The 57,671-nt window shown below is 29.3% G+C and carries 44 protein-coding genes and 3 other annotated features (2 of these 47 cut by a window edge); of the genes, 27 read left to right on the top strand and 17 right to left on the bottom strand.

Annotated elements, in window-relative coordinates; genetic code table 11:
- The 3 genes from B2P65_RS18000 to B2P65_RS17990 all read right to left on the bottom strand — a co-directional run.
- On the bottom strand, positions 1-403 hold the 5' portion of the coding sequence (locus B2P65_RS18000) for a flavodoxin family protein (protein ID WP_346848997.1). Its footprint begins 650 nt before the window's first position; only the first 403 of its 1,053 coding nucleotides appear in the window; the start codon lies at positions 401-403; its stop codon lies off the left edge, out of view.
- A 78-nt stretch (positions 404-481) separates the two neighbouring features.
- A complete protein-coding gene (locus B2P65_RS17995; protein ID WP_346848926.1) occupies positions 482-1,741 on the bottom strand; it encodes a lactate/malate family dehydrogenase in 1,260 nt (419 codons plus the stop codon).
- A gap of 14 nt (positions 1,742-1,755) precedes the next feature.
- Entirely contained in the window at positions 1,756-6,609 is a 4,854-nt protein-coding gene (locus B2P65_RS17990) for a cytidyltransferase (RefSeq protein ID WP_346877857.1), read from the bottom strand.
- Between the two features lie 231 nt (positions 6,610-6,840).
- On the opposite strand from B2P65_RS17990, the gene B2P65_RS17985 reads away from it, so the two are divergent.
- Complete coding sequence (locus tag B2P65_RS17985; RefSeq protein WP_346848928.1) at positions 6,841-7,356, top strand: phosphatase PAP2 family protein; 516 nt, start codon at positions 6,841-6,843, stop codon at positions 7,354-7,356.
- A gap of 72 nt (positions 7,357-7,428) precedes the next feature.
- On the opposite strand, the gene B2P65_RS17980 is transcribed toward B2P65_RS17985, so the two are convergent.
- Entirely contained in the window at positions 7,429-8,730 is a 1,302-nt protein-coding gene (locus B2P65_RS17980; protein ID WP_346848929.1) for an ectonucleotide pyrophosphatase/phosphodiesterase, read from the bottom strand.
- A gap of 124 nt (positions 8,731-8,854) precedes the next feature.
- Between B2P65_RS17980 and B2P65_RS17975 the strand changes: the two genes are divergently transcribed.
- Entirely contained in the window at positions 8,855-9,589 is a 735-nt protein-coding gene (locus B2P65_RS17975) for an acyl-[acyl-carrier-protein] thioesterase (protein ID WP_346848930.1), read from the top strand.
- 322 nt (positions 9,590-9,911) lie between these two features.
- On the top strand, positions 9,912-11,081 hold the full coding sequence (locus B2P65_RS17970) for a CD0519/CD1768 family membrane protein (RefSeq protein WP_346848931.1): 1,170 nt from the start codon (positions 9,912-9,914) through the stop codon (positions 11,079-11,081).
- 38 nt (positions 11,082-11,119) lie between these two features.
- Here B2P65_RS17970 and B2P65_RS17965 read toward each other — a convergent pair whose 3' ends face one another.
- Together B2P65_RS17965 and B2P65_RS17960 are read right to left on the bottom strand one after the other, a co-directional pair.
- Positions 11,120-12,085: a hypothetical protein gene (locus B2P65_RS17965; RefSeq protein ID WP_346880654.1), complete on the bottom strand. Its 966-nt coding sequence runs from the start codon at positions 12,083-12,085 to the stop codon at positions 11,120-11,122.
- A 205-nt stretch (positions 12,086-12,290) separates the two neighbouring features.
- Entirely contained in the window at positions 12,291-13,010 is a 720-nt protein-coding gene (locus tag B2P65_RS17960; protein ID WP_346878375.1) for a hypothetical protein, read from the bottom strand.
- Between the two features lie 255 nt (positions 13,011-13,265).
- Here B2P65_RS17960 and lepB point away from each other — a divergent pair, with 255 nt between their 5' ends.
- From lepB to B2P65_RS17935, 5 genes are all read left to right on the top strand, one after another.
- Positions 13,266-13,772 (top strand): signal peptidase I, encoded by a 507-nt coding sequence (gene lepB / locus B2P65_RS17955; RefSeq protein WP_346848934.1) that lies wholly within the window; start codon positions 13,266-13,268, stop codon positions 13,770-13,772.
- 287 nt (positions 13,773-14,059) lie between these two features.
- Entirely contained in the window at positions 14,060-15,985 is a 1,926-nt protein-coding gene (locus B2P65_RS17950; protein ID WP_346848935.1) for an OPT family oligopeptide transporter, read from the top strand.
- A gap of 117 nt (positions 15,986-16,102) precedes the next feature.
- A complete protein-coding gene (locus tag B2P65_RS17945) occupies positions 16,103-16,477 on the top strand; it encodes a PqqD family protein (RefSeq protein ID WP_346848936.1) in 375 nt (124 codons plus the stop codon).
- Between the two features lie 247 nt (positions 16,478-16,724).
- A complete protein-coding gene (locus B2P65_RS17940) occupies positions 16,725-17,816 on the top strand; it encodes a dipeptide epimerase (RefSeq protein WP_035132568.1) in 1,092 nt (363 codons plus the stop codon).
- A gap of 127 nt (positions 17,817-17,943) precedes the next feature.
- Positions 17,944-20,064 carry a HelD family protein gene (locus tag B2P65_RS17935; RefSeq protein ID WP_346880653.1) on the top strand — a complete coding sequence of 707 codons (2,121 nt, stop codon included), beginning with the start codon at positions 17,944-17,946 and terminating at the stop codon, positions 20,062-20,064.
- A gap of 46 nt (positions 20,065-20,110) precedes the next feature.
- On the opposite strand, the gene B2P65_RS17930 is transcribed toward B2P65_RS17935, so the two are convergent.
- Both B2P65_RS17930 and B2P65_RS17925 read right to left on the bottom strand, forming a co-directional pair.
- The gene (locus B2P65_RS17930; RefSeq protein ID WP_346880652.1) at positions 20,111-21,199 is read right to left on the bottom strand and encodes a PRK06851 family protein; all 1,089 of its coding nucleotides are present in this window, start codon (positions 21,197-21,199) and stop codon (positions 20,111-20,113) included.
- 75 nt (positions 21,200-21,274) lie between these two features.
- Positions 21,275-22,453 (bottom strand): cation diffusion facilitator family transporter, encoded by a 1,179-nt coding sequence (locus B2P65_RS17925; protein ID WP_035132558.1) that lies wholly within the window; start codon positions 22,451-22,453, stop codon positions 21,275-21,277.
- A 153-nt stretch (positions 22,454-22,606) separates the two neighbouring features.
- Between B2P65_RS17925 and B2P65_RS17920 the strand changes: the two genes are divergently transcribed.
- Positions 22,607-23,908 (top strand): M18 family aminopeptidase, encoded by a 1,302-nt coding sequence (locus B2P65_RS17920; protein WP_346848939.1) that lies wholly within the window; start codon positions 22,607-22,609, stop codon positions 23,906-23,908.
- 294 nt (positions 23,909-24,202) lie between these two features.
- Positions 24,203-32,818, top strand: a complete 8,616-nt coding sequence (locus B2P65_RS17915) for a GH36-type glycosyl hydrolase domain-containing protein (RefSeq protein WP_346880651.1) — start codon at positions 24,203-24,205, stop codon at positions 32,816-32,818.
- Between the two features lie 45 nt (positions 32,819-32,863).
- Here the strand turns inward: B2P65_RS17915 and B2P65_RS17910 are convergent, their stop codons facing one another.
- Positions 32,864-33,130, bottom strand: coding sequence for a hypothetical protein (locus B2P65_RS17910; protein ID WP_051824017.1), 267 nt, complete (start codon positions 33,128-33,130; stop codon positions 32,864-32,866).
- Between the two features lie 268 nt (positions 33,131-33,398).
- Positions 33,399-33,629 (top strand) — a binding site (T-box leader).
- Between the two features lie 67 nt (positions 33,630-33,696).
- On the opposite strand from B2P65_RS17910, the gene trpS reads away from it, so the two are divergent.
- From trpS to B2P65_RS17895, 3 genes are all read left to right on the top strand, one after another.
- On the top strand, positions 33,697-34,695 hold the full coding sequence (gene trpS, locus B2P65_RS17905) for a tryptophan--tRNA ligase (protein WP_346848941.1): 999 nt from the start codon (positions 33,697-33,699) through the stop codon (positions 34,693-34,695).
- 381 nt (positions 34,696-35,076) lie between these two features.
- Positions 35,077-35,607 carry a hypothetical protein gene (locus tag B2P65_RS17900; protein ID WP_346848942.1) on the top strand — a complete coding sequence of 177 codons (531 nt, stop codon included), beginning with the start codon at positions 35,077-35,079 and terminating at the stop codon, positions 35,605-35,607.
- A 290-nt stretch (positions 35,608-35,897) separates the two neighbouring features.
- Positions 35,898-37,493, top strand: a complete 1,596-nt coding sequence (locus B2P65_RS17895; protein WP_346848943.1) for a peptide chain release factor 3 — start codon at positions 35,898-35,900, stop codon at positions 37,491-37,493.
- Between the two features lie 39 nt (positions 37,494-37,532).
- Here B2P65_RS17895 and B2P65_RS17890 read toward each other — a convergent pair whose 3' ends face one another.
- Positions 37,533-37,703, bottom strand: a complete 171-nt coding sequence (locus tag B2P65_RS17890) for a hypothetical protein (RefSeq protein ID WP_156964319.1) — start codon at positions 37,701-37,703, stop codon at positions 37,533-37,535.
- A 248-nt stretch (positions 37,704-37,951) separates the two neighbouring features.
- On the opposite strand from B2P65_RS17890, the gene B2P65_RS17885 reads away from it, so the two are divergent.
- The 13 genes from B2P65_RS17885 (at position 37,952) to B2P65_RS17825 (ending at position 49,698) form a co-directional block, all read left to right on the top strand.
- Complete coding sequence (locus tag B2P65_RS17885; RefSeq protein ID WP_346848944.1) at positions 37,952-38,521, top strand: ECF transporter S component; 570 nt, start codon at positions 37,952-37,954, stop codon at positions 38,519-38,521.
- 145 nt (positions 38,522-38,666) lie between these two features.
- Positions 38,667-38,933 carry a metal-sensing transcriptional repressor gene (locus B2P65_RS17880; RefSeq protein ID WP_035132480.1) on the top strand — a complete coding sequence of 89 codons (267 nt, stop codon included), beginning with the start codon at positions 38,667-38,669 and terminating at the stop codon, positions 38,931-38,933.
- A 13-nt stretch (positions 38,934-38,946) separates the two neighbouring features.
- Positions 38,947-41,382, top strand: coding sequence for a heavy metal translocating P-type ATPase (locus tag B2P65_RS17875; RefSeq protein WP_346880650.1), 2,436 nt, complete (start codon positions 38,947-38,949; stop codon positions 41,380-41,382).
- Between the two features lie 180 nt (positions 41,383-41,562).
- Positions 41,563-41,766, top strand: coding sequence for a heavy-metal-associated domain-containing protein (locus B2P65_RS17870; protein ID WP_035132469.1), 204 nt, complete (start codon positions 41,563-41,565; stop codon positions 41,764-41,766).
- 287 nt (positions 41,767-42,053) lie between these two features.
- Positions 42,054-42,464 (top strand): hypothetical protein, encoded by a 411-nt coding sequence (locus tag B2P65_RS17865; RefSeq protein ID WP_346848946.1) that lies wholly within the window; start codon positions 42,054-42,056, stop codon positions 42,462-42,464.
- Between the two features lie 68 nt (positions 42,465-42,532).
- Positions 42,533-42,757, top strand: a binding site (T-box leader).
- 103 nt (positions 42,758-42,860) lie between these two features.
- Positions 42,861-44,090, top strand: a complete 1,230-nt coding sequence (gene tyrS / locus B2P65_RS17860) for a tyrosine--tRNA ligase (protein WP_346848947.1) — start codon at positions 42,861-42,863, stop codon at positions 44,088-44,090.
- Positions 44,091-44,191: 101 nt separating this feature from the next.
- A complete protein-coding gene (locus tag B2P65_RS17855) occupies positions 44,192-45,829 on the top strand; it encodes a hypothetical protein (RefSeq protein ID WP_346848948.1) in 1,638 nt (545 codons plus the stop codon).
- Between the two features lie 16 nt (positions 45,830-45,845).
- Positions 45,846-46,112, top strand: coding sequence for an EscU/YscU/HrcU family type III secretion system export apparatus switch protein (locus B2P65_RS17850; protein WP_346848949.1), 267 nt, complete (start codon positions 45,846-45,848; stop codon positions 46,110-46,112).
- A gap of 41 nt (positions 46,113-46,153) precedes the next feature.
- Positions 46,154-46,843, top strand: a complete 690-nt coding sequence (locus B2P65_RS17845; protein WP_346848950.1) for a metallophosphoesterase — start codon at positions 46,154-46,156, stop codon at positions 46,841-46,843.
- 102 nt (positions 46,844-46,945) lie between these two features.
- On the top strand, positions 46,946-47,734 hold the full coding sequence (locus B2P65_RS17840; RefSeq protein ID WP_035132458.1) for a GTP pyrophosphokinase: 789 nt from the start codon (positions 46,946-46,948) through the stop codon (positions 47,732-47,734).
- Positions 47,735-47,799: 65 nt separating this feature from the next.
- Positions 47,800-48,210, top strand: a complete 411-nt coding sequence (locus B2P65_RS17835) for a carboxypeptidase-like regulatory domain-containing protein (protein WP_346880649.1) — start codon at positions 47,800-47,802, stop codon at positions 48,208-48,210.
- Between the two features lie 309 nt (positions 48,211-48,519).
- Complete coding sequence (locus B2P65_RS17830; protein WP_346880648.1) at positions 48,520-49,341, top strand: MFS transporter; 822 nt, start codon at positions 48,520-48,522, stop codon at positions 49,339-49,341.
- 93 nt (positions 49,342-49,434) lie between these two features.
- Positions 49,435-49,698 carry a hypothetical protein gene (locus B2P65_RS17825; RefSeq protein WP_346848953.1) on the top strand — a complete coding sequence of 88 codons (264 nt, stop codon included), beginning with the start codon at positions 49,435-49,437 and terminating at the stop codon, positions 49,696-49,698.
- Positions 49,699-49,775: 77 nt separating this feature from the next.
- On the opposite strand, the gene leuS is transcribed toward B2P65_RS17825, so the two are convergent.
- The 5 genes from leuS to B2P65_RS17800 all read right to left on the bottom strand — a co-directional run bounded on the left by leuS (position 49,776) and on the right by B2P65_RS17800 (position 55,103).
- Complete coding sequence (gene leuS, locus B2P65_RS17820) at positions 49,776-52,214, bottom strand: leucine--tRNA ligase (protein WP_346880647.1); 2,439 nt, start codon at positions 52,212-52,214, stop codon at positions 49,776-49,778.
- A gap of 66 nt (positions 52,215-52,280) precedes the next feature.
- Positions 52,281-52,483, bottom strand: a binding site (T-box leader).
- Between the two features lie 67 nt (positions 52,484-52,550).
- Positions 52,551-53,057 carry a hypothetical protein gene (locus tag B2P65_RS17815; protein ID WP_346877846.1) on the bottom strand — a complete coding sequence of 169 codons (507 nt, stop codon included), beginning with the start codon at positions 53,055-53,057 and terminating at the stop codon, positions 52,551-52,553.
- A 12-nt stretch (positions 53,058-53,069) separates the two neighbouring features.
- Positions 53,070-53,690, bottom strand: a complete 621-nt coding sequence (locus B2P65_RS17810) for a J domain-containing protein (RefSeq protein WP_346848956.1) — start codon at positions 53,688-53,690, stop codon at positions 53,070-53,072.
- Positions 53,683-54,555, bottom strand: a complete 873-nt coding sequence (locus tag B2P65_RS17805; RefSeq protein WP_346877844.1) for a DUF5685 family protein — start codon at positions 54,553-54,555, stop codon at positions 53,683-53,685. The genes B2P65_RS17810 and B2P65_RS17805 overlap by 8 nt, the downstream gene beginning before the upstream one ends.
- Positions 54,555-55,103 carry a class IV adenylate cyclase gene (locus B2P65_RS17800; RefSeq protein WP_346848958.1) on the bottom strand — a complete coding sequence of 183 codons (549 nt, stop codon included), beginning with the start codon at positions 55,101-55,103 and terminating at the stop codon, positions 54,555-54,557. The genes B2P65_RS17805 and B2P65_RS17800 overlap by 1 nt, the downstream gene beginning before the upstream one ends.
- A 183-nt stretch (positions 55,104-55,286) precedes the next feature.
- Here B2P65_RS17800 and B2P65_RS17795 point away from each other — a divergent pair, with 183 nt between their 5' ends.
- Positions 55,287-56,327 carry a nucleoid-associated protein gene (locus tag B2P65_RS17795; RefSeq protein WP_346848959.1) on the top strand — a complete coding sequence of 347 codons (1,041 nt, stop codon included), beginning with the start codon at positions 55,287-55,289 and terminating at the stop codon, positions 56,325-56,327.
- A gap of 45 nt (positions 56,328-56,372) precedes the next feature.
- Here B2P65_RS17795 and fba read toward each other — a convergent pair whose 3' ends face one another.
- Entirely contained in the window at positions 56,373-57,320 is a 948-nt protein-coding gene (gene fba / locus B2P65_RS17790) for a class II fructose-1,6-bisphosphate aldolase (RefSeq protein ID WP_035132444.1), read from the bottom strand.
- A gap of 113 nt (positions 57,321-57,433) precedes the next feature.
- Positions 57,434-57,671, bottom strand: partial view of a DUF4363 family protein gene (locus B2P65_RS17785; protein ID WP_150844052.1) — the 3' portion only. The gene runs 143 nt beyond the window's last position; the window shows 238 of its 381 coding nt (coding positions 144-381); its start codon lies beyond the right edge, outside the window; its stop codon occupies positions 57,434-57,436.

The following is a 57,671-nucleotide window of genomic DNA, read 5'->3' as shown; positions in this document are numbered from 1 at the left end:
CCATAGTCTTTTGCCACGTTAAAAAATTTTTTAAAGAACTAGTGGCTTCTACTAGAGGATGGCCTATAAAAGCACATCCCATATTATTAGCAATATATACAATATCTTGAGCAAAACGTTTTGTACCATGGTCATCAATACTATATATAAGAATAGCACCGGTAGATCCAAGTAAGGTGTCTTTACCTTTCTCTAGAAGTTTTGATAGAAGGTTAATCATAGGGATATCAAAACCAACATCCTCAACCTGAGCTACAAAAAGTAATTTTTTATAGGATAAATCAGGAAGATTACATACATCATCTATTATTACATGATGTATATTTTTAAGTGAATGAGACACCATAGTATTCAATATAGGAGATGTATTTTTATTTGGTAATATCACATATAAAGTTTCTATTATTATCCCTCCTAACAAAGTATTATTAATAACATTTTTGTTATAAAAAATATTAGATATATAAACAGTTTATTCTTATTATTTTTTATTATACAATTCATTTAAAAGATTATAGGTATTTTTTAATCTATTCATTAATTCTAAAGGTAAATCTAATGTTTCGTTTTCTGTACATCCATTTAGAAATTTATTTTTGCACCCCATATAGGTACCACCAATAAAGTTTGAAGAATAGTGGAAGTTACCTTTAATTGTATCAAGGATGCTGAGAGCACCAGAAGATAGGGCTGGAGCTATATATGGTTTAAATCCGGTAGCACGAACTTCCAAATTTGCAGTTTTAGCCTTTTCAGTAAGAAAATCCGAGGCAGACTCATTGAAGTTTTCAATACTATTAGCAATTATTAATCCTTCACCATGGGGACCAAAAGCTCTACCTTCTTGTAAATAATTCGCAGTATCTTCCCTTAAACTACTATAATAAGCTGCTCTACCATTCATAACCCCCAATCCATATCCGCGAATCTGCTCTGGAGCAAGACCTTGAAAATCAAGGGTATTATCCTTATTTTTATTGCTATCAATAAAAAGAGATTTGCATAATAAATCTACAGGATCAGATACTACTGCAAAGATTCCTTTGAATTTTGCATCTCTTGCCATTTGTCCATATACTTTAAGGATTTTTCTGTTACCATCAAACTGAACAAGTCTTACATCTTTTTCTTCTTTTCCTATAGGAGGAATACCTACAGATACACAAAATACAAACATATCACAGTTGAACAAATCTTCTTCCCTTAAGGGAAGAATTTGTAGATTGTTTTCTTTACCATCGCAAGATAAAATTTGAGATAATTCAAGGTTAAGTCGATTCACTTTTTTAAAATCCTTATCATAAATACCTAAACTAGATATTACATCATTACCTAGAAGTTTAAGGCCGGTTAAAAGAGTTGCACCTACATCTCCTAAACCAACTACATTTACTTTCCACTTTAGAGGGGTAGAATAGACTATCACATCTAGAAAGTTTGGATAATTAGTATTTAAGGAAATAACTCTTTTTTCATTAATGGCATTTTTAAGCCAGATAGGTATTGTTTTATTTATTTTATAAGAGGAGTTAAGTATACTTAAATCCTCTTTTTCTAAAAACAAAAGATTTTCAGTAGAGACTATAAAGGATCTTCTAGAATTTTCACAATTTATAGAAGTTAAAGCAAAGATCTTACCAGTATAGTTTTTACAGAAATTTTCATCTGTAGAGATAAAGTCATCTCGTGTTATAAATTCATTAGTTATAATTAAATTATTATTAAATATATAGTAAAACATGTATAGTTCTCCTTTTATAGCATATTTTCAAGTCTGGTAAGTAGTTCTAAATCCTTTTCAACTAGGGCTGATGGAGTAGATGATAAATCATATTCAATTCCTTTTCCAATATCTGGACTTCGAGGAGTAGTTATAACTTCGCCTAGTGATGAAAGGGTTAGATTTCTCCCATATATGTTATGATATTCTCTTTCAAGTATTTTTAGTATTTCTATAGAATTTTCAAGACAAACCTTAGAAAAATTATAAACATTTTCGTGGGAAGTATTTTTTATAAATACTGGGTAAGTGTATGGTAATATACTATTAATTGATGGAATTAAGTTTCGTTTAGGAAATTCTCCTCTCCATATAGCATCTCCACCTAAAAATGGATATAAAGAATTCTCATTAAACCAAATTTTGAGTCTAGGTATGAAGTATACGCTAGAAACTTGCCTATTTTGCATATCCATTAAATCTTTTCCTCTACCAGAGAGAATACCACAGTGGATTTTTTTTACATTAATTTCTTGATTAATTAGTATAGGGTCTAAGGCTCTCATTCTATACCCCTTATGGAGAATGTTATCTACTAAAAAAATTGGTCGATTAAAGGACTTTATCATTTTCATCTGGTTATTTAAAGATAGGTAATAGGGAGATTCGCCTATAAAGAAGTTCTTCATATCACCACAATAATATTTTTCTGTATGAAGGGATTTGGTAACAGTATTTGGTACTAAATCTCTATCTAAAATATCACCATAAGGTACACACATAGCTTCACCATATTCCTTAGATGCTTTTACATAAGTAGAAATACTATTTTCATCACAAATATTTCTTATCATTTTTTGATGAAGTACTTCACTATTAAAGCAAAGTAAAAGTTCATTAGGATATAATTTTGAAAGAGCACCTTGCAATAATTTTCTTCTATAATTAATTACATTCTTAATTTTAGAGTTACTTCTAAAAGGTTCTTTTAAAATATTTTCTACATCTAAGTTCAAAATACATGGACTAGTCATATTAACTGCTAATACAGGAGACTCCTTATTTTCAGAGCCAATATTTACAAAACCTTGGGATAGCATTATTTCTACTAAGGTTGAGCTAGATAATGAACTATGGCATGGATTAAAAACAGCGTATTCATAATCTTTAGAAATAGCATAAGCTAAAGCCTCAGTTAAAATAATTTGCTCAAGAAATTTATATTTTTCTCTATCAGTAACATAAATTCCATCTATAAATATCATTCTTCCTGTAGATAGGGAACGAAGTGCTCTAGAAATATTCTCATCTTTAACTTCATCGTAAAGATTATTTGAACGAACCCAATGCATTGCGGCAATAGCTAGAATTTTACTTTTTTTAGAATCTTTAATCATTACTAGTTTAGGAGCTTCCTTATCTTTAAGTTCTGATAAGATAGATTTCATTTCATTACTAAGGTTTAAATGAGAAAATAATTTTAATATTATATTATCAGTAACTTCATCAACAAATTCAAAATCTAAGTGACTTTCATTTAGAGATAGCTTATCTAGGGGTTCTCGTTGGTAAAAACCATTTTCATTAATATATTGAGAAACTAAAGGATCTACTAAGGTTGAAATATCTCTATTTCTATCTATATAGTTTCTGATTTGACTAGAGCTTATGGTAGAGTATTTAGCTGGAAGTTTTAATACTTCTACAGTGCCATTTATGAGAGATTTAGCAGCTAAAAGTTTTTTTGAATTACCTCTTTCAAAAATTATGTGATTAAAAGTATGAATGGAATCCTCTTCCACAGGATTACGATAGCAAGAGGCATTTAAAAGTACATCGCTACCTGAAACAAAGAATATTTGAGAATCTGAAAATGATTCCTTAAGCATTCTTAAATCATCAGTATTAGATATATTCACTTGTATAGTTTCAGGGTATATATAAATATTAAATTCATCACAAATTGATAAATTAATTAATATTTTTCTTAAAAGATTAGGTAAGGTTTTTTTAGACCAAGAAAATTCATCCACGGCTAAGTATACTTCATAACCTAAATCACGAATTGCTTTAGAAATATTCTTATGTCCTAAAGAGAAAGGGTCAAAGGTACCAGGGAAAAATGCTATTTTCTTAGGTATATCTATAAGAATATCGCCATTTAAAAAAGTATAGTCTGCTATGAATCTATAGATGTGATTTAGAGCAGCTGCATTGGTTAGTAAAAGTAATCTATTATTGTCATCATTACCTACAAGAGTAAGAATTTTTTTAGCTACTAATTTGAAAACATATAACTTATCATTTATAGAAATTGTTGAACTTCCAAATATATCCTTGCCAAGAGTGATTATGGCTGCTTGTTTAACCTTATCCTTATAATCACCTATACCATTTAAAATAATAGATAACATTGATTTTAATCTTTCATTATAAATTTTTTCATTTTCATTATAACGAGATTTATATACATCATAGTTAGACAAGGAGATTCCTATAGCTTTAAGAATTAGTATCTTAACATCTTCATTTGAAGTTTTGATTTTGCTTTTTAAATCATCAATAATTTCATCTAATTCATTAGGTGCTAGCCATAAGATTATCTGACCTAAGAAAGGTGATATATATTCTGTGAATTTCTGGCCTTCAATTTCTAGTCCACGTAAAAGCTCTATAGCTACTTCATTTCTTTCTGAATCATTTAGGTTAGGCATAATTTTAAGTATTGAAGAGCCTGCACTATTTCTAACACTTTCCATAGCACTAACTTTTAACATATTACAAAAGTGAATGCAAGTATGAAGTCCTGTAGTTGGCGCAATATAGAGTGTATAATTAAGAAGTATATCTATCTGATGTTTTTTTACTACCCAATTAGTAGCTGTTTTTAAGTTGCTAAGGAGGATATCTGGGATTTTATTATAATCTTCTTTACAGTAAGTTTTAAAAAGAAATATATGGTCATCCATATTAAGAGTTGTGAAAATTTTTAAGTATAAATAATTTTCAGATGAATTTTTCCTTCTAGTTTTAATTTCTCCAAGATTTTTAATCATATAATCAAGTATAGAATGAGTAGGTGGTATTTTAGGAATTATATCGTTTAAACTTTCAAGAGCAGCTAATCTTATAACTACATTTCTTTTTTTTACTTTATCAATAATGAATTCTATGAGTGAATCTAAAGTTTCATCATAGGACTCAAAAGATATATACTTTGCGGTATAGAGTAAATACAGCTGAGTTTCAAAAGAAGTTATGTTTTGAGACATATAATGTTTCAAGAGAATACTTCTATATATTTTCATAAAAATTTTTCTGGAATTTATAAAAACAGAGTTAACCATGATTTTAGTATTATAGCCAATCCAGTTTTTATGAGCATTTACTAGTTTACCGCTAGGATAAAGCATTAATGAAATATACTCTTCAAATAATTGATAACTATTTATGTTAGGTTTATCTATAGATACGTTTTTAGGTAATTCTTTACTATAATCTTCATCAAAAATAGCTATTAATTTTCCTATTAGATATGCACAGTGACGGCGAATGTCATCTTCTCTATGAGCTAAATTGTCATAAAGAAATTCTAGAGTTTGTAGCTTTTGTTTTTGAGTAAAGTAAGTACAATATTCTTCTAATACTCTTATATATTGGCGAAGATTTTTCCAGTTATTCTCACTTCGAGCCTGTTCTAATATAGTATTTAACGAATATTCATCACGTAATAAGTACATAAGATTTATATTGTGATTTATTGCTAAATGTTTCATACTATCAGTTATTTCTTTTCCTCTAAGCAAAGAATATATTGGAGGGTTTGCAGAAGTTAAATTGTCTTCTTTAAAATCTAAATCAACATTTACACCAATACTCTTTATGTAATCTTCGAAGTCTTTTAACTTGCCATATACTTTTTTATAACGAGATTCCTTTTTAGCATCAACATTTTCTAGTTTTTGAAGAATTACTTTAAAAGAGTTTTCTAAAGAAAAAATATGCATAGTAGGATATGAATTAGTAAATACATTTTTAACTCTAAAATCACAATAGATGAGTATTAATGATTCTAAAGATAGATTTTCAAGTTCTAAATCCCAAGTAGAATGATTTATAGCGATATTTCTAATATAATTTATATTGTGGTTTCTAAACCATTGGTCTGTGTAATAGTAGTGGAGATGTGGAACGCGTTTTAGCTCTTCACCTTTACATCCATATTTTCCAATGTCATGTCCGGCAGCAGCTCCAGAGACTCTTCCTAAATCTATAGGTAACCCTTTAGTTTTAAGTTGGCGTGCTAAAAACATAGCTAGGTAATGTACACCACAGATGTGATCTAAAGTATTATACTTAAATATTTCTCCATTAAGCTTCATCATTTCATATACATAGTCACGGTCAAAGGCTTTAATGAATTTTAAATATTCATCTTTTCTTTCTAGTTCTTCAATTTCACTATCTGTTAAAGTTATTAAAGGATAGTTTGCTTGCCAACAATCTGAATCAGATATGGATTTTTCTATATTACATAGAACCTTATAAATTCTAAGGAATATTTCACATCCTGAAGTTAATTTTGAATCTAATTCTATAGTTACTGCATCTTTAAAATTCTTGCTTAAGGCATAATTATATAAATATACTAACCATTCATTAGGACCATCTTCATATAAATCATTTAATAAAGGAGTACATAGATAAAGAACTTTAGATGGAGAAAAATCTTTTTCCACTAAAATGTCTTGGAGTGTGTATAAAAAAACTGGTGAGTTTATATGCTTATCAAGAAATTTTTGTGATATATTTTCAGATTTTAAGAAATGAGAGTTATAAAGCTTTCTTAAAATTTTTTTCTTTATTTCTTTTAATTGTAAAATTTCCATAGAGACCTCCTAAACATCAATATATAACATGTATAAAACATATTTCTTATAAATATTTTATCATTTAAACTGCATTTATCCTAATAAATATACTATAATAATAATCTAAATAATATATTCATAAAATCTAATTATTTATTATAAAAGAGAAATAAGAAAGAATTAAATGAAAAACTTTTATTTTATCTTATTTTTATATATAATCTATTTATGATGTTTTTAGGAGGATCTATGATAGAATTAATAAAAAAAGTGGATATAACACTATTGCAGTTTATAAATAAAAAATTACGATGCAAGTTTTTAGATAAAATTATGCCATATATAACATTTTTAGGATCTGCCACATTTTGTATGGTTTTTGTTGTGATGACTGTTATGTCTAAAAGTAAAGAAATTAAGAACCTAGGATTTCTAGCATCTTTATCAATTATTACTTCTGGCGGTATTACTCACTTTTTAAAGAGAGTAAAAAATAGGATACGACCATATATAAAGTTTCCAACGCTAAACATAAAGAAGATAGGTGTAGATGATTATTCCTTTCCATCGGGTCACACCACTGCAGCTTTTTCAATTGGAGTTAGTATTGCACTAAGCTTTACTGGATTAGCAGTAGTATCTATAGTAATTGCTAGTCTTGTGGGATTTTCAAGGGTTTATCTTGGTGTACATTATCCAACAGATGTAGGTGCAGGAGTTGTAGTTGGAACTTTGAGTGCCCTTTGTATGCATATGATAGTATAATAATTAGGAAAGAGATAAGAATTTAATTTAGATTCTTATCTCTTTATTACATCATAGATTATTCTTAAAGAATTAATGGATAGTCAATATTTCATCAATTACCCTTCCATCACATTTTGGAAATTTAATACCTAAAACTTTTGAGAGGGTAGGGGCTATGTCCACTAAATTCATATTATTCATAAAAAAGTTTTCTTTAAACTCTTCACCACATCCAATAAAGAGAGTATGGATATCAGGACTATTAGGATGATAACCATGATTTCCGTTAGATTTTCCCTCTTTAGGAGTGGTTGAAGTCACTATAGTACCATTAAATTTATCTATAAAAATAAAACCTCTTTTAGCTTCAATCATAAATGTAGCCTTAGGATCACCACCTAAATCTATTATCTCATCATTTCTATATATCTTTGCAATTCCCTTAGATTCATCAAGAGATAAGGCTTTTAAAATATTATAAACTTTTGAGGAGAGATTTTTATTAAAGTCATCCTTAACATATACATAGGCACTTCCATCACAAGATTTTACATATACTCTCCAAGAATTAAGTCTGTTATCATCACCCATGCTTATTAACCCTTGATTTTTAAATAGGGTGTTTAAGGTAATAACTTTATTAAAGTCTTGAAATCCATGATCACCTAAAATAACTATAGAAGAATTATTATATATACCAGCTTCTTTCAGAGCTTTTATTACATCAGCTAATCTTCCATCATGGCGATGAAGTGAATCTACAGCTTCTTTAGAATCAGTACCATAACCATGACGTTGACTGTCTAGGTCTAAGAGATGTAGTAAAAGTAAGTTAGGTTTATACTTTTTAATGGTTTCTATAGCACAAGCAGTAGCAAAATTATCTAAGTTAGGCTCCTTTATACCATCAAGGAGATGTTTGAATTTTCTGTTTAAATTGAATTGGTATATAGGGCTTCCACCTAGAAGTGATGCCATTTCTTGAGATATATATTTATTGTTAGAGAAAATTTCAGGCATATTATATTTTATAGAAGATTTACCAGTAACAGGCCAAAATATAGATCCTACAGTAAGCCCTCTACTTTTTGCCATATCATATAGTGTTGGACCATTTACATATTTTCTGAACCAAAACCAATCTGGAGCAGCTTTTTCAGGTTCTAATAATTTATTGTTTACAACCCCATGGTTTTTAGGATACTTACCTGTAACTATGGTAGTGTGAGCTGGATATGTTAATGATGGATATATAGATTTAACATTTCTAACTACTGACCCCTTTTGAATGCATTGTGAAAAAGTTGGTAAGTTACTTATTATATCAAAATCAGCTGCTTTTAATCCATCAATTGAAATAACAACCAAGTGCTTATTTGTTAAATTATTCATAACTTATTCTCCTTAACTTTATGTTATATATAAATTATGATATACTAATTTTGTTATTAAATCTACATAGTAAGATAATATAAATAAGGAATAAAGAAGAAAAGTGGCGTAAGAAGGTGTAATTTTGGAGCTAAATTATAAAGAACAATTCACTATAAAGTTTCATGAAGGAGACTTTAAGGGAAATGTTAAATTATTTACAATAATGGATTATGTTCAACAAGTTTCAGAAAGTCATTCTCAAATTTTGGGGGTGGATTTTCAGTCTATGATGAATAAAGGATTATTTTGGGTAGTATCTAGAGTTGAAATTACAATGGAAAGATATCCTAAGGTTGGAGAAGATATAACAGTAGAAACTTGTTTAGGTGGCCGTGAAAAAGTTTTTATGAAAAGAAGATTTAAGATTAAGGATAAGGATGGACAAGTTATTGGTAGAGTTTTGATATATTATTTAATTGTAGATATTGAAACTAGACTTCCACAAAAGCCGTCCATGTGCCCAGTAGATATAAATATTAATGTAGGGGATGTCATTGATAATAAGCTTAACAAGATAAAGATGCCAGGTGAGGCTATAGAAACTGTCAATAGGAAGTTATATTACAATGATATAGATATAAATAATCATGTTAATAATGCTAAATATATTTCTTTTATAGAAGATTTCTTTTCTTTAGATTGGCATAGAGTAAAGAAAATATCTTATATGCAACTTAACTTTATTAAGGAAATTAAATTTGATGATTCGTTAATAATGAATAAATTTATTGAGGATAAAGAAAGTAATAGTTTTTGCATTAATGGAATTTCAGAAATTTCAGAACAAGAATTTTTTCAATGTAGGTTAAAGTTTTAAACAAATGTGTATTGAAAAGTCATTAAGATAAAGGTATCTAAATAATAAAATTTTTAGATACCTTTTATTTTAAGAAATAACTAATATAGTATAAATAAAAAACTGTAAAGGAATACATAATGTAAGAATATAATTTATTAAAGTGAAAATTAAATTTAGAAAACAATCACATATAAAATTTAATTTAAAAATATTTATAAATATGAAATAAAAAGTGAAAAAATTTACGAATAATAACCATTGACATTAATGGGTAAATAATTCATAATAAATATGGAATATTCATAAAAGATTTAAAATTTAAAATAAGGGGGAGCAATAATTGACGCATAAGAAGGGTTTGAAAAAGGCCGTTAGCAAAGAAGGTATTATATTTCTAATTTTATTTTTAGGTTTTTTCATAGGTATGGGAAGCGTTATGGGAACCATAAATATGTTTAATACCCTAATGGAAACTGCGTATAGCTTATTAATGAAAACAGTTTTTTATATAATGGCTATTGCGGTATTGGCAGGAGCTATATCTGCACTTCTATCAGAATTTGGAGTGGTATCTTTAATTAACAAATTGTTATCACCATTAATGAAGCCACTTTATGATTTGCCTGGTGCTAGTGCTATAGGAGTTTTAACCACCTATCTGTCTGATAATCCTGCTATACTTACTTTAGCAGATGATAAAGGATTTAGAAGATATTTTAAAAAATATCAGTTGCCAGCTTTAACTAATTTAGGAACAGCCTTTGGAATGGGGTTGATTATTACTACCTATATGATGGGACAAAAGTCACCTATAGGAGAAAGTTTTATACTGCCAGCTATAATAGGTAATGTAGGAGCTGTAATAGGAAGTATTATAAGTACTAGATTAATGCTTAGACAAACCGCGAAAATTTATGGAAAAGAAGAAATGTGTGTACAAGACAATGATACTGGTTTTGACATGATGAACTATAGAGAAATTAGAGATGGAAGTGTTGGAGAAAGATTTATTGGTGCTATGCTTGAAGGAGGAGCTTCAGGAGTACAAATGGGACTTGCTATAATTCCAGGAGTTTTAATAATTTGTACTTTAGTTTTAATGCTTACTAATGGACCATCTGCATCTGGAGCTTACACTGGAGCTGCATCAGAAGGTATCGCACTCTTACCTTGGATTGGGGAAAAACTACAATTTATATTAGTTCCGTTATTTGGTTTCCAAAGTCCTGAAGCTATAGCTTTCCCGATAACATCTTTAGGGGCAGCAGGAGCTGCAATTGGTTTAGTACCGGAAATGTTACAAAATGGATTAATAGGTGGTAATGAAATTGCAGTATTTACAGCTATGGGGATGTGTTGGAGTGGATATTTAAGTACTCACGTTGCGATGATGGATGGTTTAAAGTGTAGAGAATTAACAGGTAAAGCTATTGTTAGTCATACCTTTGGTGGATTAATAGCAGGTATGTCAGCTCACTTTATATATTTACTTATATCAAAATTCATATAAAAATAAAAACCACCTTTTTAGAGTGGTTTTTATTTTTATTATAATGGACATACATATGCATTTATATGCGCTTCAATGGGTTGATTAGTGGAATTTAAATAATTATTTAATATACCAGTCCTTAAGCCTTCACTACATATAATAATGTTATAGAAGTTACAATGGTTTACAATATGAGTTATTATTTCACATCCACCTAATATAATATCAGCACGTTTTTTTGAAAGACCTTGTAAGTTTTCTCTCTCTTTTAAACTTATAACTTTAAGGCTTTCACAAAGAGTTTTTAGTTCATGAGGGTTGGAAAATTCTATTGTGTTAGTAGATGAACATGAATTTGTTAAATAATTAGAATATATCTTTCCGAGATTCTTAAAAGTTCCGCCAATGCCAACTAAAGAGCTTCCATAAAAGCTTTCAATCCAAGGTATATTAGAAAATAGCTTATAGAAAAAGTCCTCGTTGTAGTCACAGCTCAAGTATCTGCCACGCTTATTAACTTTTATTTTCTCAGTTATGTTTATAGAACCTAGAGGAATACTAGTGTAATTTGTAAATTTACCCTCTTCTACAAAAATTAATTCTGTACTATTTCCACCAGTGTCCATTATTATACCTTTATCTAGATTACAAGTAGAAAAAACTCCAAGGTAAGATAAATAGGCTTCTTCTTTAGGTGATAAAACCTGAACTAAAATTCCAGTATGAGCTTTTATTAAATCAAGAACATAGTTACTATTTTCAGCTACTCTTAAAGCTTCCGTAGCTACACATATGATTTTAGAAACTTTATTTATAATACAAGAACGTAAAAATTTTTTTAAAACTGTTATTACATGAATGGTTTTTTCAGAACTTACAATTTTATTGGTAGCTAAGGTAGCTCCAAGTCTTAAATGTTCTTTATCTTCATCTATAATCTTTGGATTGGACTTATCATCTATATTAACAATTAGTAGGTGAACCGTATTTGAACCAATATCTATAATAGCAATAATATTCATAATACTTGATACCTCCCCAAAAAACTCTTTTATTATTTATACGATAAAAATAATAAAATATCACATAATAAATATATTAGACTATTGAAATTTAAAGAAAGAGTTTTTAAAGAAGATATGATAAGAAAAAAATATTAAGGCTATGTATAAGAAAAAATCTACAGAGCTAAAATTTCTAATAAATTTCACATAGCCATAATATTTACTAAGTTGCAGTTTCAATGAGAAGTATATTGCTAGGAATATTTGCTTTTACTTCAAAAGTTTCATTGGAAATATAAGCGCTGTCAGAGCCTGTTAAGGTAATATTATCAGAATTACTTGCACAAATTTCAGTTTCTCCATAACATTGAAATAAATAGCCTTGTCTATCTTTGTTAATTGTAAAAGTTAAATCCTTGTTAGGATGTAGTAATGCAAAATAAATATTGATATCACAATTAGATTTAATAGGAGCCAGACCATTTAAAGGACTAATAGCATATATCCACTGATTTTCAATAGAATTTTTAAAGTCATATTTATTTAATATAGGAGATTTACTATTCTTTTTTTGAATATAAGAGTTATTATTGGTGTATAAGGTTATTTCAATAATATCTAGAAAATCAATACCACTATTAAAAATATCATAAGTTATCCCATCCATAGAATTAATATAAAGAAAATTTCCAGATGAAAGGGTTTCTAAATTTCCTATGTTATCGCTATATAGTAATTCACCGGAGATTACATACATAATAAATTCTTCTCCTATTTTAAAATTATTATGAGTTCCACTTCTAGGAACTAAGGTAATATTTTTTAGTTCTTTGATGCAAAGTTCTGAATCCATATTTTCAATAGAAGTAGAAAGATTAGAAGTAGTTTTTAAATAAGAAAAATCTTCTTCTTGATTATAAGTAACAATTCTTCTATTAATCAAAATATTACCTCCCACTATATAATTAAATGTTTATATGATCAAATAATTTTAATAAATATAAAATTATTCTACGATATTAGTATTTGCAGTTTTTATAATTTAATAGTAGGTATGTTTTTCACCTACTATTAAATAAATTAATAAGTGGGAATAAATTAGATAATAAAAGAATATATGATAAGATGATATTTATTGTTTAAAATGTGGTAATATAGTAATATAAAAAACTTAAAATGACTTTGGGGGGAATAATTAGTGATAAAATTTCTTAAAGAATGGATAATACCAGCATTAATTGCTATAATTTTAGGATTTTTAATAAATAAGTTTATTTTTTTCAATGTAAATGTTCCAACTAAATCTATGTATCCCACTATTACACCAGGAGATAGAATATTTTCATTGAGAACTTATAAACCATCATCTATTAAAAGAGGAGATATTTTAGTATTTCATTCTGATGAGCTAAATAAAGACTTGATTAAAAGAGTAGTAGGTCTTCCAGGAGAGAATGTAGAAATTCAATCAGATGGAAGTGTATATATAAATGGTGAGTTTCTAGAGGAGAGTTATGTAAGTAGTTTTAGTGATACTACAGGTTCTTTTAATGTACCAGAAGGTTGTTATTTATTTTTGGGAGATAATAGAGGAAATTCTATTGATGCACGATTATGGGAAAATCCTTATATATCTTTTGAAGACATACAGGGAGAAGGAAAATTTATTATATTTCCTTTTGATAGGTTTGGTAAACTAAAATAGTGTATAAGTAAGTAAAATGTTAAAGAAGTATTGAAGTGGTGAAATTTATTTCACCATTTTTTTATTTTAATTTATGCTAAATACAATAATAATTAAACTATATTTAGGGAAAGATAAATTCATATCCATAAAATATATTTAAAGGTATAAGGGAATTTAACAATAACTAAAATCAGCAATAAAATAAAGTGGTAAGTAATGGAATGAGGGGAAAAGTAAATATTAAAAATAAGTCAAAAGATGCATAATCAATGTGACTAATATATTTTACAAAGGAGGAATTATAAATGAAAGATAATAAGAGATTATCCCATACTGCCTATGGTGGTATAAAAGGTGATGATTATATGCCTTTTATATCAACTACAACGGCAATGCCTGAATCAAGTGTTTATTCTATTCTAATGGGTGCAGTATTTACAATGATATTTGCTGCTGCAAACACTTATTTAGGATTAAAGGTTGGTCTTACAATTTCAGCAGGTATTCCTGGGGCAATACTTGCCACAGGGATTTTAAAAGGATTGTTTAAAAGAAACAATATATTAGAGGCTAATATGGTTGCTTCAATTGCAGCAGTTGGAGAATCTATAGCAGGTGGAATTATATTTATACTACCAGCAATTATTTTATGGGGAATTACATTAAGGGTTTCTACAATAGTTATTGTTACTCTTCTAGGAGGGATAGTAGGTATATTTTTTGTTACTCCTTTAAGAAAATTTTTAATAGTTGAGGAGCATGGAAATTTAGTATATCCAGAATCTATGGCTGCAGCTGAAGTTTTAGTTAATGGAAGTGAAGGTGGTAGTGGATTTAAAATGGTTTTAATGGGTCTCGGAATTGGTGGAGGTTATAAGTTAGCTTCTGGAGGATTTGCTCTTTGGAGTGAAAGACCAGAATGGGTTATACCTGCATATCAAAATTCCGTATTTGGAATAGATACATTAGCTTCACTTCTAGGGGTCGGCTTTATTGTAGGTACAAAAGCATCGGCATTTATGTTTGGAGGATCTCTTGTAGCTTGGCTTGGATTAATACCACTTATTAAATATATAGGTAGTACAGTTCCAGAACCTTTATTTCCTTCAACTATGTTAATCTCTGAGATGGGAGCTTCAGATATATGGAGTAAGTATATAAGATATATAGGAGCGGGAGCTGTTGCCGCAGGAGGATTTATTTCTTTAGGAAAATCTGCACCAACCATTATTAGATCTTTTAAAGAAGCCATGTCAGGTATAGGTAAAAAGGAAAGTGGTGCAACTACTAGAATAAATGAAGATCCGCCAATTGTTTGGGTGATAGCTTCAGCAATATTGGTATTTGTTCTTGCATGGTTATTGCCACAAATTAGAGTAGGAATAATTGGCTCACTAATGGCAGTAGTATTTTCATTCTTCTTTGCAGTAGTTTCTGCAAGAATGGTTGGTATAATTGGTGCATCAAATAATCCTGTATCGGGTATGACTATTGCTACTTTACTATTTGTTACAGCCATATTAAAGATAACTGGCAATATAGGGCAAGAGGGAATGATTACAGCTGTTATGGTAGGTGGTATAGTATGTGTAGCTATAGCTGTTGCTGGTGGTACAGCTCAAAGTTTAAAGACTACATTTGTAATTGGTGGTTCTCCAAAGAAAGTACAAATTGGAATGTATTTAGGGTTAATATTTGGTGCTGTAGTTTCTGGGTATGTATTATTAATGCTTCATAATACATATGGAATTGGTTCAGAAGCAGTGCCAGCACCACAAGCTACTCTTATGTCAATGGTTATAGAAGGTGTTATGACTGGTGAATTACCTTGGGTACTTGTGTTTGTGGGAGTATCTATAGCTATATTTGCAGAAATATCTGGTCTACCAGTACTACCAGTTGCGCTTGGTTTATACTTACCTATACATTTAAATGCAGGTATATTATCAGGTGGTATAATTAGAATATTTGTTGAGAAGAAATTTAAGAAAAATGAATCCCTTATGAAAGAAAAAGTAGAGAGAGGTATTCTTATATCTTCTGGATTAGTTGCTGGAGATGCATTAATGGGTATAGTAGTTGCAGGGTTTGCTACTTTAGGACTTAATGTGGCCTTTGGACTTAATTTTGAAGGGTTAACCCAAAATTCTATATTCTCAACAGGTATATTTATAATTCTTGGAGTAATTATTTATCTTATTTCTTGTAGTGGAGATAATGAAAGAACTTAAAGGTAAATTATGATTATTGATAATATTTCTTATAATATTAAAAAATATGGATATAATTATGAATAATATTAAAGTTAAGAGCCATTGAGGCTCTTAACTAATTTGTAGGTGATTTGTATGAAAGGTAAAAAAACACAAAATAAAGAAGAAAAGAATTTTCTTTTATATATTCCCCAAATTGAACATGATAACTATAAAATTAATGATAATAATATAGTTACTTTATACTTTGAACATAACAAACCTATAGAAAAGTTCGCAAGATGGTTAGTGAAAAAAAATAATCTTAGTGATATAGTTTTTGATGATAAATCATCGCTGGCGTGGGCTTTAATAGATGGTAAAAGAAGTATATATGACATTGCACTTGAGATGGCAAGGAGATTAGGTGATACGGAAGAAGTAGCTATAGAGAGGCTTGTAATGTACATAAGATATATTGCTAAAAAAAGGTGGATAAAATTCATAGGAATAAAACATAACCAGGGTTGATATTAGGAAATATGTAGACATTGAGAGTAATATCTACTATTTAAATAAATAAATTGAACAAAAACAACCTACTATATAGCTTGACTACTTTAGGCTTTGGTGTATAATTATGACTTGACTAGATAGAAATTTTTACGGAAATGTAAAAAATCTATCATATTTTATTTTAAGCATATTTTATATGAATAAAATTCGGATAGATTAATAATATTAAAAATATAAATTTATAAGTAGTAGGGGTATAAAGATGATTATTGCAGATGTTAAAGTTGGTAGAATTACAATGCCATTAAAAAAACCATTCGTAACTAAAAACGGAGTTTATAATTATTCTAACGAAGTAGTTGTAAAGATTTTTACGGAAAATGGAGATGTGGGAATAGGAAGTGCAGCTCCAGCACCAAGAGTGACAGGGGAGACAGAAAGTTCAATTGTAGGTGCTATTAAACATATTACTACATTTATTAAGGGAATGGATCTTACGTGTCTTCAATGCATTTTTAAAGTTATGGATGAATGCATTAAAGGAAATAATAGTGCAAAAGCAGCTGTAGAAATTGCTATATATGATCTTTGGAGTAAAGGAGTAAATACTCCTTTGTATAAGTTATTAGGAGGATTCAATTCAACGGTACTTACAGATATAACTATACAAGATGATGATAAGATGGAAAATATGATAAATGCAGCCTATGAAGCTACTAGAGATGGCTATACTAATATAAAGATAAAACTTGGAAATAATGTAGAATCAGACTTTGAAAAAGTGAAATTTATTAGACGTGCTATTAGAAAAGGAATAAAAGTAAGAGTTGATGGTAATCAAGGCTGGTCACCTAAAGATGCAATAAAGATAATTAAGAAGATAGAGCAATTAGATTTAGACATAGAGTTTGTAGAACAACCAGTTAAAGGTTGGGATATCGAAGGATTAAAATTTATTAAAGATAATGTGGATACTATGATTTTAGCTGACGAATCAGTGTTTGGATCCCCAGAGGCCTTTAAGGTAATTCAGAATAGAGCTTGTGACTTAATCAATATAAAACTGATGAAATGTGGAGGAATACAAAATGCCATAAGAATTTACAATATGGCAGATACCATGGGTATAAGGTGTATGGTTGGTTGTATGTTAGAGAGTAAAATTGGAATCACAGCAGCAGCAAGCTTTGCAGCTTCAAGAGGAAATATGATAACAGCAGATTTAGATACAATGATATACTTTGCAGAGGACCCTATAGTTGGAGGAGCAATCTTTGAAGGAAATAAAATCACTTTGTCCGATGAACCTGGTCTTGGAATTACTGATATAAGAGGTTGGGAAGAAATAGTATAAGTAAACTTTATCCATCTATATATTATATTAATTTTGCATAGATGAAAGGGTTTAAGATTAATATATAGAACTTATAATAAGTTACTATGAAAATTCATTATAAGAATCTAATAAAGGAAGTGGTTTTATGTCAAATGATCTTAAAGACCAATTAAAGAAACAGTTAGAGGTTGCCATAGAAGAAGAAAGATTAGAACATGTTATAAAAATAATAAATGATGAAATTCTTAAGTGTATAGAGAAAAGAAAGCATATAACCAATGCCATATTAGAATACAGAAAAAATGTTTTAGAAGAATTTAAAGATGATGAAGATAAGATAATAGAGTATTTTGACCATGAAAACTACGTAAAAGAAGAAAATTTTAAAAGTACTGATAGAAAATTAAAAGAACTAACAGTGTTAAAATCTTCTCCTTATTTTGGTAAGGTTACTTTTAGAGAAGAAGATTATGGGATAGAAGATATATACATTGGAAGGTTTGGAGTAACTTTAGAGGAAACCTTTGAACCACTAATTATAGATTGGAGAGCTCCAATTTCAGCGCTTTTTTATAATAATTCAGGAAATATTGGTCAGTATAATTCACCTGAAGGAGAAATTACAGCTTCTATTTTAGAAAGGGTTCAATATATCATAAAGAGAGGTAAATTAGAGGGATTATTTAATTCTAATATCGATATAAAAGATGATATTCTTCAAATGGTATTAAGCAAAAACTCTTCAGATAAGCTTAAAGACATAGTTATGACTATACAACAAGAACAAAATGAGATTATAAGACAAGATAAGAATAAGATACTAGTTGTAGATGGTGTAGCTGGAAGTGGTAAAACTACTATTGCACTTCATAGAGTTGCTTATTTAATTTATAATTACAGAAATCTTTTAGAAAATAAGGTTTTAATTTTAGGGCCTAATAGAATATTTATAGATTATATTTCAAATGTTCTTCCAACTTTAGGAGAAACAGGAGTGTTTCAAACTACATTTTTAGATTTAGCTTTAGATTTAGTAGATGTAGATGATGTTATAGATATTAAAGATGTTATGGAAAGAATTCTTAATAAAGATAAAGGTTTTGAGAAAAAAATTATTTATAAGAGGTCCTTAAAGTTTATGGAGGATCTAGATAGACTTGTTATTAAACTAGAAGAAGATAGTTATTTTAGCCATGGAGTTTTCTTTAGAGATAAAGTTATAGCAACTAAAGAAGAAATAAAAACCATGTTTACAAAAGACTTTACTTCACTACCGTTATTTAGAAGAAGTAAAAAAATTAAAAGAATTTTATTCTCTAGAATTAGTGATGCGAGAGATGAAGAATTTAGATTTATTGAAATGAAGTATAAAGAGAAAAAGAAAGAGTTTACCCCTGAAGAATTAATACTTCATATAAATGATTTAGAATTCAAAAGAAAATTAGAAATAAGAGAATTAGTAAGAGATGTAATAGAAGTAAAAGCTACATTAAGTTATTTAGATGGAAAAAATATAGAAAATATATATGAAGAATTTAATGGTGATAAAGAATATACAGAAGAAGACTTGGTTGCTATATTATACTTAAAAGCTAAACTCATGGGCTTAAGGCTTAATAGAGAAATTAAACATTTAGTAATCGACGAGGCTCAAGATTATTCACCACTACAATTTATAGTGTTAAAAGAACTTGTAAATACTAAATCGATGACTATAGTTGGAGATAGTAATCAGCAATTAATACCTATTGAAAATAATTCTTCTTTAAGTAGTATTAAAGATATATTTAGTGAGGATTCAGTTGAAATGTTTAAGTTAAATAAAAGTTATCGTTCAACTAAAGAAATCATGGAATATAGTAATAGATATATAGATGATATTTCCATAGTACCTATGGTTAGAACTGGAGATTCTGTTAATGAGATATTAGTAAAGGATGAGAACGAGATAAAAGAATATATTATAGAGCTAGCAACTAGCTTAAAGAAAAAAAATCTTGAAAATATAGCTATTATAACTAAAAATTTATCTCAATCTAAGTATATATATGATTTGTTAAAAGAAGATATTTCATTAAAGCTTATAGATAAAGAGAATCTTCATATTGCTGAGGGAACTATGATTATGCCTAGTTATTATGCAAAAGGCTTAGAATTTGATGGAGCTATTATAATTGAAGAGGACATCCAAGAAAGATACAAGGACAATCTAATGTATATAATGTGTACAAGAGCACTTCATAATTTAATAGTTATTAAGAAATAAAAAGTAATAGCATCACAGGGTGCTATTACTTTTTATTTTTAATATATTATAAGCTATCTTCATATCCTTGAATTTTATTTAATACTTCTTCATATATTTGGTCAGCCTTATTAAAATCCATATTAGGAACATAGAATTCCTCTAATTCATCATGTAAATCTTTAGCTATTTTTATACAATCAAGACCTTTTTGAAGTAGGATGTAAAAAATGGAAGAAATATCGTCTATATCATCTTGTTTTTTTTCAATATAATTTGCATCTAATAGACTATCCATATCATATTCCTCGCCATGAAATTCTATTTTGGTAATTTCATTTGATGTTACTAGAGCAACCTTTAATTCAGGAATTAATAAATGTTCAATTTTTTCAGGATTTAGTGGAGTGTGTAGAATCTCTACATCTAGACCCCTTCGAGTAGCTTCATCTGCAATATATTCAAGAACACGAGTTTTGCCAGTTCCAGGAGAGCCTTTAAGTACATAAACACTGGACATGTCTTCTACTATATTATGAATATAAGTTATAACTCCCTTTGGAGTAAATCCTGTTGCAAATAAGTGGCGTTTTTTACCCAGTGATGAGAATGTATTAGGAAGAATTCTATTCTTCAAATTTTCTTTTAAAATATTAAGTTCATAAAGATTTAAAGCTTCATTATTAAAGGTATACCAATCATCATAAATAGATTTAGCCGCAGCAAAAAATCTGTAAGCTCTTCTAAAGGAATTTCCAATTTCTTTATTCACAGCTAGAATGTTAAATTTTATGTTCTTAAAATTCTCTTCTTTTAAACATATGCCCATATTTACTATATCATCTACAGCACCAGGAGTAATAGGGTCTATCATATGGGGAGATGTGCCATCAAGCATAGCTACTTTTAATTCTTTAATTAGAACTCCATCTAAAGAATCACTATCAGAAGAACAATGATGAAATTCTACATCATATCCTCTATCAATGTAGTGTTTTCCAATTTTTTCCATAAGGGAAGATTTTCCTGTACCAGGACCTCCCTTTAAGCAAATAATTCTAGTTGCATCCTTTTGGGAAATAATATAATTAAAGTGAGAGTAAAAGCCTTTTCCGGTATTGCCACCTAAAAAATAGTGAGTGGATATTCCAGTCATAATTAATCCTCCAATGATTTCTACACTATCATAATATTATATAAGTTAAAAATGGTTAATAAAAATTCAAATTAATTAGATAAAAGATGCATCTACGGTAATTATTGCGTTGTGATTTGGAGAAACTTTCTTAATTTCCTCATTTATTTGTTTTTGTAATTTAAGTTCTGATTCTTTAGTTATTATAAAATCATCCTTAACTACTACATCAAATATTAGGTTTTTATAGTCACCTTCACCTACTACTCTAAAATCATGAAAAGAAGATATATGAGGAATTTTATTTAAAACTTCTTCCAATTCTCTTTTTGCACTAAGAATCTCTTCATCCTTTGTAGTTACTGGATCCATATGAATTAGCAGATATATACCCAGTTCAGAAGAAATTTCCTTTTCAGCTCTATCTATAACCTCATGAGCAGCAACAACAGAAATATCAAGAGGAACTTCAGCGTGAATAGAAGCAATTATTCTTCCAGGACCATAATTATGAACTAGCAAGTCATGAACACCATCTATATGTTCATAGGATAATAACATTTTTTGAATATCTTCTACTAAATCATTATCAGGAGCAACTCCAAGTAATGGGTTTAAAGTATCTTTAATTAGGTTATATCCTGCATAAAGAATTACTAAGGAAACAACTAAACCAATATATCCGTCTATAGGAAGTGATGTGAATTTTGAGATTAGTAGTGATATAACTACAGTAGAAGAAGATATTACATCACTTATTGAGTCTACAGAAGAAGCTTTAAGAGCGGAAGAATTTATTTTGTTACCTATACCTCTATAGAACCTACTTAACCATACTTTAAATGATATAGATATGATTAAAAGAATAAATGGAAGTAGTGAAAATTCTACAGGAACAGGATTTTTAATTCTCTCAAAAGAGCTTTTTATGAATTCAAAGCCAACTAATATTACTAAAAATGCAACTATAAGACCAGAAATGTACTCAATTCGTCCATGTCCAAAGGGATGTTCTTTATCCGCTGGTTTGCTTGAAAGTTTAAAGCCAAAGATGGTTACTAATGAAGCACCAACATCGGAGAGATTATTAAAAGCATCAGCAATTACAGCAATACTATTAACTAAAAGTCCAGCAGTGATTTTAATTAAAAATAAAACTAGATTTACTAAAATACCAACAACTCCACCAAGATATCCATAGCGTTCTCTGACTTTTTTATTTTTTATATCTTCACTATTTTTAATAAATTTTGTTATAAGTTTTTGAGAAATCAATTATTACACCTCTTTATCAATATATTTTTTCTCATAACTATAGTATAACACGAGAACATGTTATAAATTAGGGAAAATCACAAAATTCATAGGAAATGTAGTAAAAGTTTGGTATACTATTACTAGTATTTCGTTTTAAGGAGGGGATTAATTATGTCAAAAGAATTGAAGTTTGCTAAAGAACTTATAGATTTTTTGTATGAAAGCCCTACTGCTTTTCATGCAGTGAAAAATGTTAAAGATTCTCTTGAAGGTTGTGATTTTAAGGAATTAAATGAAGAGGATAAATGGATATTAGAAAAGGGTGGTAAATATTATACTACTAAAAATGGTTCTGCATTAATTGCATTTACTGTAGGTAATGGTGAGGTTGAGAACCATGGATTTAAAATTATAGGTGCTCATACAGATTCACCTACATTTAGAATAAAACCAAATAGTGAAATTATATCAGAAAATAATTATATTAAATTAAATACTGAGGTTTATGGTGGTTTAATAAGAAGTACATGGATGGATAGACCACTAGCTGTAGCAGGAAGAGTTGCTTTAAAAGGTGAAAATTTACTTAATCCAGAGTTAAGGTTAGTTAACATAAAGAAACCAATATTAATAATACCTAGCTTAGCAATTCATATGAATAGGGAAGCCAATTCTGGAGGAGAATTAAATCCACAAAAAGATACTCTTCCACTACTTGCAATGGTAACTGAAGAATTAGAAAAGGATAATGCATTAATAAACATATTAGCTGAGGAAATGAAGGTAAATAAAGAGGATATTATAGATTTTGATTTATTCCTTTATGAATTTGAAAAGGGATGTATTGTTGGATTAAAAGATGAATTTATATCTTCAGGTAGATTAGATGATCTTCAAATGGTTCATGCTGGAATTGAGGCACTAAAAGAAGCTCCAATAACTGAGGGCATAAATGTAATGGTATGTTTTGATAATGAAGAAGTTGGAAGCTCTACAAAACAAGGAGCCGATTCTGATATGTTAGCAAATATTTTAGAAAGAATTGCTCTTTGTCTTGGAAAAGGGAGAGAAGAGTTCTTTAGAGCACTTAGCAGATCCTTTATTATTTCGGCAGATAATGCTCACGCAGTTCATCCTAATAGTCCAGAAAAGGCAGATCCGACTAATAGACCAATTGTAAATAAAGGTCCTGTTATAAAGATAAATGCGAATTGTGCATATACTAGTGATTCAGATTCTTCTGCTGTATATGAATCTATTTGTAATAAAGCAGGGGTACCAGTACAAAAGTTTGTGAATCGTTCAGACTTAAGAGGTGGTTCAACCATAGGACCAATTTCTTCAACCCATTTGAATATACGTTCTGTAGATATTGGAAATCCAACCCTTGCTATGCATTCTATAAGAGAGTTTGCAGGAGTTAAGGATCATAGTTATGTAGCAAAATCCTTTGTAGAGTTTTACAAAATATAATATAATTATAGAAACTCCTTGTAACAAAGGAATAATTATTGAAACTAGTGATGGGAAAGAAGTAAAATTTAATGTGCAACCAGGTAGTTATAGAGGATTAACTAAAGGTAGTTCACAATAGCATATATAAAGAAGCCATTTAAGATAAGTAAGATATAAAGTTACTTTTCTTAGATGGCTTTTATTTAGCTATAGGAGAAAGCTAATCTATAGGATAGAAAAATATTTACTATTATAGATTTAAGTTAATTTGGTAATAATAATAGTTGAGCATCATTGAAAGGGGATAGCACCATGGAGCACATATTTATTTTAGTAAATTTAATACTTATACTAAGTATAGTTCTTCTTATGTACGTAATCAAAAATAGAAATAAGAGAAGAGCCTATATTAAGATTAGTGACAATAGTTTTTTAGCAGAAAATAAAGAAAAATTGGAAGATGCTATTGATGATATAGCCAGAGACCATAGAGAAATTGAAAAAATAAGTAGGAATGATTTAATTTCCAATTTAGATAAGCATTTTAATAATATATTGGGGTGCCATAATTTGTTTAAAGTGGATGAAAATAGAGAGTATTTCAAGATAAAAGGAACACAATGGATATTAGATAATATCTATGTTATTGAAAAAGAATATAAATTTATAAAAAAACATTTATCAAAGAAATATTTAAAATCACTACCTATACTAAAAAGTGGAGCATTAAAAGGATATCCTAGAATTTATGATGTATCAAGAGAAATATTGGGAATTTATAGGGATAAGCTAACTAGGGATAATATTAATAAGTTTTTAAAAAGATATCAAGAAACAACCATATTAACCATGGGAGAATTATGGGCTTTACCTATAATGCTTAAAATAGCCTATTTAGAGATAATAGGAAAAAGCTCAGTATTGATAGTGGATAAAGCTAATGATAGACATAGAGGAGAAAGATTAGCTGATAGGATTATTAAGTATTATAATGAAGAAAATATGAAGAGAGCTATGGATTTCATATCTGAGAACAATATTAAATTTACAGAATACTTTGCGGATGCATTAATAAGAGTTTTAAGAGATAATGGAGTAAATTACGATGAATTAAATTTATGGATAGAAGATAAATTAAGCGAAAATGAAATTACTTTAGATAAAATTATTATAGATTCTAATAAAAGTGATGGTATCTATTCTATAGCCATTAGTAGTAGCATTAATGGCTTAAGAAATTTAGATGATATAAATTGGGAAGAAGTATTTAATATTAGCAATAAAGTAGAAGAAATATTAAGTAAAGATCCTGCTATGGTTTATAGTACTATGGATTTTTATTCCAAGGACTATTATAGACATGTTTTAGAAAAAATAGCTAGACAAAATAAAATTTCTGAGACATTTGTTGCTAGAAAAGTACTACAGTGTGCAGAAGTAAATAATGATAAAGAATTTGAAAATCATGTGGGATATTATCTAACTGATAGTGGTAGAGAAAAGCTAAATCATATTTTGAATATTGATTTTAAAGGATTTGAAAAGTTAAAAAATATGATAAAGGGAAGAGCTGTTGGTATTCATATAGGAACTATTGTTATTCTTACAGGCATACTATCGGGAGGATTTATAACTTGGAGCTATATAAATGATACAAATATATCAATATCTAAATATATTTTATCTGGAATAGTTACTATTATACCGCTCAGTGAGGTTGTGGTATCCATCTTAAATTGGAGTATTACTAATTTAAGCACACCTAATGTATTACCTAAAATTAATATATCCGATAGAATTCCTAAAGAAGGAATCACCTGTGTAGTAGTTCCTACTCTAATAGAAAGTATAGAGAAAGCTAAAAGTTTAATGAGTAATTTAGAAACTTATTATTTAGGAAATAATGATGAAAATCTATATTTTGCTATCTTGGGAGATTTTATAGATAGTCATAGAGAAAAAGAAGCAGAAGACGAAGTGATATCTAAATTTTGTTTAGAAGAAATTAATAAGTTAAATACAAAGTATAATGAAGATAGTGGTCGTTTTTTCTTTTTATGCAGACATAGAGGGTTTAATGAAAAGGAGAATAAGTGGCTAGGTTGGGAGCGAAAAAGAGGAAAACTAGAAGAGTTTAATAAGTTTATAAGAGGAGATAAAAATACCACTTATAGTGTTTTAAGTGAAGGTGTGGAAAAACTTTTTAAAGTAAAGTATGTTATAACTTTAGACGGAGATACCATACTTCCAAGAGAATCAGCAAAGATTTTAATTGGAGCAATGCTTCACCCGTTAAATAGAGCTTATACAAAGGAAGATGGAACTGTTTGGAGAGGGTATGGAGTAATACAACCTAAAGTTGGTATAGATTTAGAAAGTGCTAATAAAACTTATTTTTCTAAAGTATTTTCAGGAGAAGCTGGTATTGATATATATACATTTGCAATATCTGATGTATATCAAGATTTATTTGGAGAGGGTATTTTTACTGGTAAGGCCATATATGATGTGGATGTATTTACAAAGGTAACTCATGGAGTAATTGAAGAAAATCAAGTTCTAAGTCATGATTTATTAGAAGGATCTTTGGCAAGAACGGCTTTGCTTACAGATGTGGAGTTAGTAGATGGATATCCTTCTAACTTTATTGCAAGTTGTAAAAGACTTCATAGATGGGTGAGAGGTGATTGGCAACTATTACCATACATATTAAAGAAAAATAAATTAAATAGATTATCTAAGTGGAAGATGATAGATAATTTAAGAAGAAGCTTAATGGCTCCTTCTATGTTAATTTTATTACTTTGCTCTTTAGCAGGAATCCTTCCTGATGGTATAGATAAGTGGTATATGTCAGCTTTCATTGCTTTAATAACACCTATTCTATTTAATATGTCAGAAAATATAGTTTCGCCTATAAATGGAATAAGTCTAAGTGGAAAAGTTCAGAATTTCCAAATGGCTTTAAAGCAAGTATTTTTTATATATGCTTTTCTTCCTTTTAAAGCATATTTAATGGTAGATGCTATTATAAGAACACTATACAGATTAATAATAAGTAAAAAAAACTTATTACAATGGCAAACGGCTGAGGAAGCAGAAAGGTCTTCAGGAAAAGACTTTATAAGTTATTTTAAATACATGTGGCAAGAGATAGTAATAGCTTTATGTATTATGGTGGTAGCATGGAGAAGTGGCTTGGATACCTTTTATGTAATGATACCAAGTTGTATTATATGGGTTATTAGTCCAATAATAGCTTATATTATAGGTCAGAATATTAATGATGAAACAGTAAAATTAAGTGAAGACGATAATAAGGTTTTAAAAAGGTTAACTAGAAGGATTTGGGCATATTTTGAAGACTTTGTCACTGAGGATACTAACTATCTTGGCGGGGATAATTATCAGGAAGAACCATATAGAGGATTAGCTATGAGAACTTCTCCTACTAATATTGGTATGACTTTAATTTCCAATATTGTTGCTATAGATATGGGGTACATTGGGACGGTTAAAGGTATAGAAAACTTGGGTAAAACCATAGATACTTTGAAAAGGCTAGAAACCTGTAAAGGGCATTTTTATAATTGGTATGATGTGGAGACACTTAGTCCTCTATTACCTAAATATGTTTCTACAGTAGATAGTGGAAATCTAGTATCTTATTTATATACCATAGAAGAAGCACTAAAAGAATTAAGAAACACACCTTACTTTAATAATAGAGTTGAAGGCATAGAGGATACTGTTTATCTTGCCATGGAAGAGCTGGAAGATGAAAGAAAAAAATATATGTACCTTAATGTTATTGAAAGAATAAAAAGAGAAGGAAAAGATATATTAACTTTTTATAATATGTTAAATAACTTTGAAGATATTGTACAGGAAGATATAGAAAATATAGATAGTACTTATTGGAATAAAAAACTATTAGATAATATAAAAGACTATTTAAGTGAAATTAAATTTTTATTTCCATTCATAGATGATATAAAGCTATTACCTAGAAGCAAGTATGAAAATATAATTAGAATTATTAGTAGTGATAGTTTAGGGCATATATATGATATTATAAAAGGGTTTAATTTTATATCTAATAATTTAAATGAATTTCAATTAGAAAGAATAAATAAGAATATAGATTTATGTAAAGAAAGAGTAGGAACACTATTAAAACAATTTACAAAAATTGAAGCCGAAATAAATAGAATTATAGATAATACAGATTTTAAATTTTTGTATAATGATGAAAGAAAGTTATTTCATATAGGCTATGATGTAGACAATGAATCATTAAGTAGTAATTACTATGACTTATTGGCATCAGAAGCTAGAACAACAAGTTTTATTGCAGTGGCTAAGGGAATAGTTCCAACATCTCATTGGTTTGCTTTAAATAGATCATTAACTTTAATGTATGGTAGAAAAGGATTGGCTAGCTGGAGTGGAACCATGTTTGAATACTTTATGCCAAGGATTTTAATGAAAAATTATAGGAATTCTATGTTAGATGAAACTTATAGGTCTGTAATGGAAGGTCAAATAAGATATGGAGATAAGAGGAAGGTTCCTTTTGGTATTTCAGAAAGTGCCTACTATAAATTTGATGTAGATTTAAATTATCAATATAAAGCCTTCGGTGTACCTAAAATTGGTATAAAAAGAGGATTAGAAGAAGAGTTAGTAGTATCACCATATTCTACTATAATGGGGCTTATGGAAAATATACCTAAGTCTATGGCAAATATAAGAAGTCTATTAAAACTTGAATGTTATGGAAAATATGGATTTTATGAAGCTATAGATTATACAGATAAAAGGATAAAAAATAAAAAGTTTGAAATAGTAAAATGCTATATGATACATCATTTAGGAATGAGTTTGTTGGCTTTAGATAATGTTATGAATAATAATATTATTCAAAGAAGATTTCATAGAATTCCCATGATCAGAGCTGTAGATATATTGCTTCAAGAGAAGATAAGTAAGAATGTGGTCTATGATAGAAAAGAAGATAATTTACAAGAAGTGAAAGAAGTGCAAAGGCAATATTCCATCCATAGAACATTTAAATTTGGAGAAAGTAAGTATCCCCAAACCATACTTCTGGGGAATAAAAATTATAACATCCTATTAAATACGGCAGGTGGTGGCTACTCTAAGTTTAAAAATGTAATGGTATATAGATGGAAAGAAGATTTGATTCGTAGTAGTTGGGGAAAGTTTTTTTATATTAAAGACACTAATTCTAATGAATATACATCTTCTACCTATGAACCTTGTAAAGAGCAAGGAGATAAATATGAAGTTAATTTCTATTTGTATAAGGCAGAATTCATAAAATACTGGAGAGATCTAGAAATAAATACTATAGTTCAAGTAATTCCTGAAGATAATTGTGAAATTAGGACTATTGATATAAAAAATAATGGTAGTGAAGAAAAAATCATAGAAGTTATTAGCTATAGTGAAGTAGTTTTACAAGGATACAGTGGAGATATATCACATCCTACTTTTGGGAATTTATTTATTACTACAGAGTATATAGATGAATTAAGTGGAATACTTGCAAAACGCAGACCTCGTAGCGAAAAAGACAGGGACATATATACTCTTGAAAGTACACTAGGTGAAGAGGGATTTAAAACAGAGTATGATACGGCAAGGCTAAGTTTTATAGGAAGAAATCATTCAAAAGAAAATCCTATAGCTTTAGAAGAAAATGAACCTTTAAAAAATAATGTAGGCAATGTATTAGATCCTATAATTGCAATTAAAAGAATAATAAAAATTCCTAAAGGTGAAAGCAAATCTATAAAATATATAACAATTACAGGAAACTCTAGGGAGGATGTATTAAATAAGTCAAGAAATTATCAAGATAGTAATATTCTAGAGGAAAGTGCCCTAAGATCTGCTTTAAGTGTAGAAAAAAGTCTTATTAATAAAGGAATAAAACCAACACAAGGGATTATTTATGAGCGGTTTGCAAGTAGTATATTATTTAATAACTTTAGTTATACAAAGAGAATAAACAACCTAATTAATCTAAGTAGAAGTCAAAGAAATCTCTGGGCCTATGGAATTTCAGGAGATTTACCTATTGTATTGTTAACTATTAACAAGGAAAAGGAAAGTGATATCTTAAGACAGCTTATAAATTGCCATGGATATTTAGAAGAAAAGGGATTAAAGTTTGATATTGTAGTCATTAATGAAGAGGAAATAAGCTATGAAAAGCCTCTAGATAATGCACTAAAAAGAATAATATTGAATAGCTCTTTAAATGGACGAGAAAATACTTCAGGTGGCATATTTATAATTAATAATGAAAAAATGTCTAAAGAAGATTTGAATTTGCTTTATTCTATTGCAGCAATAATCGTAGACGGATCAGAAGGGCCTTTATTAAAACAAATTGAAAAAGCCATGAAAAATGAAGATTATCCATATGACTCAAGAAAGTATATCTGGGAAATGAGTGAACTAAAAGAAGCTAATTTAAGTTATAGTGATAGTAATATCCCTAAAGTAGAAACTTCAGAGTTAAGTTTTTTTAATGGATATGGAGGTTTTAATAATGAGGGAGAATATACAATTATACTAAAGGACGGAATGTCTACACCAGCTCCTTGGATAAATGTTATAGCCAATAATAATAGATTTGGATTTAATATAAGTGAGTCTGGTAGTAGCTATACTTGGTATAAAAATAGTAGAGAATTTAAAATTACTCCTTGGAATAATGATTTCATTGAAGATACCCCTAGTGAAGTTTTATACCTAGAAGAAGGGGATAAACTTTGGTCAATAACTCCTGAACCAATAAGAGATAAAGGAGAGTATGTAATAACTCATGGATTTGGATATTCCAAATTTACTCATTGTAAAAGTGGAATACTGGGGGAAATTACTGTATTTCCTTCAAAGGAGAGAAGTGCAAAGCTTATTAAGGTTAGCTTAAATAACTTAGTAGATAAGGAGAGAAATATAGCAATTACTTATATTGCAAGATTGTGTCTAGGAGATTTAAGAGAAAACAATTATAAGAAGATTTACACTGTAATAGATAAAGAAAACAAATACATATATGGAATCAATCCATATAGTAGTGATTTTTCATCTAGTCATGTTTATTTAAAAATAAGTGGAGGAAAAAATGAAAGTTTTAGTGGAGATGAAAGAGATTTTATTGTAAGTAAAGAATATATGGATTCTTTACCTGAACAGAACACTATAAGCTTATCAGGAAGGTGTGGTTCAGGATTAGAACCAGTACTTAGTGAGAAAGTTTACTTAAGATTAGGAGCTAATGAAGAAAAATCACTGGTAATTGTCTTAGGAGCAGAAGACAGTATTGAAGGAATTCAAAATTCCCTTGAAGAGTTTTCAGATATAACTAGAGTTGAGAAAGAGTTAGAAATGGTAAAAGGCTATTGGGAAAGGCTTTTAACTAAGATAAAGATAAAAACAGAGGATAAAGCTTTAGATTTCATGATTAATGGTTGGCTTCCTTATGAAACTATCAGTTGTAGATTATTTTCAAGAACAGCATTTTATCAATGTGGAGGAGCTTATGGATTTAGAGATCAATTACAAGACTCCATTCCAATGATTTATATACAGCCTGAAATTGCTAGAAATCAAATTCTTTATAGTGCTACTAGACAATTTGAAGAAGGAGATGTGCAACATTGGTGGCATCCAGTTGTAAATAGTGGAATAAGAACTAGATTTAGTGATGATTTATTATGGTTACCTTATGTTACTTGTATATATGTTAAAACCACTGGAGATTATAAGATTTTAGATGAAGAGATTGGATATTTAAAGGATGAGCCTTTAAGAGAAGGAGAAGATGAAAGGTATAATGTATCATCAAAATCAGATTTAAAAGAGTCCTTATACAATCACTGTATAAGAGCTATAAATAGAAGCTTAAAGTTTGGTTCCCATAATATTCCTCTCATGGGAAGTGGAGATTGGAATGATGGAATGAGCACTGTAGGAAATAAGGGTAAGGGAGAGAGTATCTGGCTTGGCTGGTTCCTATATGCTATATTAAAAGATTTTAAGGATCTATGCATATATAAAAGGGATGAGGATAATTATGAAAAATATATTAAGACTATGGATTTTATTAAAGAAAATCTAGAGATTCATGGATGGGATGGAAGTTGGTATAAACGTGCTTACTTTGATGATGGCACTCCACTAGGATCTCATGAAAATCAGGAATGTAAAATAGATGCCCTATCACAATGTTGGTCTGTAATATCAGAAGCAGGAGATAAGGAAAGAGCTAATATAGCTATGAGTTCTTTAGAAAAATATTTAGTAAAGCCTAAAGAAAAAATTATATTACTATTGAGCCCACCTTTTGATAAATCAGATTTAAAACCAGGATATATAAAAGGATATGTACCTGGAGTAAGGGAAAATGGAGGACAATATACCCATGGAGTTGCGTGGGTAGCTTTAGCTCTTGCAAAACTAGGAAGAGGAGAAGAAGCATATAACATATATTCCATGCTAAATCCTATAAATCATAGTTTAAACATAGAGGAAGCAAATGTATTTAAGACAGAGCCTTATGTTATGGCTGCAGATATATATTCGGTGGAACCTCATGAAGGAAGAGGCGGATGGAGTTGGTATACTGGAAGCTCAGGTTGGATGTATACTATCGCATTAGAACACATATTGGGTTTTAGATTAATAGAGGGAAAAGGGTTTAAAATTAAACCATGTGTACCTAAAGACTTTAAAGAATACTCTATAGACTATGTATATGGAAATGCTGTATATCATATCAAAGTAATTAGAAGTGGTAATTCTACCATAACTTTAGATGGAAATGTTATAGAAGGAGATATAATACCTGTTACCTCTGATGGAGAACATGAAGTAAAAATAAATATTTAATAAAAAATATAGGAATTGCCATTAAAGCAATTCCTATATTTTTTACTATTTAGTTGGAGTGTTTTTATTTATTGATGCTAAGGGTTGATCTTCAAAACCTAGAAGATCCGATTCCTCGTTATAGGTATAATCAAATTCTGCATTAGAGATGTTGTTTGCCACAATTGGATCTACAACATGATTTGGAAGCAGTACATAGTCTTCAAGAGAATGTGCTTTTACAGGTTTGGTACTAGCATCTAAAAAGTCTCTTTCATTAGGACCATAAGGTTTTGCACCATTAGACTTACTAGAATTGTTTTTTGAATCCATATAAAATACCTCCTTAAAGTAAGTGGTGATATATTTTAAAATTATATTAAAATACTGAAATGTATTTAATATGTTTAGTTTGCTTCAATACAGTAAATAAATACTAGAAATTTATGGGCTTTTATATAGTTCTAATTTAAATAAAAATAATCATATAGTAAGGTTAGAGATAGATAAACTAAAAAATAGAATAACAATTTCTAATATTGACATAATATAATATTAGAATTATAATAACTTTAATGTAATATTAAACAACTTTATTATTAATTGATCGGTGAGGCGAAGTAAGTAGTATTAAAAACAGATTTTCAGAGAGTGATAGATGGTGAGATTATCGCAATTATGCTTGATATGAATGGGTCGCTGAGATGTTGGGTGAATTTAAAGTAGTCTAGCACGGATGCTCACGTTATAGAGCTAGGATATGTTTGTATCTGAAAGAGGTGAGATTTTATTATCTCAAAATAGGTGGTACCGCGTGATTTATGCCCTATGGATTTATTCCATAGGGCTTTTATTTATAACTAAATGGAATAATTTTACGGATTGAAAGGAGAAAAAACATGGAAGATAAGAAAAAAGTTATGTTAAGTGGAATTAAGCCTTCTGGGGATTTAACACTAGGAAATTATTTAGGAGCTATAAAAAATTGGGTGAAACTACAAAATGAATATGAATGTTATTTCTTTATTGCAGATTTGCATGCAATTACAGTAAGACAGATACCAACTGAACTTAGAAAGAGAACTTTAGAAGTACTAGCAATTTATATTGCTGCAGGAATAGATACAGAAAAAAATACTCTATTCGTACAATCTCATGTACCAGCTCATTCTGAAGCTGCATGGCTTTTAACTTGCCATAGCTATATGGGAGAACTAAGTAGAATGACTCAGTATAAGGATAAATCTAAAAATAGTGGAGAAAGTATAGGGGCAGGATTATTTAGTTATCCAGTTATAATGGCTGCTGATGTATTATTATATCAAACAGATGTAGTGCCAGTTGGAATAGATCAAGTACAGCATTTAGAATTAGCTAGAGATATAGCTGACAGATTTAATAAATTATACAGTCCAACCTTTAAAATACCTGAACCATACGTAGGTAAGGCTGGAGCAAAAATAATGGACCTTCAAAATCCAGAAAAGAAGATGTCTAAGTCGGAAGAAAATCCTAATGGATATATCTTAATATTAGATCCACCAGAAGTCATAAGAAAAAAAATATCCAGAGCTGTAACTGATAGTGTAGGAGAAGTTAAATTCTGTGATGAACAACCAGGAGTTAAAAATTTAATGACAATTTTAAGCACTATTGAGGGCATATCTATGGAAGAAATAGAAGAAAGATATAAGGGGCAAGGTTATGCCCAATTTAAATTAGATGTAGCAGAGGCTGTAGTTAAGGAGCTTGAACCAGTTCAAAAGAGAGTTAAAGAGCTTTTAGATAATAAAGGTAAGCTAGAAGAAATCTTCAAAGCTGGGGCAGAAAAGGCAAATTATGTAGCTACAAAGACTTTAAGAAAGATGCAAAAGAAAATAGGATTAGTTCAGTATTAATATTATCAGTATTAATACTAAAGGTACTTTATATAAACTATTATTTATTAGTTTATATAAAGTATCTTTTAATTTTTTTGAAGTTAATATCTGTTACTACATCAGTATTTATGGTTAAGATAGTAGAAGCTTGTCTATGTATATCCTTTGTAAAATCTTAAGAAGCATCCTCTTTTTCAAAGGAACAAAAGATTGGATTATCATATATGGTTAAAATGAAATAAAGGAAAAATGTATAAATTGTAATAATTTCTTAATGAAATTGTAAGGTTTTTAAATTATAATATATCTATAGTATATTTTTTAAATATAGTATACTTATTAAATAATTTAATTTATAATGAATTAATACATTATTATAATAATAATTGGGGTGATTAAGTGGATAGAAAAATCTATGTTGTATTGACACAGACAGGAACTTTTTTTTCAAGAGCTATAAAGCTATATACTAGATATAATTATAATCATACATCTATAGCCTTAGATAAAGAATTAAAGCAATTATATAGCTTTGGAAGAAGAAAAATATATTTTCCACTTCATGCTGGTTTTGTTAGAGAACAAATTGATGGAGGAATATTTAAGCTATATAAAAGTACATCCTGTAGAGTTTATGAATTAAGTGTTACAGAAGATGAATATAATGAAGTTAAAGAGATTATAGATCGATTTGAAAGTGAACATGATAGATATAAATATAATTTTTTAGGCATTTTAGCTATAATGTTACACATACCTTATCAAAGAAGATATCATTTTTTATGCTCACAATTTGTGGCTTACGTACTAAAAGAAGGTAAAATCATAAACTTTGATAAAGATGTTTCTTTAGTGAAACCAGAGGATTTCGATGGAATAGAAAAGGGACAAGTAGTTTATAGTGGCTTATTAAGCCATTATGCATACTAAAATTATAATTATATATTTGTGGAATTATATTTTATTATTTTAATATTTATTACAATGGCAGTAAGATACAAATATCTTACTGCTTTATTTTGGTATAATTGAATTGAAAATGATAAATTTAGTATGATATTTAAACTAAAATTTTAGTGTTAATTTTAAATGTGATATACATAAAAACATTAATAATATTTGTGTTTATATTAATTAATATGGTATTATATAAAATGTGCTAAAAAGAGATACTATATAAATTGAAGATAATTTTAAATTTAAATAAAGGAGTTAAGGTAATGAGTGATTATATAAAGGAGATAGAGAAAAGAAGAACCTTTGCTATAATTTCCCACCCAGATGCAGGTAAAACTACACTTACTGAAAAATTACTTTTATATGGGGGAGCAATAAGACTAGCAGGATCTGTTAAAGCAAGAAAGACATCTAAGCATGCTGTTTCTGACTGGATGGAAATTGAGAAGAAGAGAGGAATTTCTGTTACATCTTCAGTAATGCAGTTTGGATATGAGGGATATTGTATAAACATATTAGATACTCCAGGACACCAGGACTTTAGTGAAGATACATATAGAACACTTATGGCTGCAGATAGTGCAGTAATGGTTATTGATGGAGCAAAAGGGGTAGAGGATCAAACTAGAAAGCTATTTCATGTTTGTAGTATGAGAGATATTCCAATATTTACTTTTGTAAATAAGATGGATAGAGAAACAAGAGACCCTTTTGAACTTATGGAAGAGATAGAAAATGAATTGGGTATAAAATCATATCCAATAAACTGGCCTATAGGTACAGGTATGCACTTTAAAGGTGTTTATGATAGAAATAATAAACAAATTCATATTTTTAAAGCTGGAGATCATGGACAGTTAGAAGTAAGTGAGACTGTTATAGATTTAGAGGATGAATCAGCAGCTAGAGAGGCTATAACCGATAGTCTATATGAAAAATTACTTGAGGACATAGAATTATTAGATATAGCTGGAGATGCCTTTGATGAAGAAAAGGTGAGAGTTGGAGAACTTACCCCTGTATTTTTCGGTAGTGCTTTAACTAATTTTGGTGTAGAACCATTTTTAGAGAACTTCTTAAAGTTAACTACAGCGCCATTAGGAAGAAATTCTGATATAGGAAAGATAGAGGCAACAGATGATAACTTTTCTGCTTTTGTATTTAAAATTCAAGCTAATATGAATAAGGCTCATAGAGATAGAATTGCTTTTATGAGAATATGTTCAGGTCAATTTGAAAAAGGTATGGAAGTATATCATGTTCAAGGTGGAAATAAAATAAAGCTAGCACAACCTCAACAATTTTTAGCTCAAGATAGAGAAATTGTTGATAATGCTTATGCTGGAGATATTATAGGAGTATTTGACCCAGGTATATTTAGTATAGGTGATACCCTTTGTTCACCAAGCAAGAAGTTTAAGTTTGAAGGAATTCCAACCTTCGCACCAGAACACTTTGCAAGGGTTAGAACTGTAGATACTATGAAGAGAAAACAGTTTATAAAGGGTGTAACACAGATAGCTCAAGAGGGAGCAATTCAAGTATTTAAAGAGCTTCACATAGGAACAGAACAAATTATAGTAGGAGTTGTAGGAGTTCTTCAATTTGAAGTTTTAGAATTTAGATTAAAAAATGAATATAATGTAGATATAAAAATGGATATGCTTCCATATAGAAATATTAGATGGATTGAAGCTTTAGAAGGTAAAGTTGATGATTTAAGTTTAACAAGTGATTCTAAAGTTGTTAAGGATATTAAAGATAGAGACTTACTTATATTCCAAAATGATTGGGGTATTAGTTGGGCACTAGATCACAATAAGGGCTTAGTTTTATCTAATATTAGTAAAGGTGAATAATAGAAAAATTCCTCAAGTTTCTTTGAGGAATTTTTTTATTTAACTATTGAATTTATTTTTTACAGTTAGGTATTCTTCTATGTAGTCCATGGCAATAGTTAGAAGAGCTACTGCAATTATTAAATTAATTAAATTTCCTCCCATAACAAAAAATAAACCAATTAAAACTACTAATAGTAAAAAGCTACCAAACCAACGAAGATACATCATATATGTCAATCCTTTCTACATCCAAGTAAAGTAATAAGTTAGATCTTTTGACTATTTTATCAAAAATATATAGGATTATAAGATCTGAAAGTCAAAGTTAAAATTATTTTGTGTAAAATATTTAATATTATTCTTTTATATTAAAAAATAAGGTTGAAATTCTTTAGATTTAATGTATAATTTAATTGTATGGATACTAAATATGTTGTATGGGTACAATATTGCATAATCATAAAGGGGGACTTAAAATGAAAGAAAAGGCATCAATAAAAGCATCGAGAAATAGTTTTAGAATTATTGAAATAGTTCAAATAGGACTTATGGCAGCGTTAACATATATAGCAACTGCAGTTATAGCTATACCAGTGGGAGATAATGCAGTTTTACATATAGGTGATGCAGTACTATTTTTATGTGCCATCTTACTAGGAAAAAAAAGAGGAGCTGTGGCCGCTGCTATAGGTATGACATTTTTTGATTTGTTTTCTCCATACTATATATGGGCGCCATTTACCTTTATTATAAAAGGAGTTATGGCATATATAGCAGGAGCTATAGCCTATAGAGGTGATTATCAAGGAGATAAAGTTTGGAATAACTTATTTGCATTCATTGTAGCCGGAATAGTTATGATTTTTGGATATTTTTTTGCTGGAGGTTGCTTAAATCACTTTGTATATGGAATACCAACTATTGGACAAGGATTTATAGTGGCTTTAAAGGATATACCAGCTAATATACTTCAAGTAGCAGGGGGAATTGCTATAGCATTACCACTTTCCATACCGTTAAAAAAATATTTAGCTAAATATTTATAATTGATAGAGCATCACTAAAGTTGGTGCTTTATTTTTTTATATTTTGGGGCAAACTAAATTAAAATAAAAAATTAACCTATTGACAATATATAAATGGAGTACTATTATGTAGATATACCCCCTGAGGGGGGAGGGGAGGTAAATGATGAGTGAAGAAAGAAAAAAAGCTTTGCAATTGTTAAAAACAGCAAGGGGTCAGATAGATGGGATTATCAAAATGATAGAAGAGGGGAGGTATTGTATTGATATTTCTAATCAAATCTTAGCATCACAAGCTTTATTAAAGAAATCAAACTTAGAAATTTTAAAAGGACATTTAAATCATTGTGTTAAGGATGCAGCAATAAATAATAATATGGATGAAAAGATTGTGGAAATAAATAATATATTAGAAAAGATAATTACAAAATAAAGAAGGTGAAAACATGGATAATAAATCATTTAAAATAGAAGGTATGACTTGTTCTGCTTGTGCAAATAGAGTAGAGAGAGCAATTAGTAAGTTAGAGGGGGTTGAAAAAGCAAATGTAAATTTTGCTACAGAAACTTTAACTGTAGATTTTAATAAGGAAAATTTAAATTCTCATAAGATTGAGGAAGCTGTAGTTAAAGCTGGGTATGGCGTAAAGAAAAATGTAAAAACCTACAATTTTAAAGTAGAAGGCATGACTTGTTCTGCCTGTGCTAATAGAGTAGAAAGAGTAACTAAAAAACTAGATGGAGTAGAAAATGCTACGGTAAATTTTGCCACAGAAAAGCTTACTATAAAAGTAAATGAAGATGAGATATCCTATGGTGATATAAAAGCAGCAGTAGATAAAGCTGGGTATAAGTTAATTAAAGAGGAAGTAAAAGATAAGGAAAAACAAGGAGAGGAAAAAAGTGAAGCTAGTAAATTACTTACAAGGTTCATATCTTCCCTAATTTTTACAGTTCCACTACTAATTATAACAATGGGTCACATGGTAGGGATGCATCTTCCATCTATAATAGATCCTATGACAAATCCGTTAAACTTTGCATTAATTCAGTTGATACTAACCTTACCAGTAATGATAGCTGGATATAAGTTTTATAAGGTAGGACTTAAAAATTTAGTTAAACTAAGTCCTAATATGGACTCACTAATATCCATAGGAACTTTGGCTGCTTTTATATACGGTATATTTGCTATATATAAAATAATGCAAGGGGATCATGAGTATGCAATGCATCTATATTTTGAATCTGCTGCAGTAATACTAACCTTAATAACCTTAGGTAAATATTTAGAAGCGGTATCTAAAGGTAAAACCTCTCAAGCTATAAAGACTTTAATGGGTTTAGCTCCTAAAACAGCAACTATAATTAGAGATAACAAAGAAATTGTAGTACCTGTAGAAGAGGTTATAGTTGGGGATATAGTACTAGTAAAACCAGGTGAAAAGTTACCAGTAGATGGAGAAGTTATAGAAGGAAATACATCTATAGATGAATCAATGCTTACAGGAGAGAGCATACCCGTTGAAAAATCTATGGGAAGTAGTGTAATAGGGGCTAGTATTAATAAAACAGGATTTATTAAGTATAAGGCCACTAGAGTTGGTAGAGATACTGCTCTTGCACAAATAGTTAAGCTAGTAGAAGATGCTCAAGGTTCAAAAGCACCTATTGCTAAACTAGCAGATGTTATATCAGCCTACTTTGTACCTGTAGTTATAGGGCTTGCTGTAATTGCTTCAGTGGGTTGGTTGATTGCTGGTGAAACACCTATATTTTCTCTTACTATATTTATTGCAGTACTGGTTATTGCCTGCCCATGTGCTTTAGGTCTTGCTACTCCAACTGCCATTATGGTGGGAACAGGAAAGGGTGCTGAAAATGGTGTTTTAATTAAAGGTGGAGAACCATTAGAGACTACTTATAAATTAAAAACCATAGTATTTGATAAAACAGGAACTATAACAGAGGGAAAACCTAAGGTTACAGATATTATAACTAATGGTGAATCAGAGGAAGAAATTCTAATTTTAGCAGCTAGTGCAGAGAAGGGATCAGAGCATCCACTTGGTGAAGCCATTGTTAAAGATGCAGAGGAAAAAGGGTTGAGCCTTAAAGTAATCGATAAATTTAATGCTATTCCAGGACATGGTATAGAAGTAGAAATAGATAAAAAATCTATTCTTCTAGGAAACAAAAAACTTATGATGGAAAAAAACATTAATATTTCAAGTTTAGATGAAACTTCTGATAGATTAGCTTCAGAGGGAAAAACACCAATGTATATAGCTATAGATGGAAATGCTGCTGGAATTATAGCTGTAGCAGATACTGTTAAAGCAAGTAGTAAAAATGCTATAGAAAGTCTGCACAAAATGGGCATAAAAGTAGCTATGATAACTGGAGATAATAAGAGAACGGCGGATGCCATTGCAAAACAAGTTGGTATAGATATAGTATTATCAGAGGTTTTACCAGAGGATAAAGCAAATGAAGTGAAAAAGCTTCAAGTTGATGGAAATAGAGTAGGCATGGTTGGTGATGGTATTAATGATGCTCCAGCCCTTGCCCAGGCTGATATAGGAATAGCAATAGGATCTGGAACAGATGTAGCCATTGAATCAGCAGATATAGTTCTTATGAGAAGTGATTTAATGGATGTAATATCAGCCATAAAACTAAGCAAAGCAACTATTAAAAATATAAAGGAAAATTTATTCTGGGCCTTTGGTTATAACGTATTAGGAATACCGGTGGCTATGGGAGTATTACACATTTTTGGTGGCCCATTATTAAATCCTATGATAGCTGCAGGAGCTATGAGTCTAAGTTCAGTATCAGTATTATTAAATGCATTGAGACTTAGAAGATTTAAAGCTTAATATTCCTATTTATATAGGAAACTATATAAATATTAAGCTATATAAATAGGAAACTATATAAATAGGAAACTATATAAATAGTTAACTATTTGTTCTGTTTATCAGGGTTTAAAGGCATTTGATAATTTTAATGATAATATTAAATTATCATACTAATATATATTTTAGGAGGAGAAAGCGATGAAAAAGAAAATATTAATTGAAGGAATGAGCTGTAAAAACTGTGTAGCTCACGTAAAAAATGCTCTAGAAGAGTTAGCTGGAGTTTCAGAAGTAGAAGTTAATTTAGAGGGGAAATATGCTTTAGTAGAAGCTACTGAAAGTAATGATGTTTTAAAAGCTACTATAGAAGAAGAAGGATATGATGTAGTAGGCATAGAATAAAATTACCATAAATTATATAACAGAAAAATAATTAAATGTCTTAAAGGTTACTAGATTTTTATGAAAGTAAACTTTAAGGCATTTTTATTACCTATGGTTTTAAGAAGGTATATTTAAGAATAATCTATTATGTATATAAAATAATAATAATGTGATAATTATTCACATATAATTAAAATAACAGAAATATATAAGTTAATAGGAACTATTGATTAAATATTCTGAATATTATATAATATAACTATTAAAGTTAATGTATTTTATTAAAAAGTTTGGGGGCGTTTAAAATGATTCAAGTATTTTGTAAAGAAAAAGGCTCTGGGAAAACAAAAGCATTAATGAATTTAGCTAATTCAAAGGTAAGTAGCTCAAAAGGAAATCTAGTGTATATCGATGATGACACAAGAGGACTCCTACGTATTCATAAGAACATAAGGTTTATATGTTCTAAAGACTTTAATATTCATAATTACAAAGATTTTTACGGTTTTATATGTGGCATAATATCTAAAGACTATGATGTGGAAAGTATATTTATAGACGGTATTTTGAGTGACATATGTAATGATGCGGATGATTTTGGTTCAATACTAAATAAATTAGAATATTTATCAGAAAAATTTAAAGTTGACTTTTATGCCAACGTTAGTTGTGAAGAAAATAATATACCAGATACTATTAAAAAATATGTTGTTTAGAGAAAATTAGTATTTACTCTTGAAAAATGATAATAATAATAGTAATATGTATTTAAAATAGAATATAGTAAGAGACGATGAAGAAAAGAAGTAATTAAATGAATTTTAAAGAGAGCTGATGAGTGGTGTAAATCAGTAAAGGATTTTAATGAAATACATTTTAGAGTCTTAGGTCGAAGTAGTAGTAGGCTGTTACGGTTTCCTAACGTTATTAAGGAAGAGAATAATTTAAATGTTTTTAAAGATTTTAAATTATAAATTTGGGTGGTACCACGGAAATTTTCGTCCCTAGTATTTTTATACTAGGGACTTTTTTAGTTTCTTAATTATATTTGTTAAAATTGAAATCATAGCCGAAGATTAAAGTAAAAAAACTATAAGATGTTGGAGGAAGTTATGGAAAATTACAATGTATATGACGTTTTAAAGGAACGTGGATTTTTAAAGCAATTAACACATGAAGAAGAAATGAAAGAAATATTTGCAAAGGAAAAGGTAACTTTTTATATAGGATTTGATCCCACAGCAGATAGTCTTCATATAGGACATTTTATTGCTATGATGTTTATGTCTCATATGCAAAAGGCAGGGCATAGACCCATAGCTTTAGTTGGTGGTGGTACTGCAATGATAGGTGATCCATCAGGTAGAACAGATATGAGAAAAATGCTAACTAAAGAGGAAATTGATCACAATATATCTTGTATAAAAGGTCAACTTTCAAGGCTAATAGACTTTAGTGATGATAAAGCAATCCTAGAAAATAATGCAGACTGGCTTTTAGATTTAAATTATGTGGATTTTATAAGAGATATAGGTTCACACTTCTCAGTTAATAGAATGCTTACTGCTGAGTGCTTTAAACAAAGATTAGAAAAAGGATTATCCTTCTTAGAGTTTAACTACATGTTAATGCAAGGATATGATTTCTACGTATTGAATAAAAAGTATGATTGCACAATGGAATTAGGTGGAGATGATCAGTGGTCAAATATCTTAGCTGGAATGGAACTTATCAGAAGAAAAGAAGGTAAATCAGCTTATGGTATGACATGTTCACTACTTACAAATAGTGAAGGAAATAAGATGGGTAAAACAGCCAATGGGGCAGTATGGCTTGATCCTAATAAAACATCACCATTTGAATTCTACCAATACTGGAGAAACATTGATGATGCAGATGTAGAGAAGTGTCTATGCCTACTAACATTTGTTCCAATGGATGAAGTAAGAAGACTTTCAGCTTTAGAAGGAGCAGAAATTAACGAAGCTAAAAAGGTTCTTGCTTATGAGGTTACAAAACTTATCCATGGAGAAGAAGAAGCAGAAGGAGCTAAAAAGGCTGCAGAAGCTCTATTTAGTGGTGGAGTAGACATGAGCAATGTACCTACAGTAGAAATTGCTGAAGATATGAAATCTGCTTTAATTCTTGATATAATAGCACAAACAGGTATTGTTCCATCTAAGAAAGAAGGAAGAAGACTTATAGAGCAAGGTGGACTTACTATAAATGATATAAAAATAGAAGATGTTAATGAAATATTTAATGAAAGCTACCTAGAAAAGGATGGATATGCCTTAATAAAAAGAGGAAAGAAAAAATTCTATAAATTAGTGATAGCTTAGTAAAAAAAATTATGAGTATGCCTAATGGTATACTCATTGTTTTTGTAATATACTTCACTAAAATGAAAATGATACGATTAGTTTAATAGGGGGTGAAGTCTATGTCAAATGTATGGAAAATTAATATGGTACAAAACTATACAACAAGAGATGATTTTAACAAGCTCACCTTTAAAAAAGGAGATTCATTTTCTGCTAGAATTTTAAGGTTAGAGGGAAGTACAACTGATGTTATAATAAAGTTACTTGATGGAAGAGTATTTCCGGCAAGGGTAGATGGAGAGATACTTCAAGAAAATTTAGATGATTATATGTTTAAATTTCAACTAGATGGATTTGAAGGAGGAAAATTCCTTCTTAGAATATTAGAATCAAATGTTATAGATAGCCTTGGGAACAATGGTGACTCAGCTATTAAAGATCCATTAATGGAAGAACTACTTAAGAATTTAGATTTTCCAGTAGGCAAAGAGGATGTGCCTATATTAAAATCTATGCTTAAGAACAATATTCCAATTACAGAAGAAAATCTTTTAGAAATTAAGGGACTTAAGGAATTTATAGATCAAAGCAATAATTCTCCTAAGGAGTTAAATAAATTCATTGATAAATTTATAGAAGCTAAAGGAATACAAAATAATAGTTCTGAAGCTAAACAAATAAAAGAAACTTTAGGTAGAGTTTTAAATGAAATCAAGAATTTAAAGATAGATGATGTATTTGTTATGAAAGCTCTAGATATAAAGCTAAATGAACATAATATCAAAGCTTTTTCAAAGGTTATATCTAATGAATACAGTATTTTACCAGAGATAAAGGAAACTACCAATGTTATTAAAGAGCAGATTATTGGCAATATTAATAAAGATACACAGGGAGAAGCTATTGTTAATAGAAATTCAACTTTCATTGAAGGTGATAAATTAATATATTCTGAAAAAGATAGTTCTCAACCTATGGTATCAATAAAGGAAAGCTTAGAAAATAAAGAAGCTATATTATCTTCAGAAAAGATGGTAAACAAAGAAGGAAAGCATTCTAATGATATTATAAATGAAAGAACAATAGGAATAGTCAATGATGAAGATGATCTACTGGGGAAAATGGCATCTCACGGCAATGACGAAGTAGATAGCACTAATAAACTCTTTAAGCAGCTTAAATCAGATATCATGGTAGATAGAAGTATAACAAGCAATATGGTAAAGGATGAATTAAGAGAAAAAATATCCTTTATAAAAAATGATTTAATGGAATTAATTAAGTTATCCCAGAAAGAAACTAGTACTTTTAATAATGTGATTCAAAACTTAGAAACCAAGTTTCAAGAGTTTAAAATGTTTAATACAATAAATAATAATTATTATTTTCTTAATGTTCCACTGGATATGAAAGATAAGGAATATGATTGTAAGCTGATTATTAAGGATGAAAGAAGTAAAGGAAAAAAGTTAGATACTGAAAATATTAAAATAGCGGCTAGTGTAGCCACTGTAAATATGGAAAAGGTAGATGCTTATTTAACCGTTAATAAAAATTCAGCCACTATTGAAATAGAGAGTGAAGCCACATATGTAAAGATATTAGAAAGATTTAAGGGAAAGTTAATTAACGACTTAATGGATAGTAAGTATATGTTTAATATTTTTATAAAAGAGAAAAAACATGATTTTTCTTTTTCAAATTGCAGAAGTTTCTTTGAAGATGATGATTTCACTACAATTAATACTAGAGTTTAGCTAGGAGTGTGCTTATATGGAAGATAGAAAGAGAAAAAAAGCAGCAGCTTTAAAATATGAATATGGGCAGAATGCTCCAAAGGTTACAGCAGCAGGTATGGGTAATGTAGCTGATAAAATCCTTGAAGAAGCAGAAAAAAGTGATGTACCTATTGTATATAATGATGAACTTGCAGATATGCTTACTAAAGTGGATATAGATAGTGAAATTCCTTATGAGCTTTATGATGTAGTGGCAAAGGTTATAGCCTATGTTATGGAGATAGATAATAAGTACAAATAAATTTAAATAAAAAGATTATGAAATAGATAGTAGGTGGTTAAGTGGCATTATATGCAATTTCAGATCTTCATCTAGCCTCCACAGGAGAAAAGCCTATGGATATATTTGGGGAAAAATGGAGCAATCATGATGAAAAAATAAAAGAAAATTGGATTAGAATTGTGAAAGATGAAGATACAGTATTAGTAGCAGGGGATATTTCATGGTCTATGAATATGGAAAATGGCAAGGCTGATTTAGAATTTATAAATAATCTTCCGGGGAGAAAAATATTTGTTAGGGGAAACCATGACTATTGGTGGACTGGAATTACTAAGCTTAATTCTATGTTTCAGAGGATGGAGTTTATCCAAAATAATTTTTTCGTATATGAGGATTATGCTATATGTGGAAGTCGGGGATGGATTTTAAAGAATAATCCCAAATTTAATTCTCACGATAAAAAAATCTATGATAGAGAACTTATAAGATTAAGATTTTCCATAGATGCAGCAATAAAAAGTGGTTTTAAAAAAATAATATGTATGATTCATTATCCACCTATATTTCCTAATATGCAGGAAAATGAATTTTTAGAAATGTTTAAGGAATATAACGTGGATAAGGTAATCTATGGACATCTTCATGGTGGAGGACTTTTAAATGTCTTTGAAGGAGAAAAAGATGGGGTTGAGTATATTTTAACATCCTGTGATTATATAGATTTTGCTCCTATTAAGATTTTAGATTAATAAAAAATTCAATAAAAGTCATATAAAATACCATAAAAAATACCATTATATGATATAATTAAATACGGATTAATAGAATTGGTTAGTAAAGGAATGACATATATGGCAGTTATTGAGTGGAAGAGTTTTTTAATTCCATACGACCAAGCAGTAGAGGAATTAAAAGTAAAGTTTAGAAGTATAAGAAGAGAATTAAGAAAGAAAAATGAATACTCACCTATTGAATTTGTAACGGGTAGGGTTAAAGAGGTTTCCAGTATACTAGAGAAAGCTAATAAATTTGATATACCTTTAGATAGAATCCAGTATGAAATGGAAGACATTGCTGGACTGAGAATCATGTGCCAATTTGTAGATGATATAGATAAAGTAGTAAATATAATACGTGAAAGAAAAGACATGCATATAATTTATGAAAAAGATTATGTTACTAATGTAAAATCTAGTGGTTATAGAAGTTATCATATGATTATAAAGTATCCAGTAAATATGGCATCTGGAATGTGTGAAGTGCTTGCTGAATTTCAAATAAGAACTTTGGCAATGAACTTCTGGGCTACAGTGGAACATTCTTTAAATTATAAATATAAGCATGCTATACCAATAGACATTAAAGGAAAGCTTAAAAGTGCAGCAGATGCAGCCTTTAACTTAGATACAGAAATGTTAGCAATAAAAGATGAAATAAAGGATGCTCAAAAGCTATTTGAGGTAAAATCTTCTTTAGTAAGTAATATAGTGGAAAATATATTAACTATATCTTCCCTAGGGAAAACTGGAGAAGCATCAAGGTTTACAGAAGAGCTTAATAAGTTATTAGAAGTAGGAGATGTATTTGAACTTACAAGCCTATTAGAAGAAACTAAAAAGGTTCTTGAAAGGTACAAATAATTCATTGGTACAAAAGTTTTATATTCCTCATATGATGATATAAGCAATATTTCATGAGGTATAAAATGAGTGAGCAATTAATTAAATTTCAATCAACTACTTATGGAGATAAGTATGTAGATGCTAAGGTTGAAACTGGTGATGATAACAGAGGTGTTATCTATGGTAGAGTAATTGATAAAAATAATAAACCAATTAGTAATGCAGTAGTAAAGTTAATCATACTTGAAGATCCAAATGACCCATTAAGTATACTACCTATAACCCATACTTTTACAGATGAATATGGTCAATTTTTATTTGGTCCATTACCACCAAATAAGACCTATCTAATAAAAATATGGCATGATGATATTTATGTTAGGCCTGTTACCATAAAAGATAAAGAAGCAAGACATAGTTGCATAACCATAAGAGAAGGTAAAAATTCTGATAATAGTGAAAGAAAATTACCAATAAATCATAGTGAAAAATAAAACAGAGGAGATTTTCCTCTGTTTTTTAACTTTATGTCCTAACTTATTCATAGAATACTCTTTTTGCTAAAACTTTTTAATGTTCTTTGTAAGAATATTAAAAAACAAAATAGATTTTATAGCATAAGTGAGAATTAATGCATTTATGTTATATAATTATATATAAATTAGTTACATACATATATATATATATATATGTATATATGGTATTTTACAATTAGTTAAAAATATGTAAAATATATTGTGAGAGATGAAATAAGGGAGGAAGCATATGAATAGAATATTACGAAACAGAAGTATTATGATTTTATGGATTCAAGAGCTTTATCTAGATTTGGTGATGCTATTGAAAGCTTAGCACTTATGTATTTAGTGTATGAATTAACATGGTCTGGACTTGCTATGGGAACAGTTATGTTATTTAGTGGAATTCCTAATATAGTTATAGGACCAATTGCAGGAGTAATTGTAGATAGATACAATAAAAAAGCAATAATGTTTATATGTGAATTAGTGAGGGCAGTAGCCTTAATATTGATTCCAGTATTTATGTATTTTAATATAATAAGTTTATGGCATATTTATATTCTAGCAAGTGTAGCATCAATAGCTGAGAGTTTTTATGAGCCATGCTATGGAGTAGCAAGTATTCAAATAACACCTAAAGAGGATTTACCTCTTGTAAATAGTTTAACTACCACCACTAATTCTATAATGAGGTCTATAGGTTATGCTCTAGCAGGGGTTATTATGGTAGCTTTAAACAAAGAAATATTATTTATTATAGATGCAGTAACATTTTTTATATCAGCTATTGCTGCACTAATTATATCCCTTCCTAAGGTTGAGAATAAAAATATTACAAATCCAAAAGAAATATTATTTGATTTAAGGTATGCTGGAAAGTATATAGCTTCAAATAAACACATAACTATAATGCTTATAGTTATATTTATAATAAATTGTGGAATAATTCCTTTAACATCATTTTTACCTATTTTTAGTGATGTTCATTTAAGTCTTGGAGAAGCTTGGTCTGGATATTTTATGACAACATTCTCCATTGGAACTATATTGGGGGCCTATGTTAGTGAAGAAAAATTTAAAGTTGAGAAGTGCATACTTATATAGTTTTACTATAATGGGAATTTGGGTATTATTAGTATGTCTATTTAATCATAGGTATATAGCATTAGCCATGTTTTTATTATTGGTTCTATAATAATGATGTGGGCATCTACAGACATCCAAAAGACTTGTGATGTTAGCTACTATGGTAGGGTAGGAGCACTTTCATCAACAGTTATATTAGCATCTTCACCTATAATGTCTTCAATTTGTGGATGGGCTATAGATTCCATTTCAATAGTAAATGTATTTATAATAACAGGAGTAGTATTCCTTCTTTGTGGTTTAGTAATATACAAACTTTTTTCAAATAATGTTAATAGTAATAGCTATGAACAAAATATTAATAACGTAGGTTAAGGTTAAAAACTTTATACTTTATTTTATTAAAAATAAGGAATAGATTAGCAGGAGCAATCTATTCCTTATTTCTGTGATTAATTAGCTACTATATTTACAAGTCTACCTTTAATAACTATAACTTTTCTTACAGTTTTTCCTTCAAGGTTAGATTTTATCGTTTCATCATTTAAAGATGCTTCTTTTATTTCATCCTCAGAAGAAGAAGTTGCAACATTTATTTTTGCTTTAATTTTACCATTAATTTGAATAGCAATTTCTACTTCATCTTTAACTAAAGCAGCTGGATTAAATTCTGGCCATTTTTCATTAAATACTGAGTAACCCATTCCAAGGTTTTCCCATTGTTCTTCACTGAAGTGAGGAGCAAAAGGAGCTAAAAGCTTAATATAATCAACTAATACTTCTTTTAAGAAATCAGTATTTTTAACAGCTTCATTTAGATACTTATTAAGAGCATTGGTAAACTCCATAAGTCTTGCAATGGCAGTGTTGAATTGAAGCTTTTCAGCATCCTCACTAACACCTCTAATTGCGAAGTGTCTCCAATAGTTAAGCTCTTTTTCAGGTGCTTCTATTACATTTTTAGAAGACTTGTTACAGTTAATTTCTGAAATTGATGTTTCAAGAATTCTTTCTATTCTATCTACAAATCTACCAATAGATTTTAATCCATCATCACTCCAAGCTCCGCCATCAGTGTATCCAAATCCAAACATTAGGTACATTCTAAATACGTCAGAACCATATTCTTTGATGTAGTCATCAGGAGATATTGTATTACCTTTAGACTTACTCATTTTCTGTCCATCTGGTCCTAGGATTAAGCCTTGGTGAGTTAATGATAGGAATGGTTCATCAAAGTTTAGAAGTCCCATATCTCTAAGAGCCTTAGTGATAAATCTTGCATATAGAAGGTGCATACAAGCATGTTCAGGACCACCTACATATTTATCTACTGGAAGCATCTTATTTATTATTTCACTATCAAATGCTTTTTCACTATTTTTATTATCTGCATATCTCAAATAATAGAAAGATGAACATACAAAGGTATCTAAAGTATCTTCATCACGGTGTGCAGCACCTCCACACTTAGGACAAGTTGCATTTATAAAGTCTTCAGATTTTGCAAGAGGAGATTTTCCATCTGGTGCAAACTCTACATTGTATGGAAGTTCTACAGGTAATTGAGCTTCTGGCACTGGAACAGTTCCACACTTGTCACAGTGAATCATTGGAATTGGAGCACCCCAATATCTTTGTCTAGATACTAGCCAGTCACGTAGTCTGTAGTTAATTTGTTTTTTACCAAGACCTAACTTTTCAAGTTCAGTAACCACTGCATCCTTAGCTTCTTCTCCTTTAAGACCATCAAATTTTCCACTATTTATCATTGGGCCATATTCAGTAAATGGAAGAGCATCTCCACCTTCTATAACTCTCTCTATTGGAAGATTATATTTTTGTGCAAAAGTATAGTCACGGTCATCATGAGCTGGAACTGCCATTACTGCACCTGTACCATAAGTATTAAGTACATAGTCTCCAACCCATATTGGAATCTCACGGCCATTTATAGGATTTATAGCATAGGAACCAGTGAATACTCCTGTTTTTTCTCTAGAGATAGACTGTCTTTCTATATCACTTTGCTTTGCAGATGTTTCTTTATAAGCTTCAATAGCAGCCTTATTTTCTTCTGTAGTAAGCTTTTCAACTAATTCATTTTCAGGAGCAAGAACAACGTAGCTAACTCCAAATAAAGTATCAACTCTTGTGGTAAATGTGTTGAATTCAATATTAGAATCCTTAACTTTAAAAGTTACTTCTGAACCAGTTGATCTTCCAATCCAGTGTTTTTGCATAGCTTTAGTTTTTTCTGGCCAATCAAGACCATCAAGTTTTTCTAAAAGCTCATCTGCATAGTCTGTGATTTTAAGGAACCATTGAGTTAAGTTTTTCTTTGTTACTTCACTTTCACATCTTTCACAATGACCTTCTACAACTTGCTCATTTGCAAGTACTGTGTTACAGCTAGGGCACCAGTTTACTGGAGCATTTTTTCTGTAAGCAAGACCTTTTTCATACAATTTTAGGAATAACCATTGGGTCCACTTATAATAATCTGGTCTACAAGTAACAACTTCATTTTCCCAGTTGAACATTGCACCCATTGCTTTAAGTTGTTTTTCCATAGTTTCAATATTTTTATCAGTAGAGTCTTTAGGATGTATACCAGTTTTAATAGCAAAGTTTTCTGCTGGAAGACCAAAAGCATCAAATCCCATTGGTTGGAATACATTATATCCTTGCATTCTCTTCATTCTAGCCCATGAATCTACTGGTCCGTAGTTAAACCAGTGTCCTGCATGTAATTGGCTTCCTGAAGGGTATGAGAACATTTCAAGAACGTACAATTTTTTATCCATATTGTTTTCATCGAATTTATATAGGTTTGTTTCTTCCCATTTTTCCTGCCATTTTTTATCTGTAGCAGTTCCATATCTAGCCATAGTAATCCTCCTTGTTTGATAAATATCAAATATTATTTTAAATAAAAAAAAGCTTTCATCTCTTATGAAAGAGACGAAAACTATAATTCCGCGGTACCACTCTATTTAGACCATAAAGGTCTCCCTTGATAATATAACGGTTAAATCCGTACTTGCTTTTAACAAGTAAGCTCCCAGGCAAGTTCATATAAGCTTATTACTACATTACACCAAGCTGTAGCTCTCTTTAAATAAGTAATTATATTACTACTCCTCATCACTGCAATAAATAATTTAGTTTTTAAAAATTATACATTAAGAGTGAAGTAAATGTCAAGGGATTTGAATATTATATCCCTAAAATTTGAATTTTTTAGTTCTCACACTATTTATGAATACCGTAAGAACATAGTCAAATATAAAGAAGGCCACATTTCCACCTACAAACATAATTATTAAAGGATATCGTAGTTCAATAGTAGGCATAAATAATTGTTTATATAAAAGAAATGATATAAAGGTTATCACATTAAAATAAACTAGTTTTAATATGATTTCTATAGTTGTATTTCTTTTTTGCTCTATAAAAAATTTTACTATGCCATAGGGACCAAAGATTAGCACATAAAAAAGACAAAGAGTTTTGTCTGGGATTATGAAATAAGCTAATACAGAGGAGCCTATATATACTAATAAAGTAGTTTTCATATCAGCAATAAGTATTCCAAGGGGAATAAGTGCTGAAGCTAAGCCTAATAAAAATAAAGTGTTAAAGGTAATAAAATTAGCGGCATACAAGATAATAAGAGTGAAAGCAATAAGCATACCGCCCTTTGCCATATTCGAAGCCTTATTTTCTTTCATAGTAACCTCCTTTTAACAACAACTAATACAATCTCCACCCATACATTCACAACAAGTATCTAACATCCAAATATTTAAGCAAGTATTGCACATGTCATTAGAACTATTTCTTTGACCATAATAGGTACTTCTATAGTTATTTTGTGTATGATTTAATTGATTAAGCATTTGTCTATATTCAAAGTTATTAGGATCCATTCTACAAGCAGTATTTATTAAATTATTTGCGCTATCGTACCAACCTTTTCTAAGATGTACAACCCCCATTAAAAAGTTCCATTCAGCAGTTTTATTAGTCATAGCATTAAGTTTCGATTCTGCGCCGCCTATATTTCCTCTATTAATATCCATTCTAACAGATTGAAGATTAGGATCATTGTAGCTGTTAGAACCACCACCATAGGTTGAGGAAGGATTTCCATAGCTAGAAGATCCATTACTAGTATTACCTTTTTTACTTAATACGTCATAAGCTTCGTTTATCTCTCTAAGTTTTTCTTCTGCTAAATCTTTTAGCGGGTTATTAACATACTTGTCTGGATGATATTGTTTTACTAGCTCTCTATAAGCTTTTTTGATTTCATCTTGAGAGGCATTTTCTTTAACTCCAAGTACTTCATAAGGATTATTCATGTTTTTTGTCACTCCTTGATTTTATAGTTTCTATTTTATTCATAAGTCCTAATTGTAAAATATTAAATAGTAAGTCTTTATTTTTATTTATAGGAAGTTTATCTAAAGCTTCAGAAGTAGAATTCGCACTCATTATTAGGTTAAATTCTATTCTATTGCCCTCTTTAATAATTAAGTCTTCATAGGGTAGGTTTTCAACATTGAAGGCTTTGTTAATGGCGTTAAATTTATGTTTCTCCATATCTTCCTTTAAATCATCAAAGGCATCTATTATATAAATCCATCTCCCTAGATTATATCCTAAGTTATATAAATCATTAAAAAAGTTTTCATTTTTATAATAGTAAGAGATTATAAAAGCTGTTAAAGAAGCAAAAGGGTCACTGAGTTCATCAATAGATATCACATTCTGAGATTTTTCAAGAGAACTTAATTTATTTATATTTTCTTCTATATTAACTAAAATTGGAGATAAGTCCTCTTTAGATTTATTTATAAATTTTTTTATGTACATAGAAATAAACTTTTTACTTAGAGAATTATCATCATTATAATCATCTAATAATTTGTAGTATACTAGGGACACGTTACAAAAGGCAGCATAATCTAAAGCTCTATTACCTATAACCTTAGGCTTTTTTTTCATAGGATGAGCTATACATTTAGTAACTACATACTTATGTTTACTGTATTCTAAACTATCCAAAAGTATACCTAAAAAAGTCATATCATAATTTAAAGTCATTCTGCATAAATTAGAAAAATTATTTTTTATAGATATACATAACCCACAATAGTAAGCTTTGAACATTTCATAGTCTTTAATTTTTAATTCCATTTTATAGGGTGTTACATAACCAAACATTATACTCCTTTTACTGATCCTTCACCATTTAATATTTCAAAGATTGTTTTAGAGGTGGTATCCTCCATAGTATATCCAAGTAAAGCTACAATTTCTTTTATTTCTTCCTCATCCGTTGATTCTATTTCTAAATAAGGAAAGGGACAAAAGCTCTTATCATTTATATCAATTTCAATAAGAGAATTCTTATATTTATAACTTTCTCTATGTTTTTTTATTGATGCTACTAGCTCAAGACCAAGGGAGGTGAAGATTTGACTTCCAATGGTGCTATTGTCTATAACAATTTCATTTTCTTCCATAACCTTATACTTTTCTTGGCTTAGAAGTTTTTTTGTAGTCATATAATTTATTATTACATTATTTAAATTATCTTCCACTATTCTAATTCTAGCATAACCTTTTTTACTTAGCAGTCTTCTATCTGGAAAATCATAGAGGTTATTAACTTGATTTTCATCCTTAACTTTTTCACAGCCTAGACTGTTAAGTTTAGATTTTATTTCATCTACATCTATCTTTAAGATTCTAGTTTCCATTTCTTCCAAGGATAGCACCCCTTTTTCTTTAATGATGACATTATACCTTATGTTTAAGATTATAACAAATTTTATTGATATTGTTAAAAAAAAATATATAATTATTCTTATACTGTTAAAAATCTATAGTAGATATACTAGAATAGTAAATATACATAAAGATATGTATACTAAAATTTATGGAGGTAAGTGATGGAGTATATAAATGAAATTAATATAAATGAAGCTATTATTCATATTTTAGATAACAATTCCGATGAGCCAGTTTTAAATGAGTATCCCTTAGAATTAGCAGAAGAGGTGTATACTTTTATTTTTAAACACATTCAAAGATGTTTAAAGGATGAGGAACTTAAATATGCTATTTTTAATAAGGAGAGAAATATTGTAAAGGAAGTATGTCAAGAATATTTGAATGGAGAAAATAATCTAACAAATGTATCTAAGGAGTTAGCTAGTCAGATGTTTATCTTGATGAGATCAAAGGGGAGCATACCTTCCTGTGATTTGCTTACTGTATCCTTTACTACAGAGTATGGAGCATTTATAGGTATATTTAAGATGGATTATATTAAAAATTATATGCACAATGTAGAGTTTGTAGATGGAAAGATTGGAATAGATATAATACCTCAATTTACAGGACTGCCTTCAAGTAGTTCAAGGATACAAAAGTGTGCATTTATCAAGGCTATGGCTAGTGATAATCCTTATGATTTATTAGTAATTGATAAGCAAAGTAAAAGCAATAAAGAAAATAAAGAATATGGAGCTAATTATTTTATAGATAATTATTTAGGCTGTACTATAGTAGAAAATGAAAGAGATAAGACAAAGCAGTTTTTGAAAGTAGCAGAAAAATGGACTCAAAATGCCCTTAGTGAAAATGCAGAAGGACAAGAAACAGTACGTAGAGAAGTTAAGAAGAGGCTCAGAGAAGAAGATTCTATAGACTTGAATAATTTTGCAGAAGAAGTTTTTAAAGAAAATCAGTCTCTAAAAGAGAACTTTAGAACCTTTGCAATTGAAAGTGGAGTAAGTGAAACTGTAGATTTAGATAAGCAGTGGGTAGAAAAGAAATTGAAGAGAGTTAGGCTAAAAATAGATAAAGATATAGATTTATATATATCAGAAGAAGCTTATAATGATATTAATAGATTCGAAATTGAAAGAGTCGGGGATGGTAGTATTAATATGATAATAAAACATATTATCAATTATACTGAAAAGTAGATAAAATAAAAAAACATGGAATAAAAGTTCCATGTTTTTTTTATCTTATTTCATTGAGTCTATTGAACCTAAAACCGTTGTAATTTTATCTTCTACCAATTGTTGAAGATTAGTTCTTGCTACTCCAAGATATTTTCTTGGGTCAAACTCACTTGGTTTATCTGCAAATACTTTTCTACAAGAACCTGTAACACAAAGTCTTAGGTCTGTATCCATGTTAATTTTGCAAACAGCCATAGATGAAGCTTTTCTTAGCATTTCTACAGGTACTCCCTTAGCACCTTTTATGTCTCCACCATTTTCATTACACATTTCAACATATTTTGGATCTACAGCAGAAGCACCGTGAAGAACTATTGGATATTTTTCAAAACCAACTTCTTCTAATTTTCTTGTTATTGTTTCAAGTCTTTCAAAGTCAAGTTTAGCTTCGCCTTTAAATTTGTATGCACCGTGGCTTGTTCCAATAGCTATTGCTAATGAATCAACACCAGTTCTCTTAACAAAGTCAACTGCTTGGTCTGGATCAGTGTAAGTAGCATCTTTAGCAGATACATTTACATCATCTTCAACTCCAGCAAGTTTACCTAGTTCAGCCTCTACCACAACTCCATGAGCATGAGCATATTCTACAACTTCTTTTGTAAGTCTTACGTTTTCTTCATAATCATAGTGAGAACCATCAAACATAACAGAGGTAAATCCATTGTCTATACACTCTTTACAAAGTTCAAAAGAATCGCCGTGGTCTAGGTGAAGAGCTACATCAACTCCACTTTCCTCAACAGCAGCAAGTACCATATGTCTTAAATAAGCTGGTCTCATATATTTTATAGCTCCACTAGAGCATTGAAGTATTACAGCAGAGTTTTGAGCTTTAGCTCCATCTACAATTCCCTGAATTATCTCCATATTGTTAATATTAAAAGCTCCTATAGCATATTTGCCTTCAAAAGCCTTTTTAAACATTTCTTTAGTAGTTACTAATGCCATAACATTATTCCACCCTTCTATTTATAAGATTAAGTCTATAATTTTATTATAGTTCAATCTTTAGTTAAATGCTATATAGAAAACCATATTTTGAAATCGTAACCAAAAACTTATCAAAAAATGTTTCCTATTGATATAGATTCTAATTCTTTTACTTGGTTAATTAAAGTTTTTACCACGTGAATAGATGAAAGAGCTTCATCTTTATTTTTGCATTTAGAATATTGACTAAGCTTTATAACTTCACTATAAATGTTATCAAAGTCTGTATGATTTAAAAATAAAGTTAAGTTTGCCACGTGTCCTTCATAGATGTTTAACAATTCAAAAGACAACATATAGCTTTCATCC

This window comes from Clostridium sp. UBA3061 (assembly GCF_002367465.1).
In the GTDB taxonomy this organism is placed as follows: Bacteria; Bacillota; Clostridia; order Clostridiales; family Clostridiaceae; genus Clostridium_J; species Clostridium_J sulfidigenes.
Note: the sequence above shows the minus strand (reverse complement) of the source record. Positions and strands in the feature narration are given on the sequence as shown.

Coding starts and splice junctions, on each gene's coding strand:
- B2P65_RS17995 (WP_346848926.1), bottom strand. CDS start 1,741: ATGTTTTACTATATATTTAATAATAATTTAATTATAACTAATGAATTT.
- B2P65_RS17990 (WP_346877857.1), bottom strand. CDS start 6,609: ATGGAAATTTTACAATTAAAAGAAATAAAGAAAAAAATTTTAAGAAAG.
- B2P65_RS17985 (WP_346848928.1), top strand. CDS start 6,841: ATGATAGAATTAATAAAAAAAGTGGATATAACACTATTGCAGTTTATA.
- B2P65_RS17980 (WP_346848929.1), bottom strand. CDS start 8,730: ATGAATAATTTAACAAATAAGCACTTGGTTGTTATTTCAATTGATGGA.
- B2P65_RS17965 (WP_346880654.1), bottom strand. CDS start 12,085: ATGAATATTATTGCTATTATAGATATTGGTTCAAATACGGTTCACCTA.
- B2P65_RS17950 (WP_346848935.1), top strand. CDS start 14,060: ATGAAAGATAATAAGAGATTATCCCATACTGCCTATGGTGGTATAAAA.
- B2P65_RS17945 (WP_346848936.1), top strand. CDS start 16,103: ATGAAAGGTAAAAAAACACAAAATAAAGAAGAAAAGAATTTTCTTTTA.
- B2P65_RS17940 (WP_035132568.1), top strand. CDS start 16,725: ATGATTATTGCAGATGTTAAAGTTGGTAGAATTACAATGCCATTAAAA.
- B2P65_RS17935 (WP_346880653.1), top strand. CDS start 17,944: ATGTCAAATGATCTTAAAGACCAATTAAAGAAACAGTTAGAGGTTGCC.
- B2P65_RS17930 (WP_346880652.1), bottom strand. CDS start 21,199: ATGACTGGAATATCCACTCACTATTTTTTAGGTGGCAATACCGGAAAA.
- B2P65_RS17920 (WP_346848939.1), top strand. CDS start 22,607: ATGTCAAAAGAATTGAAGTTTGCTAAAGAACTTATAGATTTTTTGTAT.
- B2P65_RS17915 (WP_346880651.1), top strand. CDS start 24,203: ATGGAGCACATATTTATTTTAGTAAATTTAATACTTATACTAAGTATA.
- B2P65_RS17910 (WP_051824017.1), bottom strand. CDS start 33,130: ATGGATTCAAAAAACAATTCTAGTAAGTCTAATGGTGCAAAACCTTAT.
- trpS (WP_346848941.1), top strand. CDS start 33,697: ATGGAAGATAAGAAAAAAGTTATGTTAAGTGGAATTAAGCCTTCTGGG.
- B2P65_RS17895 (WP_346848943.1), top strand. CDS start 35,898: ATGAGTGATTATATAAAGGAGATAGAGAAAAGAAGAACCTTTGCTATA.
- B2P65_RS17890 (WP_156964319.1), bottom strand. CDS start 37,703: ATGATGTATCTTCGTTGGTTTGGTAGCTTTTTACTATTAGTAGTTTTA.
- B2P65_RS17885 (WP_346848944.1), top strand. CDS start 37,952: ATGAAAGAAAAGGCATCAATAAAAGCATCGAGAAATAGTTTTAGAATT.
- B2P65_RS17880 (WP_035132480.1), top strand. CDS start 38,667: ATGAGTGAAGAAAGAAAAAAAGCTTTGCAATTGTTAAAAACAGCAAGG.
- B2P65_RS17875 (WP_346880650.1), top strand. CDS start 38,947: ATGGATAATAAATCATTTAAAATAGAAGGTATGACTTGTTCTGCTTGT.
- B2P65_RS17870 (WP_035132469.1), top strand. CDS start 41,563: ATGAAAAAGAAAATATTAATTGAAGGAATGAGCTGTAAAAACTGTGTA.
- B2P65_RS17865 (WP_346848946.1), top strand. CDS start 42,054: ATGATTCAAGTATTTTGTAAAGAAAAAGGCTCTGGGAAAACAAAAGCA.
- tyrS (WP_346848947.1), top strand. CDS start 42,861: ATGGAAAATTACAATGTATATGACGTTTTAAAGGAACGTGGATTTTTA.
- B2P65_RS17855 (WP_346848948.1), top strand. CDS start 44,192: ATGTCAAATGTATGGAAAATTAATATGGTACAAAACTATACAACAAGA.
- B2P65_RS17850 (WP_346848949.1), top strand. CDS start 45,846: ATGGAAGATAGAAAGAGAAAAAAAGCAGCAGCTTTAAAATATGAATAT.
- B2P65_RS17840 (WP_035132458.1), top strand. CDS start 46,946: ATGGCAGTTATTGAGTGGAAGAGTTTTTTAATTCCATACGACCAAGCA.
- B2P65_RS17835 (WP_346880649.1), top strand. CDS start 47,800: ATGAGTGAGCAATTAATTAAATTTCAATCAACTACTTATGGAGATAAG.
- B2P65_RS17830 (WP_346880648.1), top strand. CDS start 48,520: ATGGATTCAAGAGCTTTATCTAGATTTGGTGATGCTATTGAAAGCTTA.
- B2P65_RS17825 (WP_346848953.1), top strand. CDS start 49,435: ATGATGTGGGCATCTACAGACATCCAAAAGACTTGTGATGTTAGCTAC.
- leuS (WP_346880647.1), bottom strand. CDS start 52,214: ATGGCTAGATATGGAACTGCTACAGATAAAAAATGGCAGGAAAAATGG.
- B2P65_RS17815 (WP_346877846.1), bottom strand. CDS start 53,057: ATGAAAGAAAATAAGGCTTCGAATATGGCAAAGGGCGGTATGCTTATT.
- B2P65_RS17810 (WP_346848956.1), bottom strand. CDS start 53,690: ATGAATAATCCTTATGAAGTACTTGGAGTTAAAGAAAATGCCTCTCAA.
- B2P65_RS17805 (WP_346877844.1), bottom strand. CDS start 54,555: ATGTTTGGTTATGTAACACCCTATAAAATGGAATTAAAAATTAAAGAC.
- B2P65_RS17795 (WP_346848959.1), top strand. CDS start 55,287: ATGGAGTATATAAATGAAATTAATATAAATGAAGCTATTATTCATATT.
- fba (WP_035132444.1), bottom strand. CDS start 57,320: ATGGCATTAGTAACTACTAAAGAAATGTTTAAAAAGGCTTTTGAAGGC.